Annotated in this window: 52 protein-coding genes and 1 pseudogene (2 of these 53 only partly in view); 27 read left to right on the top strand and 26 right to left on the bottom strand. The window is 68.7% G+C overall.

The window, feature by feature from the left end; all coding sequences use genetic code 11:
* Positions 1 to 201, bottom strand: partial view of a hypothetical protein gene (locus NS1_RS39895; protein ID WP_131816668.1) — the 5' portion only. Its footprint begins 117 nt before the window's first position; the window shows 201 of its 318 coding nt (coding positions 1-201); the start codon lies at positions 199 to 201; the stop codon falls past the left edge of the window.
* Positions 202 to 412: 211 nt separating this feature from the next.
* Between NS1_RS39895 and NS1_RS06650 the strand changes: the two genes are divergently transcribed.
* Positions 413 to 1,099: a GAP family protein gene (locus NS1_RS06650; RefSeq protein WP_062982611.1), complete on the top strand. Its 687-nt coding sequence runs from the start codon at positions 413 to 415 to the stop codon at positions 1,097 to 1,099.
* Between the two features lie 123 nt (positions 1,100 to 1,222).
* Entirely contained in the window at positions 1,223 to 1,942 is a 720-nt protein-coding gene (locus NS1_RS06645; RefSeq protein WP_228536832.1) for a polyprenol monophosphomannose synthase, read from the top strand.
* A 59-nt stretch (positions 1,943 to 2,001) separates the two neighbouring features.
* Here NS1_RS06645 and NS1_RS06640 read toward each other — a convergent pair whose 3' ends face one another.
* Entirely contained in the window at positions 2,002 to 2,436 is a 435-nt protein-coding gene (locus tag NS1_RS06640; RefSeq protein ID WP_056819313.1) for a DUF6069 family protein, read from the bottom strand.
* A 154-nt stretch (positions 2,437 to 2,590) separates the two neighbouring features.
* On the opposite strand from NS1_RS06640, the gene NS1_RS06635 reads away from it, so the two are divergent.
* The 3 genes from NS1_RS06635 (at position 2,591) to NS1_RS06625 (ending at position 4,972) form a co-directional block, all read left to right on the top strand.
* On the top strand, positions 2,591 to 3,139 hold the full coding sequence (locus NS1_RS06635; protein WP_063816086.1) for a hypothetical protein: 549 nt from the start codon (positions 2,591 to 2,593) through the stop codon (positions 3,137 to 3,139).
* 95 nt (positions 3,140 to 3,234) lie between these two features.
* The gene (locus NS1_RS06630; protein ID WP_062982608.1) at positions 3,235 to 3,783 is read left to right on the top strand and encodes a copper chaperone PCu(A)C; all 549 of its coding nucleotides are present in this window, start codon (positions 3,235 to 3,237) and stop codon (positions 3,781 to 3,783) included.
* The gene (locus NS1_RS06625; protein ID WP_062982606.1) at positions 3,776 to 4,972 is read left to right on the top strand and encodes a Dyp-type peroxidase; all 1,197 of its coding nucleotides are present in this window, start codon (positions 3,776 to 3,778) and stop codon (positions 4,970 to 4,972) included. The genes NS1_RS06630 and NS1_RS06625 overlap by 8 nt, the downstream gene beginning before the upstream one ends.
* A gap of 34 nt (positions 4,973 to 5,006) precedes the next feature.
* Here NS1_RS06625 and NS1_RS06620 read toward each other — a convergent pair whose 3' ends face one another.
* The gene (locus NS1_RS06620; RefSeq protein WP_062982605.1) at positions 5,007 to 6,416 is read right to left on the bottom strand and encodes an HAD-IB family hydrolase; all 1,410 of its coding nucleotides are present in this window, start codon (positions 6,414 to 6,416) and stop codon (positions 5,007 to 5,009) included.
* On the bottom strand, positions 6,416 to 8,833 hold the full coding sequence (locus NS1_RS06615) for a glycerol-3-phosphate 1-O-acyltransferase (RefSeq protein ID WP_062982604.1): 2,418 nt from the start codon (positions 8,831 to 8,833) through the stop codon (positions 6,416 to 6,418). The genes NS1_RS06620 and NS1_RS06615 overlap by 1 nt, the downstream gene beginning before the upstream one ends.
* Positions 8,834 to 9,083: 250 nt before the next feature.
* Here NS1_RS06615 and NS1_RS06610 point away from each other — a divergent pair, with 250 nt between their 5' ends.
* Positions 9,084 to 10,385: a salicylate synthase gene (locus NS1_RS06610; protein ID WP_373864329.1), complete on the top strand. Its 1,302-nt coding sequence runs from the start codon at positions 9,084 to 9,086 to the stop codon at positions 10,383 to 10,385.
* Positions 10,386 to 10,531: 146 nt separating this feature from the next.
* On the opposite strand, the gene NS1_RS06605 is transcribed toward NS1_RS06610, so the two are convergent.
* Entirely contained in the window at positions 10,532 to 12,181 is a 1,650-nt protein-coding gene (locus NS1_RS06605; RefSeq protein WP_062982602.1) for a (2,3-dihydroxybenzoyl)adenylate synthase, read from the bottom strand.
* Positions 12,182 to 12,306: 125 nt separating this feature from the next.
* Between NS1_RS06605 and NS1_RS06600 the strand changes: the two genes are divergently transcribed.
* The 4 genes from NS1_RS06600 to NS1_RS06580 all read left to right on the top strand — a co-directional run bounded on the left by NS1_RS06600 (position 12,307) and on the right by NS1_RS06580 (position 19,167).
* Positions 12,307 to 16,137: a non-ribosomal peptide synthetase gene (locus tag NS1_RS06600; RefSeq protein WP_062982600.1), complete on the top strand. Its 3,831-nt coding sequence runs from the start codon at positions 12,307 to 12,309 to the stop codon at positions 16,135 to 16,137.
* A 73-nt stretch (positions 16,138 to 16,210) separates the two neighbouring features.
* Positions 16,211 to 17,074, top strand: a complete 864-nt coding sequence (locus NS1_RS06595; RefSeq protein WP_062982598.1) for an oxidoreductase — start codon at positions 16,211 to 16,213, stop codon at positions 17,072 to 17,074.
* 81 nt (positions 17,075 to 17,155) lie between these two features.
* On the top strand, positions 17,156 to 17,626 hold the full coding sequence (locus tag NS1_RS06590; RefSeq protein WP_062982596.1) for a carboxymuconolactone decarboxylase family protein: 471 nt from the start codon (positions 17,156 to 17,158) through the stop codon (positions 17,624 to 17,626).
* Between the two features lie 452 nt (positions 17,627 to 18,078).
* Positions 18,079 to 19,167, top strand: coding sequence for a 3-deoxy-7-phosphoheptulonate synthase (locus NS1_RS06580; RefSeq protein ID WP_062982592.1), 1,089 nt, complete (start codon positions 18,079 to 18,081; stop codon positions 19,165 to 19,167).
* Between the two features lie 51 nt (positions 19,168 to 19,218).
* Here the strand turns inward: NS1_RS06580 and NS1_RS38895 are convergent, their stop codons facing one another.
* Complete coding sequence (locus NS1_RS38895; RefSeq protein WP_174562630.1) at positions 19,219 to 19,368, bottom strand: hypothetical protein; 150 nt, start codon at positions 19,366 to 19,368, stop codon at positions 19,219 to 19,221.
* 59 nt (positions 19,369 to 19,427) lie between these two features.
* On the opposite strand from NS1_RS38895, the gene hrpB reads away from it, so the two are divergent.
* Positions 19,428 to 21,917, top strand: a complete 2,490-nt coding sequence (gene hrpB, locus NS1_RS06575) for an ATP-dependent helicase HrpB (RefSeq protein ID WP_062982590.1) — start codon at positions 19,428 to 19,430, stop codon at positions 21,915 to 21,917.
* Between the two features lie 14 nt (positions 21,918 to 21,931).
* On the opposite strand, the gene NS1_RS06570 is transcribed toward hrpB, so the two are convergent.
* The gene (locus tag NS1_RS06570; RefSeq protein WP_062982588.1) at positions 21,932 to 22,543 is read right to left on the bottom strand and encodes a GNAT family N-acetyltransferase; all 612 of its coding nucleotides are present in this window, start codon (positions 22,541 to 22,543) and stop codon (positions 21,932 to 21,934) included.
* A 42-nt stretch (positions 22,544 to 22,585) separates the two neighbouring features.
* Positions 22,586 to 23,422, bottom strand: coding sequence for an SMP-30/gluconolactonase/LRE family protein (locus NS1_RS06565; RefSeq protein WP_062982586.1), 837 nt, complete (start codon positions 23,420 to 23,422; stop codon positions 22,586 to 22,588).
* Between the two features lie 114 nt (positions 23,423 to 23,536).
* Between NS1_RS06565 and sigJ the strand changes: the two genes are divergently transcribed.
* Positions 23,537 to 24,436, top strand: coding sequence for an RNA polymerase sigma factor SigJ (gene sigJ, locus NS1_RS06560; protein ID WP_062982584.1), 900 nt, complete (start codon positions 23,537 to 23,539; stop codon positions 24,434 to 24,436).
* A gap of 98 nt (positions 24,437 to 24,534) precedes the next feature.
* Here the strand turns inward: sigJ and NS1_RS06555 are convergent, their stop codons facing one another.
* Positions 24,535 to 24,747 carry a hypothetical protein gene (locus tag NS1_RS06555; RefSeq protein WP_056818652.1) on the bottom strand — a complete coding sequence of 71 codons (213 nt, stop codon included), beginning with the start codon at positions 24,745 to 24,747 and terminating at the stop codon, positions 24,535 to 24,537.
* A 173-nt stretch (positions 24,748 to 24,920) separates the two neighbouring features.
* Between NS1_RS06555 and NS1_RS06550 the strand changes: the two genes are divergently transcribed.
* The gene (locus NS1_RS06550; protein WP_062982852.1) at positions 24,921 to 26,099 is read left to right on the top strand and encodes a pyridoxal phosphate-dependent aminotransferase; all 1,179 of its coding nucleotides are present in this window, start codon (positions 24,921 to 24,923) and stop codon (positions 26,097 to 26,099) included.
* A gap of 44 nt (positions 26,100 to 26,143) precedes the next feature.
* Here NS1_RS06550 and NS1_RS06545 read toward each other — a convergent pair whose 3' ends face one another.
* Together NS1_RS06545 and NS1_RS06540 are read right to left on the bottom strand one after the other, a co-directional pair.
* Complete coding sequence (locus NS1_RS06545) at positions 26,144 to 26,842, bottom strand: trimeric intracellular cation channel family protein (protein WP_165610338.1); 699 nt, start codon at positions 26,840 to 26,842, stop codon at positions 26,144 to 26,146.
* A 79-nt stretch (positions 26,843 to 26,921) separates the two neighbouring features.
* Complete coding sequence (locus NS1_RS06540) at positions 26,922 to 27,566, bottom strand: LysE family translocator (protein WP_062982582.1); 645 nt, start codon at positions 27,564 to 27,566, stop codon at positions 26,922 to 26,924.
* Positions 27,567 to 27,849: 283 nt separating this feature from the next.
* Between NS1_RS06540 and NS1_RS06535 the strand changes: the two genes are divergently transcribed.
* The 3 genes from NS1_RS06535 to NS1_RS06525 all read left to right on the top strand — a co-directional run bounded on the left by NS1_RS06535 (position 27,850) and on the right by NS1_RS06525 (position 31,759).
* Positions 27,850 to 29,517, top strand: a complete 1,668-nt coding sequence (locus NS1_RS06535) for a DNA repair helicase XPB (RefSeq protein ID WP_062982581.1) — start codon at positions 27,850 to 27,852, stop codon at positions 29,515 to 29,517.
* Positions 29,518 to 29,616: 99 nt separating this feature from the next.
* Complete coding sequence (locus tag NS1_RS06530) at positions 29,617 to 30,282, top strand: DUF3239 domain-containing protein (RefSeq protein WP_062982580.1); 666 nt, start codon at positions 29,617 to 29,619, stop codon at positions 30,280 to 30,282.
* 85 nt (positions 30,283 to 30,367) lie between these two features.
* On the top strand, positions 30,368 to 31,759 hold the full coding sequence (locus tag NS1_RS06525) for a M1 family metallopeptidase (protein ID WP_062982848.1): 1,392 nt from the start codon (positions 30,368 to 30,370) through the stop codon (positions 31,757 to 31,759).
* Here the strand turns inward: NS1_RS06525 and NS1_RS06520 are convergent.
* Positions 31,756 to 32,598 (bottom strand): hypothetical protein, encoded by an 843-nt coding sequence (locus tag NS1_RS06520; RefSeq protein WP_062982579.1) that lies wholly within the window; start codon positions 32,596 to 32,598, stop codon positions 31,756 to 31,758. The genes NS1_RS06525 and NS1_RS06520 overlap by 4 nt on opposite strands.
* A gap of 96 nt (positions 32,599 to 32,694) precedes the next feature.
* Here NS1_RS06520 and NS1_RS06515 point away from each other — a divergent pair, with 96 nt between their 5' ends.
* Positions 32,695 to 33,210 (top strand): LppU/SCO3897 family protein, encoded by a 516-nt coding sequence (locus NS1_RS06515; RefSeq protein ID WP_157125117.1) that lies wholly within the window; start codon positions 32,695 to 32,697, stop codon positions 33,208 to 33,210.
* On the opposite strand, the gene NS1_RS06510 is transcribed toward NS1_RS06515, so the two are convergent.
* Positions 33,207 to 35,498 (bottom strand): helicase-associated domain-containing protein, encoded by a 2,292-nt coding sequence (locus tag NS1_RS06510; protein ID WP_062982577.1) that lies wholly within the window; start codon positions 35,496 to 35,498, stop codon positions 33,207 to 33,209. The genes NS1_RS06515 and NS1_RS06510 overlap by 4 nt on opposite strands.
* Positions 35,499 to 35,652: 154 nt before the next feature.
* On the opposite strand from NS1_RS06510, the gene NS1_RS06505 reads away from it, so the two are divergent.
* Positions 35,653 to 35,844, top strand: coding sequence for a hypothetical protein (locus NS1_RS06505; protein WP_062982571.1), 192 nt, complete (start codon positions 35,653 to 35,655; stop codon positions 35,842 to 35,844).
* 65 nt (positions 35,845 to 35,909) lie between these two features.
* Here NS1_RS06505 and NS1_RS06500 read toward each other — a convergent pair whose 3' ends face one another.
* Positions 35,910 to 36,518 (bottom strand): transglycosylase family protein, encoded by a 609-nt coding sequence (locus NS1_RS06500; protein WP_062982569.1) that lies wholly within the window; start codon positions 36,516 to 36,518, stop codon positions 35,910 to 35,912.
* Positions 36,519 to 36,891: 373 nt separating this feature from the next.
* Positions 36,892 to 37,128 (bottom strand): hypothetical protein, encoded by a 237-nt coding sequence (locus NS1_RS06495; protein ID WP_062982567.1) that lies wholly within the window; start codon positions 37,126 to 37,128, stop codon positions 36,892 to 36,894.
* 161 nt (positions 37,129 to 37,289) lie between these two features.
* Between NS1_RS06495 and NS1_RS06490 the strand changes: the two genes are divergently transcribed.
* On the top strand, positions 37,290 to 37,715 hold the full coding sequence (locus NS1_RS06490) for a cold-shock protein (protein WP_056818628.1): 426 nt from the start codon (positions 37,290 to 37,292) through the stop codon (positions 37,713 to 37,715).
* 56 nt (positions 37,716 to 37,771) lie between these two features.
* On the opposite strand, the gene NS1_RS06485 is transcribed toward NS1_RS06490, so the two are convergent.
* From NS1_RS06485 to NS1_RS06475, 3 genes are all read right to left on the bottom strand, one after another.
* Positions 37,772 to 38,302, bottom strand: a complete 531-nt coding sequence (locus NS1_RS06485; protein ID WP_062982566.1) for a DUF2771 domain-containing protein — start codon at positions 38,300 to 38,302, stop codon at positions 37,772 to 37,774.
* Positions 38,299 to 40,197 carry an MFS transporter gene (locus NS1_RS06480; RefSeq protein ID WP_062982565.1) on the bottom strand — a complete coding sequence of 633 codons (1,899 nt, stop codon included), beginning with the start codon at positions 40,195 to 40,197 and terminating at the stop codon, positions 38,299 to 38,301. Before NS1_RS06480 ends, NS1_RS06485 begins: the two co-directional genes overlap by 4 nt.
* Positions 40,198 to 40,289: 92 nt before the next feature.
* A complete protein-coding gene (locus NS1_RS06475; RefSeq protein WP_062982564.1) occupies positions 40,290 to 41,066 on the bottom strand; it encodes a glutaminyl-peptide cyclotransferase in 777 nt (258 codons plus the stop codon).
* 8 nt (positions 41,067 to 41,074) lie between these two features.
* Here NS1_RS06475 and NS1_RS41530 point away from each other — a divergent pair.
* Both NS1_RS41530 and NS1_RS06465 read left to right on the top strand, forming a co-directional pair.
* A pseudogene (locus NS1_RS41530) lies at positions 41,075 to 41,923 on the top strand (DUF3027 domain-containing protein); the annotation flags it as partial.
* Between the two features lie 395 nt (positions 41,924 to 42,318).
* On the top strand, positions 42,319 to 45,552 hold the full coding sequence (locus NS1_RS06465; RefSeq protein ID WP_169812755.1) for a sacsin N-terminal ATP-binding-like domain-containing protein: 3,234 nt from the start codon (positions 42,319 to 42,321) through the stop codon (positions 45,550 to 45,552).
* Between the two features lie 12 nt (positions 45,553 to 45,564).
* Here NS1_RS06465 and NS1_RS06460 read toward each other — a convergent pair whose 3' ends face one another.
* Positions 45,565 to 46,374: a TetR/AcrR family transcriptional regulator gene (locus NS1_RS06460; protein ID WP_255284452.1), complete on the bottom strand. Its 810-nt coding sequence runs from the start codon at positions 46,372 to 46,374 to the stop codon at positions 45,565 to 45,567.
* On the opposite strand from NS1_RS06460, the gene NS1_RS06455 reads away from it, so the two are divergent.
* Positions 46,310 to 48,334, top strand: a complete 2,025-nt coding sequence (locus tag NS1_RS06455) for a neutral/alkaline non-lysosomal ceramidase N-terminal domain-containing protein (protein ID WP_062982561.1) — start codon at positions 46,310 to 46,312, stop codon at positions 48,332 to 48,334. The two genes, NS1_RS06460 and NS1_RS06455, sit on opposite strands and share 65 nt — an antisense overlap.
* Here the strand turns inward: NS1_RS06455 and NS1_RS06450 are convergent.
* Positions 48,331 to 48,591 (bottom strand): DUF2530 domain-containing protein, encoded by a 261-nt coding sequence (locus NS1_RS06450; protein WP_056818618.1) that lies wholly within the window; start codon positions 48,589 to 48,591, stop codon positions 48,331 to 48,333. The genes NS1_RS06455 and NS1_RS06450 overlap by 4 nt on opposite strands.
* A 62-nt stretch (positions 48,592 to 48,653) precedes the next feature.
* Here NS1_RS06450 and NS1_RS06445 point away from each other — a divergent pair, with 62 nt between their 5' ends.
* Complete coding sequence (locus NS1_RS06445; protein ID WP_056818616.1) at positions 48,654 to 49,091, top strand: MarR family winged helix-turn-helix transcriptional regulator; 438 nt, start codon at positions 48,654 to 48,656, stop codon at positions 49,089 to 49,091.
* A gap of 9 nt (positions 49,092 to 49,100) precedes the next feature.
* Here the strand turns inward: NS1_RS06445 and NS1_RS06440 are convergent, their stop codons facing one another.
* Positions 49,101 to 49,493, bottom strand: coding sequence for a YccF domain-containing protein (locus tag NS1_RS06440; protein ID WP_062982559.1), 393 nt, complete (start codon positions 49,491 to 49,493; stop codon positions 49,101 to 49,103).
* Positions 49,494 to 49,518: 25 nt separating this feature from the next.
* Between NS1_RS06440 and NS1_RS06435 the strand changes: the two genes are divergently transcribed.
* Both NS1_RS06435 and NS1_RS06430 read left to right on the top strand, forming a co-directional pair.
* Positions 49,519 to 50,322, top strand: a complete 804-nt coding sequence (locus NS1_RS06435; protein ID WP_062982557.1) for a TrmH family RNA methyltransferase — start codon at positions 49,519 to 49,521, stop codon at positions 50,320 to 50,322.
* Positions 50,319 to 50,618: a DUF2537 domain-containing protein gene (locus tag NS1_RS06430; protein WP_062982555.1), complete on the top strand. Its 300-nt coding sequence runs from the start codon at positions 50,319 to 50,321 to the stop codon at positions 50,616 to 50,618. The genes NS1_RS06435 and NS1_RS06430 overlap by 4 nt, the downstream gene beginning before the upstream one ends.
* A gap of 3 nt (positions 50,619 to 50,621) precedes the next feature.
* Here the strand turns inward: NS1_RS06430 and NS1_RS06425 are convergent, their stop codons facing one another.
* The 3 genes from NS1_RS06425 to serC all read right to left on the bottom strand — a co-directional run bounded on the left by NS1_RS06425 (position 50,622) and on the right by serC (position 53,983).
* Positions 50,622 to 51,353, bottom strand: coding sequence for a DUF6928 family protein (locus tag NS1_RS06425; RefSeq protein ID WP_084503553.1), 732 nt, complete (start codon positions 51,351 to 51,353; stop codon positions 50,622 to 50,624).
* A 178-nt stretch (positions 51,354 to 51,531) separates the two neighbouring features.
* Entirely contained in the window at positions 51,532 to 52,548 is a 1,017-nt protein-coding gene (gene sepH / locus NS1_RS06420) for a septation protein SepH (protein WP_082843608.1), read from the bottom strand.
* Between the two features lie 313 nt (positions 52,549 to 52,861).
* A complete protein-coding gene (gene serC / locus NS1_RS06415; RefSeq protein ID WP_056818606.1) occupies positions 52,862 to 53,983 on the bottom strand; it encodes a phosphoserine transaminase in 1,122 nt (373 codons plus the stop codon).
* A 136-nt stretch (positions 53,984 to 54,119) separates the two neighbouring features.
* On the opposite strand from serC, the gene NS1_RS06410 reads away from it, so the two are divergent.
* Entirely contained in the window at positions 54,120 to 54,791 is a 672-nt protein-coding gene (locus NS1_RS06410) for a TetR/AcrR family transcriptional regulator (protein ID WP_255284444.1), read from the top strand.
* Between the two features lie 67 nt (positions 54,792 to 54,858).
* Positions 54,859 to 55,497, top strand: coding sequence for a hypothetical protein (locus tag NS1_RS06405; RefSeq protein WP_056818600.1), 639 nt, complete (start codon positions 54,859 to 54,861; stop codon positions 55,495 to 55,497).
* A 30-nt stretch (positions 55,498 to 55,527) separates the two neighbouring features.
* Here NS1_RS06405 and NS1_RS06400 read toward each other — a convergent pair whose 3' ends face one another.
* A complete protein-coding gene (locus tag NS1_RS06400; RefSeq protein ID WP_255284443.1) occupies positions 55,528 to 56,202 on the bottom strand; it encodes a polysaccharide deacetylase family protein in 675 nt (224 codons plus the stop codon).
* 342 nt (positions 56,203 to 56,544) lie between these two features.
* On the bottom strand, positions 56,545 to 57,296 hold the 3' portion of the coding sequence (locus NS1_RS06395) for a citrate synthase 2 (protein ID WP_056818598.1). Its footprint extends 373 nt past the window's final position; 752 of the gene's 1,125 nt are visible here — the last part of the coding sequence; its start codon lies off the right edge, out of view; it ends in the stop codon at positions 56,545 to 56,547.

Genomic DNA, 57,296 nt, shown 5'->3' with positions numbered 1-57,296 from the left:
GGTACTCAGCGTCGAAGCGTGTTCGCCCGCTGCCTGTGTCCAGGCGGCGGCGAATTCACGCCCGAGCACGCCGAGCCCGGACAGATCGACCCCGGCCGCGGTCGTCGTATCATCGGCCGCTGTGCCAAGAAGTTCGGAAACCCGAGCTGCCGCACGCTGATAAGCGTCGAGCGCTGACGGGTCGAAAGACATTTCTGCCACGATGTCTGCCCCTTCACGATCGCGGATCCCGGCACGGCCGGTGCTCAAAAGCGTAACCACCGAGCGCCGTTTGCGGGAGGGTCCCGTCCAGATGGACGGATCGATCTCGAGACTACGCAGGTCAAGGACTTTCACCGTGCAGCCGGTGTGGTGCTGGTGTGACTGACGGGTCGGTGATCGAACATGACCGGCGAGTAGGGTCGGCAACGACATGGATGGGTATCGACTGTTCGCCCTGTTCGGGTTCGCTCTGCTCGATGCGCTCGACGTGCTGCTGGTGGCGATCACCACGGCCGTGGTCGCCGACGCCAGGCTGACCCGGCGTTCGCCGATGACGGGGGTGCTCAGTTTCCTCGGCGGCGTCTTCGCGGTCTCGGTGGCCTTCGGCGTGTGCACCGTGCTCGGCATCGACTTCCTGGTTCGGCTGTTCGACTTCGAGCTGACCCCCGCCCTGCGCTACTGGGGTGAGTTGGTGATCGGCCTGGTGCTGATCGTGGTCGCCGCGCTTCCGGTCGACACCACCACGTCCACCGGCGGCCGCTGGATCGAGCCGGTGCGCAGATATCCGTGGCTGCTCGGGGTGATCGGGTTCACGCTGGGTCTGGCGAAGGTGCCCACCTCGGTGCCCTATCTCGCGGCCCTCGCGGTGCTGTCCGCGCAGCGCCCGCTGCCGGTGGCGTGGCCGGTGATCGTCGCGGCCTACTGCGCGGTCGCCCTGGTCCTGCCACTGGTCGTGCTGGCTCTGGCCATGCGGCGAACGCCGCGCGCACGGCGGGTCTACCGCCTGCTCGTGCGGGGCATCACCCGTTTCGGGCCGCCGGCCATCAGGGTGCTTTTCGTCGTGTTCGGCGTCGGACTGATCATCGACGCACTGGTCCACGCGGGCCGACTGTGGTGAGCGCCCGCACGGCCACTCAGGAAAGCGTCAGGACCATCGAGTACCGTCATAACGAATCGATGACATGCCCCGTGCCCGCATCCTGGGCCGCGGGGCTATCCAGGTGAGCAGGGAGGGCGACCCTTGAGGGTTACCGTTGTTGTGCCGACCTACAACGAGCGGGAAAATCTGCCGGTGGCGGTGGAGCGGCTGACGGCTCTGCCGGTGTCCGATCTGCACGTGCTGGTGGTCGACGATAATTCACCCGACGGCACGGGTGACGTCGCCGACAAACTGGCGGCCGAGCTGCCGAATGTGGTGAGCGTGCTGCATCGCACCGAGAAGGACGGCCTCGGCCGCGCCTACATCGCGGGCATCACCGCGGCGCTCGACGAGGGTGCCGATGTGGTGATCCAGATGGACGCCGATCTGTCGCATCCCGCCGAGGTGATCCCGTCGATGCTCGAGAAGCTGAGCTCCGACGATGTCGGCGTAGCGCTGGGGTCGCGCTACGTGCCGGGTGGTTCGACCGCCGCGGAGTGGAAGTGGTACCGCAAGGCCCTGTCGGCCTGGGCGAACTTCTACGTGAACCTGATTCTGCGCCTCGGCGTGAAGGACGCGACCGCCGGTTTCAAGGCCTGGAAGGCCGACACCCTGCGCGCGATCGACGTGGCTTCGATCCGCAGCAACGGCTACTCGTTCCAGGTCGAGATGAACTACCGCGCGATCAAGAAGGGCTACACGATCGCCGAGGTGCCGATCCGCTTCGAGGAGCGCACCGTCGGTGCGTCGAAGATGAGCCTGAAGGTGCAGCTCGAGTCGGCGCTCATGCCGTGGAAGCTGCTGTTCGGCCGCTCGGTCTAGAACTCGATACGCGAAAGGCCCCGCCGATGGTTTCGGCGGGGCCTTCGCTGTTGTTCGGGTCACTTCGCAGTGATGCCGCGACGCACGCCTTCCAGGGCGATCACCATGACCGGCACCAGCACCACGTGCATCACCGACAGGGCGATGGTGGAGGCGGTGTCGAAGTCGGCGGCCACGGTCAGTCCGATGGTCGCGATCGACAGCGCCGACCCGACCACGGCGGCCGTCCGCAGCACCCCGGTCCACAGGTAGGACACCAGCACGGCGACGGTCAGGCCGATCAGGACCGGTACGGCCGACATCAAGATCACCCCGCCGGGCGCGGCATCGGTGACCTTGCCGTCGGCGATCGTGGTGAACGACCCGCCCGCGGCGGCGCCGATGGCCCAGACGATCAGATTCAGCACCACGGCGACGGCAGCGGCGCCCAGCACGGCGACGGGCCGGTTCAGCGCGGGGACGGTGTAGGTGGTGGGGGCGGTGACGGTGCTCATGATGTTCTCCCTCATTCGGTGGTGAGACAAGCATTAAACCTGAACCATTGTTTATGTCAAGCCATTCGGTCGAATGGGATTGCGCCGCATCGTCGAGACCCTGGTCACAGGCCCTGAGCCCGGTACCTACGACAGAAGGTCGTAGCATGGCGGCGTGGGCTCTCCGACGGATCACACCGCGCGCTTACGCGGCGCGGCAGTGGGTTCCGCGTCCGGCGCCGTCGCGATTCTGGCGCACGGACTCGGTGGTGCTACCGCCGTTCCCGGCGGATCCGCTCTCGCGCTGTTGTTCGCCGCGTGCGCCCTGATCGGTGTCGTCGTCACCGCGCTGCCGCGAGGAAACAGCGCGATGTCGACCATGGTGGTACTGGCTGTCGGCCAGTGCGTCGGGCACACCGCGCTGTCGTTGGGACATTTCCAGCACCACACCATTTCAGGCGCGATGGTGCTCGCTCACCTGGTGGCGATCCCCGTCGGCGCCCTCGCGATCCGCGCCGCCGAGGTCGGTGTGCGCCGGGCGATCACCAGCGTGCGGCAGCTGGTCCTCGTGCTGGCCGGGGTCACGTGCCCGCCCGACCGCCCGGTCCGGCTACCCGTCGCCGACGAGCGTGCGGTGCTACGGCAGCTCCTCCTACGACCGGACATCGGGCTGCGTGGTCCGCCCTGGGCGGGCGCGACCGAATCCAACCCCGTTCCGGCTTAGGACAACGCCGACGAATTCCGCCGTCCCGGTGAATGATTCGCCGTGCGGACAGGCCGGTCCGGGGCACACCTCACCCCGATGATCGGAGTTCTCCCATGTCCGTCTTTCCGCATGTCCACCTGCGTGCCCGCCGTGTCGGCGCTACCGCCGCCTGTGCCGTTCTCGCCGTGTTCGCCACCGCCTGCTCGGATTCCGAGCCTGCCCCGCCCTCGTCCGTGGCGATGGCGGACCGGATCACCATGAGCGACCAGTGGATCAAGGCCGCCGAGTCCGGAATGTCGGCCGCCTTCGGCACCCTGCGCAATGCCGGTGATGCCCCGATGACACTGGTAGCCGCCACCAGCCCGGCCTCGGAGCGGGTCGAGATCCACGAGGTGGTGCCCGACAGCACCGGCGCGAAGACCATGCGCCCGAAAGCCGGTGGCATCACCGTCCCGGCGCACGGCGAGGTGACGTTGAAGCCGGGCGCCGAGCACCTGATGTTCATGGACCTGAAGCAGCCGCTGCGGACCGGCTCAGAAACCTCGCTCACGCTGACCTTCGCCGACGGCTCTAGCACCGTCGTCACCGCACAGGTGCGTGATTTCGCCGGCGGCAAGGAGAACTACACGCCGGGCACCGACAACCCGATGCACGGTGGCTGATTCGCGGCCCGGACTCTCGCGCCGACGGTTGCTCGGCGGGGGAGCCGCGGTGGCGGGCGCGGCTGGAATCGCCTGGGGTACGGCCGAGCTGGTGCGCCCGGAGGCCGTTCGGGACGAGGCGCTCGACATCGTCGCGTTCTACGGCGCTCATCAGGCGGGCGTGGAGACGATGCCACCCGGTCACGTGGCCTTCGCGGGCTTCGACCTGGCGCCCGGCGTCGGTCGCGAGGACGTGATCGGGCTGCTCCGTATCTGGACCGACGACGCGGCGCGCCTGACCATGGGCATGCCCGCGCTCGCCGACACCGAACCGGAGCTGGCCGCCAGACCGGCCCGTCTCACGATCACCGTCGGCTTCGGACCCGACCTGTTCACCGTCGCGGGGGTCACCGAGCGGAGACCGGAGTGGCTGCGCCAGCTCCCGTCGTTTCCCATCGACCGTCTCGACCCCGCCTACACCGGCGCCGACCTGGTCCTCCAGGTCTGCGCCGAGGAGGCGACGACGGTCGCGCACGCGGTGCGGGTGCTGTCCAAGCACGTGAAATCGCTGGTGACGGTGCGGTGGGTGCAGCGCGGATTCCGGGACGCGCCGAACGGCCAGACGATGCGCAACCTCATGGGGCAGGTCGACGGCACCGTCAACATCGCTCCGCGCACGGTCGACTTCGACCGACTGGTCTGGGACGACGGCGCGTCGACGCCGTGGCTGGCCGGCGGCACCTCCCTGGTGCTGCGCCGGATCGCCATGGACCTCGACACCTGGGACGAACTCGACGCCGACGGTCGTGAACTGACCGTCGGCCGCCGGGTCGCCAACGGTGCGCCGCTGACCGGTATCGCCGAACACGACGAGCCCGATCTCGCCGCGGTGGACCGCCACGGCATCCCGGTCATTCCGCCGTCGTCGCATGTGGCGCGGGCCAGACACACCCACGACGGTGAACGGTTCCTGCGCCGCGGGTTCAACTACGACGAGAACCCGGCGCCGGGGCAGGTGTCGAACTCGGGCCTGCTGTTCGTGGCCTATCAGCGCGATGTCGACCGTCAGTTCCTGCCGGTGCAGGCGCGGCTGGCGGAATTCGACGCGCTGAACGAATGGACCACGCCCATCGGGTCGGCCGTGTTCGTGATCCCGCCAGGTGTCCCCGGACCGGGGCACTATCTCGGGCAGCAGCTGTTCGAGAGCTGAGCCTGCGGCCGGGCGCACCTCGCGCCCGGCCGGTTCAGGCTCGTGGCCAGTCCAGCAGCGTGTTCTCGAACAGCTGCCGGACGCCTTCCACCTCGGCGTCCATGTCGGCGGGGTCCCAGCCGGAGACATCGATCGGCGCCAGCACCGCCACATCGACGATGCCGGCGCGGGCGATAGGCGAATCCCGCCAGGCGATTTCGCCCGCGTTGCGGACCACCACCGGGATCACCGGCACGCCCGCCTGGATGGCGATATGGAACGCGCCCTTCTTGAAGGGCCCGACGCCCGGAGTGAACGAGCGAGTTCCCTCGGGCGCGACGGCGATGGAGAGTCCGTCTCGCAAGGTCGAAACCACCGGGGCGAGTGATGCTTTCGCGCGCTCGGTGTCGGTTCGGTCGATGAAGGTGACGCCGACGAACCGCATCAGCGGACCGAACAGCGGATGATTGCGCAGCTCCTTCTTGCCGATGCCGGTGACCGCGCCGTCGAGGACCTTCGGGACGATGATCACGTCGAACTGGCTCTGGTGGTTGAAAAGGAATACCGCGGGGCGCGGCGCGCGGGCGTTCTCGGCTCCGACCACGCGCAGTTGGACGTCGATGGCGCGCAGGGTCGCCGTGGTGGCGTCGTGCATGAGTGCGTCGGCCATCGTCTGCCGCTTGCCGGTGTAGGACTTGCGAAGGACGCCGACCAGCGCGCCGCCGATGAGTCCAGCGAATCCGACGATGGTGCGTAGGTAGTCGAGGGGGCGCGGGGCTCGACGCAGGCGGAAGGTCAGGGTGGGCCAGCCGTTGTCAGCGGCGATCGCGGCGAGGGCCGGGTCGGGGTCGATCACGGTCGGTCGCTGGGCGAGTTCCAGCAGTGGCAGGTCGGTCACGCTGTCGGCGTAGGCGTAGCCGATCTCAAGATCCGGCGCGAATTGGGTTACTGCCGTGGACTTTCCGGTACGCCACAGCGGCGCGCCCGCCGGTCGGCCGGTCAGTACGCCGTCCTCGACGGCGAGTTCGGTGCACAGCACGTTGTCGATGCCGAGCCGCTCGGCGACGGGACGCACCTGGAATCGCGTGAGCTCGCTGACCAATATCACTGTGTGACCGGCCAATTGGTGGGCGCGCACGAGGTGCCACGCCTCGGGGAACAGCCGCCCGTAGATCTCCTTGCTGAAAGCCTTGCGGCCGAGCTGGTCCAGCTCGGTCTCCGACGCGCCCGCCCATGTCCGTTCGACGGCTTGCAGGAATCGTCCGTAGTCACCGTCGTCGCCGCCGCGCTGGATACCGCCGAGCAGGGTGGCCAGGCGATCCTCACCGCGCCGGAACACCTTGCCCGCCAGTCCACGTCGCGGCAGACCGTCGACAACGGTGCCGCCGAAATCGAACACCGCGGCGATCCGCGAACCTTGCGGACCCGAACGGATCGCGGCCACGGCGTCGGCGAGTGTGCTCATCAGTTCGTGTTCCTGTTCGACGGATCGAGCGAGGCCGCCCGCGCGATCCGGTCACCCAGATCGCGCAGCTGATCGGCGAATTCCTGGCGCTTCTCGATCAATTCGGCTTCGGCGCCCTCGGCCGCGGGTGCGATGAGGCCGTGGTTGTCGGCCAGTTTCCAGGCGCTGGTGAACAGTTCCGACGATACCGATTCCGGGCTGTGCAACCGCTGCTGCAACAGCATCTGCTTGCCCACCGCCACGCACTCGTCGATGAATTCCTTGCGATCGATCGTCGCGTCGGCGGGTCGGGCCACCAGTCGCTCGGCGACAACCAACTGTGCGTCGAAGAACGAACGCAGCACCCGATGGGCCATCACGAACCCGGATTCGGTGACAGCGCCGAGGAATTGGCGATCCAGTCGATCGTCGGGGGTGTGCTCGTCCCATTCGGGCACGATGATGCGCACCTCCTCGATGATCTGGTCGGCGAACTCCTTCCGCTCCGGGAAGAAGAATTCGAACTTGAGCAGATCGCGCAGCGCGAACGCCGCTTTCCACGCCGCCCGCAGCGGGTCGTCATCCGGCTGCTCCACCGCGGTGAGGGCGGCGAGTTCGAGGATGGCGCGGTTGACGAACCAGTGCACCGCGCTGTTGCGGTAGAACGCCGCCTCGAGGTGCGCGCCGGGTTCGATCGCGTACACCGGTTCCAGCCCGCCGCGATACACGGTGACCACGCCCGCCAGTGCGAGCTGTTCGAGCACCACCCGCAGGCCCTGTTCGTCGCGCAGCGTGGTGAGTTCGCCGCTGGGCAGTTTGCGGCCGACGATATAGCCGAGCACCGGGTCGAGCACCGTACGCACCTGGCCGAGCGTGAGCGCTCGTTCGTGCACGCCGAGCAGGGCAAGGGTGACCAGCGCGTTGACCGTGATCGGGGTGACCTCGTTGATCCCGACCGCGACGTCGAAAGCCAAGCGCTGCACCGCTTTGTGCTCGGCGTCGGCCAGCGTCTTCTCGTCGGGAACGGTGGCCGAACCGGTCTCGGTGTCGCGCAGCGGGATGGTCACCGGCCGCTGATCGAGTGGATCGCCGTGCACCCCCAGTCGCTCGCGGGCCGAAATGGCTTCGCCGAAGCGCACATACACGCGTCCGGCCGAATGCTGCTGACTGCGCACATATCTGGCCAGCCAGCCGATTCCCTCGGCCTTCTTCTTGCCGCCCGCCTGTTCGATGGCGATCGCGCCGAGCTCGTTGAGTCGCTCGTAGGTGATCGAGACCGGCACGAGCATCACATCGTCGACGCGACGTGAACGCACCGCGGCGGCAAGGTAATTGAGCAGGCCGTAGCGCGGTGGGCGCAGCTTGCCCGTCCTGGTGCGCCCGCCCTCGAAGTACCACTCCATATTGAAGCGCTTGGCCAGCAGGTAGGCGAAGTACTCCTCGACGACCGCCTTGTAGACCTCGTCGTCGCCGAAGCTGCGCCGGATGAACACCGTTCCGGTGCGCCGCGCGATCGGACCCATCGGCCAGAAGTTGAGGTTCGCGCCGCCGATCACGTGGTTGGGCGGAAAATCATTGCGCGCCAGCACATCGCCGAGCACGAACGCGTCGACATAGGAGCGGTGCGAGGGCAGGAAAACCAGCGGGTGCTTGCGGTTGAGCTTGCGCAAGGCGTCGAGGCCGCGCAGATCGGTGTCGACCTTCCATGTCGAGGCGTGCACCGGTCGCATCGCCTGGGTGAACAGGTCCGAGACCAGCCTGCTCTGCGCGGCGACCAGCTCGCGCAGCGCCTTCTCCGCGTTGCGGTACACCTGGTCGGGTTCGGAGCCGATCTCGTCGGCGATGTAGTCGAGCTTGCGCTGGAATTCCGGGGAGTCGAGGATCTCCTCGGCTACCAGCTGGGGCACCTTGTACCGATCGCCGATGACGGTGCGTTCGGCGCGTTCGAGCGCCACCACCGCGGCGCGCACCACCGCGCGCGCGAACGGATCGGCCGAGCCCGCGCGCAGCAGCGCCGCGGCCTCGGGGTTGTTGGTGCGCAGCGCGCTGAGCCGGGCGGGCGCGCCGACGAGCACGCGGTGGCGGTCCGGTTCGGTGCGCAGCAGCCTGCGCTGGACGAGCCGGTTGGGTTTGCGCGGGTTGGTGAGCATCACCAGGTCGGCGAAGGTCACCCGGCGCACACCGTCGCGTTCGGGCGGCAGCCACAGCACCCGGACCGGCACGACCAGCGGGTCGTCCTGCCTGCCGACGAGGCGTTTGGTGATGGCCTTCGCGTCGAGGTCGAGCTGGGTCACCGGGGCTGTGGAGTCGATCTCCCTGTCGAGACCACCCTGGGCTATCCAGTCGCCGATCACTTCGCGTTCGACGGCGGAGGCCGCGTCGACCAGGGCGACCACCGAGTCTGCCTGCGGGCCGCGCCGCCCACCTTTGTCGATCATTACTCCATTCAAGCCGCAGATCTGGTTCGGCGCATCGAACTTGGGCTACAGCGCGTTGCGCGGCGTGTGCGGAGCGGCCGATGTCGGGCGCGGGCTACAGTGCTGGAGGTTTGCTCGGCGTGGAGCGGCAGTGGCGAACAATACCCAGTATGGGTCTGGCTAAATGGCGAGGTAATGCTAACCTAACCAAGAAAAGTTAGGTCAGCTTTACCTTGGAGGATCGTTGTCGTCGACGGAACAGCCCGTACGGGTGGAGTATGTGACCGACCCGGCGGCAGCGATGTCACGTCTGGCCGTCTCTGATCGGTTCGGTGAGTACGTGATGTACGAGCAGCCCGATGTGTGGGTGTTCGCCGCCGATCCGCTCGGTAGCGTGGAACTCGACGCCGGTGAGCTGCGCACTACCTGGGGTGGTGAGACCACCGCTCGCGCGTGGTCCGGCAGCCCCGCCACCGCCATCGACACCGCACTGGCGACCCTGCCGATCGACGGCCGCAACGCCTATGGCTGGATCGGCTTCGAATTCTGCGCCTACTCGCTCGCGGCGACCCACCATCTCAATCCGCTGACCTCGTTGGCGCACCTGATGATTCCGCGGATCGAGGTGCGCATCGATGCCACCGGCGTGCGGATCAGCGGCGCCACCCCGAACGAGGCGTGCGATATCCACGATCTGATCTCCGGCTCGCAGGGTGTCGACCTGCCTGCCCCGACGCCGGTCGATGTGCGGGTCGACCCGACGAACTACGAGGAACGGGTCGCCACGGCGGTCGCCGAAATCCGCTCCGGCAGCTATCAGAAGGTGATTCTGTCGCGCAAGGTCGAGCTGCCGTTCGCCGTGGACGTGCCCGCGACCTATCGCCTCGGCCGGGCCAACAACACCCCCGCCCGCTCGTTCCTGCTGCGGCTGGGCGGGCTCGAAGCGGCCGGGTTCAGTCCCGAGTTGGTGGCGTCGGTCGACGACGATCGCGTCGTCACCACCGAACCGCTGGCCGGTACGCGCGCGTTCGGACTCGGTGTCGAGGCCGACGGCGCCGCCCGCGCCGAACTGCTGGCCGACCCGAAGGAGATCGTCGAGCACGCGATTTCGGTGCAGACCTCCTTTGCCGAGATCGCGGAGGTGGCCGTACCCGGCACGCCCGCGGTCTCCGATTTCATGGCGGTGCGCGAGCGCGGCAGCGTGCAGCACCTGGCATCCACCGTGCGCGGCACCCTCGCCGCCGACCGCACCGCGTGGGACGCGCTCGAGGTGCTGTTCCCGTCGGTGACCGCGTCCGGCATCCCCAAGCGGGCAGGCGTCGACTCGGTATTCCGCAACGATCACGATCCGCGCGGGCTGTATTCCGGTGCGGTGGTCTGTGTTTCGCCGACCGGCGCGCTCGAGGCGACGTTGGTGCTGCGCGCGATCTACCAGACCGGCGAAGGCGCGTGGTTGCGCGCCGGTGCGGGAATCGTGGGACAGTCGCGCCCCGAGCGCGAGTTCGAGGAGACCTGCGAAAAGCTGGGCAGCGTCGCGCCTTACGTGGTCAAGGCTATTACCGCCTCTCCGTGACTTCTGCCGGCCGTGGGGTGCGCAGGGCTTGCGCACCGGGCCGACGGTATGGGCCGTGGCCAGGGCCGGGCGTTCCCGGTGAGTTACCCATGTTCACGCGAAATCAGTTGTCCCGGAAGACGCTGTCGGCAAGAGGTTTCGGACCGTCAACCGTGCAGGGCACGCAAGGCCTTTTTGTCGATCTTGCCGACCGCGGTGATGGGCAGTGAATCCGCCTGGCGGACGAGGTCGGGGAGCTTGTAGGTGGCCAGGCCGCGTTCGGTGAGGAAGGTCTTGATCTCGCCGAGGGTGGGCAGTTCGCCGGTGACAACCAGGACGACACAGGCCTTTTCGCCGAGTGAAGCATCGGGCAGGCCGACCGCGGCGGCGTGGCGGACCGCGGGGTGGGCGAGCAGGTGCTCCTCGAGTTCATCGCAGGAGATGTTCTCGCCACCGCGGTTGATCACATCCTTGATCCGGCCGCTCACGACCAGGTGGCCGCTGGGTAGTTGCCGGACGAGATCGCCGCTGCGGTAGAAGCCGTCGGCGGTGAAGGCGCGCGAATTGTGCTCGGGCGCACGGTAATACCCGCGCAGGGTGTAGGGGCCGCGGGTGAGTAGTTCCCCTTCTTCGCCCGGGGCGACGTCGTTGCCGTCGGCGTCGACGACGCGCAGTTCGTCGGCGGGGGAGAGCGGTCGGCCCTGGGTGGTGCACACCAGTTCTTTGTCGTCGTCGAGACGGGTGTAGTTGAGCAGCCCCTCGGCCATCCCGAACACCTGCTGCAAGGTGCACTGCAACGCGGGCTCGACATCGCGGGCGTTCACCTCGGCCAGCCGCGCCCCGCCCACCTGCAACAGGCGCAGCGAACTCAGGTCGGCCTCTTCCCAATCCACTGCCGCGCTCCACAGCTGGGCCAGCGGCGGGACGACGCCGGTGACGCTCACCCCGTGCTTCTCGATCGCGGCGAAGGCGGCCTCGGGGCTCGGGTCGAGGGTGAAGGCGATGGCGCCGCCGGTCGCGACGGTGCCGAGGATGCCGGGACAGGCCAGCGGGAAGTTGTGGGCCGCGGGCAGGGTGGCGAGGTAGACGTCCTCGGGGCCGAGCTCGCAGACCCGCGCGCTGGCGGTCGCGTTGTAGACGTAGTCGTCGTGGGTGCGGGCGATCAGCTTCGGCAGGCCGGTGGTGCCGCCGGAGACCAGCATCACCGCGATATCGGACGGGTCGACCGTAGGCAGCGAATCACCTTCGCGAGCAACCGAATCGAGGTCGACGAATCCGGCAGTACTGTCGTCGGCGTCCGGCCACCCGGTTCCTGGATCACCGGCGACAAGCACGTGGCGCAGACTCGGCACCGCTTGGCGCACCGTCGCGGCCAGCTCGCGGTAGTCGAAGTCGCCGAGCTGGTCGGGGATGAGATAGGCAACTGCTTCGGACAGCGCGGCCAGGTGCTCGATCTCGACGCGGCGGTGTGCGGGCAGGGTGAGAACGGGGATGATCCCGGCGCGCAGCACACCGAACAGGGCCGTCGCGAATTCGGGAATGTTCGGCAGCTGCACGATCACGCGGTCACCGGGATTGATCCCGAGGGCGAGCAACCCGTGCGCAATCCGATCGGCGGCGGCGTCGAGTTCGGCGTAGGTCTGCGCACCGGCGTCGCTGAGCACGGCGGGCCGCTGCGGCTGGATGCGCGCGGTGTCGCGCAGGAGATCACCGAGTGTGCGCCCGGCCCAATAGCCCGCGGCCCGGTACTCCTCGGCGGCGGGTTCGGGAAATGGGACGTAGCCCTCGCGGTGGCCGGTTGTCGATGTCGACTTCACGTACTGCCTCACTCGAGTCTCGCTACACTTGCAAAGGTTAGGCAACCCTATCTCAATGGAGTAGGCTGCCGCCGGGCAGTACCGAATCCGTCCGGGACGGGCGGCGAGCAAGGAGTGATCGGCAGATGGAGAAAGCACCCGCAGGCGGCGCCGGGATCGACCGCGCCGAGATCCGCGCCGCGATCGCCCGTCACCTCGATCTCACCCCCGATGCCGTCGCCGAGGCCGACGATCTGATCCAGCTCGGCCTCGACTCCATTCGCACGATGAAGCTCGCCGGCGCCTGGCGCAAACGCGGCATCGCCGTGAACTTCGCTCTGCTGGCCGCCCACCCCACCGTCGACGCCTGGTACGCCCTCCTCAACGGCGCCGACCCCGACGACCTCGCGGCAAGCGACGGTCCGTCGATGGTGGCCGACCGAGCCGCTCCTGAACCGGGCGAGCCCGGTTCGGCCGACTCCGCCACGCCGATCGACAACCCGGCTGGATCGGGAGCATTCGACAACTTCGGTTCTGTCGCAGGCGAATCCGTGATCGTTCCCGACGACGGGACGCCTTTCGCGCTCGCGCCCATGCAGCACGCGTACTGGATCGGCCGGTCCGATGCGCAGGAGCTCGGTGGTGTGGCCGCGCACCTGTATGTCGAATTCGACGGGGCCGATGTGTATCCGGAGCGGCTCGAGCGGGCTGTCGAACAACTGCTGTCGCGCCATCCCATGCTGCGCACCCGGTTCCTGCCCGACGGCACCCAGCAGACTCTCGACCGGCCCGGCCGCGTGGTGTTCGGCGTGACCGATCTGCGCGAGGCGTCCGCCGACGAGGCCGAGCAGCGGCTCGCGGAGCTGCGCGGCGCGCGCACGCACCAGCGGATGGCGGTGGAGGACGGGCAGGTGATCGATATCGCGCTCACCCGCCTCGCCGACGGTCGCACCCGCCTGCACCTGGATGTCGACATGCTCGCCGCCGACGCGATGAGCTACCGCATCCTGATCACCGACCTCGCCCGGCTCTACCACGGCGAACCGCTGCCGCCGCAGGACTACACCTTCCGTCAGTACCTGGCCGAGCACCGGCGCGACAGCGTCGCGACCCACGCTTCGGACACTGCCGCCGCGCAGCAGCAGGACACCGCCGTCGGCCTCCCCAGCGCCCTCGCCGATGAGCGGGCCCGTGATCGTGCCTGGTGGCAGGACCGCCTGAGCGAGCTGCCGGGTGCGCCGGAACTGCCACTGGCCCAGCACATCTCGGAGCCCAACCGCACCATCCGTCTGCACCGCTGGCTCTCCCCGCAGGCCAAAGCGCAGGTCTTCGACGCGGCCCACGCCCGGGGGATCACCCCGGCGATGGCGCTGGCCTCGGTGTTCGCCGAAACCATCGGCGGCTGGTCGGCCCAGCGCCGCTTTCTGCTGAATCTGCCCCTGTTCCACCGTGAACCGGTGCACCCGCAGGTCGACGGCGTCGTCGGCGACTTCACCTCCTCGGTCCTGCTGGAAGTCGACGTCACCGAGCCGGCCACCGTCGCCGATCGTGCGCGCGCGCTCCAGCAGCGCCTCCACGAAGCGGGCGCGCACTCCGCGTACTCGGGCCTGGAAGTCCTGCGCGATCTCGGGCGTCATCGCGGCGAACCGGTGCTGGCCCCCATCGTGTACACCAGCGCCCTCAACCTCGGCGAACTCTTCCCCGACATCGTCACCGACACCTTCGGCGACCCCGTCTGGATCATCTCCCAGGGCCCGCAGGTCCTGCTCGACGCCCAGATCACCGAGGTCCGCGGGGGTCTGCTGCTGAACTGGGACATCCGCGAAACCGCCTTCCCCGCAGGCATGGTCGACGCCATGTTCGCCCGCTACATCGAAGCGATCGAACGCCTCGGCGGCCAGTCCGGCGAGCTCGACGAGGCATCGGCCGAATCCGACAGCGCGTTGCCGGTGGTGCCCGATGACGCAGCGGCAGATTCGGTCGGACGCACACGGTTCGCGGGGGGAGCGGGGTGGCAGGCCGAGGCCGGTGTGCGAATTCCGATGGAGCAGGCCGCTACTCGGGCGCGCGTGAACTCCACCGCGGGGCCGGTGAGCGGCGGGCTGCTGCACACCGGGTTCTTCGCGAACGCGGCGACGAATCCGTCGGCCCCCGCCGTGCTGTGGGAGCCGACCGGGCAGCTGACCTATGGTGAGCTGGCCGCCGACGCGCTGGCGGTGGCCGGCGCGTTGCGGGAAGCCGGTGTGACGCCCGGTGATTCGGTCGCGGTACAGCTGCCGAAGGGTCCCGACCAGATCGTCGCGGTGCTCGGTGTGCTCGCGGCGGGTGCGGTGTACGTGCCGATCGGGTTCGATCAGCCTGCCGCTCGTCGCGCCGAAATCCTCAGCACCGCAGACGCTGTCGCCGTGCTCACGGTCGGCGGTACGCAGATTCCCGACGTGCGCGCGATCGACCTCGCCGAGGCTCGCGCGCACGCGGAACCGTTTGCGCGCCCCGTCTTCGGTGATCCGGAGAACATCGCCTACGTGCTGTTCACCTCCGGCTCCACCGGCAAGCCCAAGGGCGTCGAGGTGCCGCATCGCGCCGCGATGAACACCATCGACGACCTCAACGAGCGATTCGACCTCGGCCCCGCCGACCGGGCGCTGGCCCTCTCGGCCCTCGAATTCGACCTCTCCGTCTACGACATCTTCGGCCTGCTCGCCGTCGGTGGCGCGGTGGTCACCGTCGACGACGCGCAGCGCACCGACCCTGCCGTCTGGGTCGAACTCGTTCGCCGCCAACAGATTTCGCTGCTCAACTGCGTCCCGAGCCTGCTCGACATGCTGCTCACCGCCGCGCCGGGGTCGTCGCAGCTCGCCGACCTCCGCACCGGGTCCGCTACCGCCACGCTGACCGAGCCCCTTGCCTCACTTCGCACGGTGATCCTCGGCGGCGACTGGGTTGACGTCGCCCTCCCCGCACGTCTCGCCGCGGTGGCCCCGAACAGCCGTTTCGCCGGTCTCGGCGGCGCCACCGAAACCGCGATCCACTCCACCATCTGCGAGGTCGTGGACGCCCAGGTCCCTGTCGAATGGGCTGCCGTCCCCTACGGCACCCCGTTGCGCAACGTGCAGTGCCGCGTAGTCGGCCCGGCGGGCAACGACTGCCCCGATTGGGTGAGCGGCGAACTCTGGATCGGTGGCGACGGCGTGGCCGCCGGCTACCGCAACGACCCGGAGCGCACCGCCGACCGTTTCGTCGCCCACGAGGGTCTGCGCTGGTACCGCACCGGTGACCTGGCCCGCTACCTGCCCGACGGCGGTCTGGAATTCCTCGGCCGCGCCGACCATCAGGTCAAGATCCGTGGCTACCGCGTCGAGCTCGGTGAGGTGGAGAGCGCCCTGCGCGCGGTCCCCGGTGTCCGCCACGCCGTGGCCGCGGTGGTCGGGACGGCGGCGCCGAAGCTGGTCGCCCTGGTGGTGCCGTGCCCGGGCGAAACCCTGCACGTCGAGGCGGTGCTCGCCGCGACCGCTGACCTCGTCCCGTCCTACATGGTGCCGACGCGCCTGGAACTGCTCCCCGAACTGCCCCTCACCCCGAACGCCAAGCCGGACCGCAAGGCCATCCGCGCGGTGCTCGAAAAGCACGAGGGCGCAGACGAATTCGTCGAGCCACGAACAGATCTCGAACGGGCGCTCGTCGCGGTCGTCGCGGAGGTGCTCGCCACCGAGCGCATCGGCGTCACCGACGACTTCTTCGCCCTCGGCGGCGATTCGGTGCTCGCCACCACCGCCGTGGCCCGCATCCGCGAATGGCTCGACGCTCCCGGCACCGTCGTGGCCGACCTGTTCACCGCCCGCACCATCGAGGGGCTCGCGGCGCGCATGTCGGACCAGGAAAAGGACTCCGGCGACACGGGCCGACTCGAACTGGTCGCCGCGATGTATCTCGAAGTCGCCGCGATGACCGACGAAGAGGTACTGGCCCAGTCGTGACGAGGGCAGAAGCGAACTACGCACCGGCTCTTGCCGATTCGCGCATTTCCCCTGCGTCGCTAGACTTCCGCCAGTGAGTAAGTGGACTGTCGCCGACCTGCCGGACCAAACCGGTCGCACGATCATCGTCACCGGTGCCAACAGTGGTCTCGGCGCCGCCACCGCGCGGGCGCTGGCGGCGGCGGGTGCGCGAGTGGTCCTGGCCTGTCGCGATACGGCCAAGGCCGAGCGGGTAGCCGCGGGGATGCGCGGCGAGACCGAAGTCCGTGAACTCGACCTGGCGAACCTGAATTCGGTGCGCGCCTTCACTGATTCGATCGAACGCGTCGACGTGCTGATCAACAACGCGGGTGTGATGGCGCTACCGCTGCGCCGCACCGCCGACGGCTTCGAGATGCAGTTCGGCACCAACCACCTCGGTCACTTCGCGCTCACCAACCTGCTGCTCGACCGCATCACCGATCGGGTGGTGACGGTGTCGAGCGTGGCGCACCGCATCGGCAGGATCGATATTGCCGACCCCAACTGGGAGCAGCGCCACTACGACCGCTGGCTCGCCTACGGTCAATCCAAGCTGGCCAACTTGATGTTCGCCTTCGAACTACAGCGTCGCCTGGCCGGTGAGGGCGCCGCGGTGATCTCGGTAGCCGCCCACCCCGGTTACGCCGCGACCGAACTCATGTCGCATACCGAGACCGTCCAGGACGCGGTCATGTGGCTGGGCAATCGAATGCTCGCCCAGGACGCCCACCAGGGCGCGCTGCCCACGCTGTTCGCCGCCACCGCCGAGGTGAAGGCGGGCACGTTCTACGGCCCCGACGGTTTCCTCGGCCTGCGCGGCAACCCCGCCCGTGCGGGCAGCGCGCCCACGGCGCGCAATCGCAAGGTCGCGGCCGAACTGTGGGAGCTCTCCGAGAAGCTCTGCGGCCTGATCTGATTTCGTGATAGACGTCACAAGGCGTCACACCGCGAACGGCTACCTCGTCGTCCTTGTGAACCCCACGACGAAGGAGTCATCATGGAAGCGCGCTTCAACCTCTACGGCAACGCCATCGCCGCGAGCTTCAGCAAGCGAATGATCATGGCGGGCAAGGTCATCGACGATTCGCCGCTGCCCAAGTCCACGTATGAACTGGTGAAGATCCGGGCCTCGCAGATCAACGGGTGCAGCTACTGCGTCGACATGCACACCAAGGACGCCGCCCACGCCGGTGAGACCGCGGTGCGGATCAACCTGGTCGCCGCCTGGCGAGAGGCCAATGTCTTCACCGAGCCGGAACGGGCCGCCCTCGCCCTCACCGAGGAAGCGACCCGCACCGCCGACGGCGGACATGTCAGCGACGACACCTTCGCCCAGGTTCGCAAGCACTACGACGACGACCAGATCGCCGCCCTGATCGGTGCCATCGCGATCATCAACGCCTGGAATCGTCTCAACGCCATCGCCCACACTCCCGCCGGTGACTACGTCCCCGGTCAGTGGAGCTGATCAACGGAATAGATGCCCGTGCTCGGCCGCCCACTGCGCGAAGGTGCGCGCGGGTCGGCCGAGCACCTGCTCCACCGTCGGGTCGACCGTGTACGACTCGGGACTGTGATGCGCCGCACGCCCGCGTCGACCGCCTTGCCGATCAGCTCGGCGCCGACGGCGGCGAGTCCGTTGGTCACCGTCACGTGCAGTCGATGACCTTCTCGTCGGCGCGGGCGGGTGCCGCGATGTGACGGTCCACACTCCCGGCAACCGTGACAGGCCTTTCGACGTTTTACCGGTGGTACAGTCCATCCCATGCAGCGCGCATATTTCTGGTTTAGCTATCCGGCCCTGGGTGGGCCGGTCTGCGACCCTGCGCGCTGACTTCCTCCACCTCGAGCCGGATAACGCCCGGCTCGACGGTAGCGATTTCCGTGGGTCGGCCTCTTAACGCAAAGGACCCACATCTCATGACCACCGCAGCCGATGTCGACTCGCGGCATTCTGATCTCGACGACCAGCGCACCCTCAGCGTGAGCCCGCTGCGCTCGCCCGCCGAGGTCCGCATGGTTCACCAGATCACCGATGCCCTCGCCGACACCGTACGTTCGGGCCGCAAGGCCACCGTCGACGTGCTCAACGGCGACGACGACCGCCTCATGGTGATCGTCGGCCCGTGCTCGGTGCACGACCCCGTCGCCGCGCTGGAATACGCTCGCAAGCTGGCCGAGAAGGCCGCCGAGCTCAGCGACCGGCTGCACATCGTGATGCGCGTGTACTTCGAGAAGCCGCGCACCACGCTGGGCTGGAAGGGTCTGATCAACGATCCGCACCTGGACGGCTCGTTCGACGTGAACACCGGCCTCGGCATCGGCCGCAAGGTGCTCGTCGACATCACCGCCCTCGGCCTGCCGGTCGCGTGCGAGTTCCTCGACCCCATCACCCCGCAGTACATCGCCGACCTGGTCTCCTACGGCGCGATCGGTGCCCGCACCGCCGCGAGCCAGGTGCACCGGCAGCTGTCCTCGGCGCTGTCGATGCCGGTGGGCATCAAGAACGGCACCGACGGTGACGTGCAGGTCGCGGTCGACGGTGTGCGCGCCGCCGCCGCCAGCCACGTCTTCCCCGGCACCGACCTCGACGGCCGCTCCGCGCTGATCCGCACCTCGGGCAACCCCGACTGCCACGTCATCCTGCGCGGCGGCAGCAACGGCACCAACTTCGACGCCGCCTCCTGCGCCGAGGCCAAGCTGCGGCTGGAGAAGTCGTCGCTGGCTCAGCGCCTGGTCGTCGACGCCAGCCACGGCAACAGCAACAAGGACCACAACAAGCAGGTCGACGTCGTCACCGATATCGCCGACCGGATCGCCGCGGGCGAGCAGGGCGTGGTCGGCGTGATGCTGGAGTCGTTCCTCGTCGCGGGCCGCCAGGATCTGACCCTCGGTAAGGCCGACGATCTGACCTACGGCCAGTCCATCACCGACGCGTGCATCGACTGGAACACCACCGCCACCCAGCTCGACCGGTTGGCAGACGCCGTGGCCGCGCGCCGCGGCTAGTTCTTCGATCGACAGTGCGGGCCTCGGATTCCGGGGCCCGCACTGCTGTGTCTACTGGTTCTGCACCGCGAGTCGCCCCGCGAGAGCGACGAAGGAGACGCCGAACACCCGCCGCATCCACCGGACCACCACCGGGCGCGACAGCACATAGGTGCGCATCGCGGCGGCGACGCGTCGTACCGCTTCGCACCGCGATGACATGGTCGGCCGCCGTCGGGCGGTGGAAGCGTCGGGCAGGCGGAGCGGCAGACTGGTCGGTGATGAAGCTTCCCGAACTTCCCGACCTGCCGGTGCGACCGGAGCTGGAGCGGATCACCGCGACGTTGGCTGATCGCGGGGTCGCGGTGCTGGTCGCGCCGCCGGGTACCGGTAAGACCACGTTGGTGCCGTTGGCGCTGGCGGCGGGGTCGTCGGGGCGCATCGTGGTGGCGGAGCCTCGACGGTTGGCGGCGCGGGCGGCGGCTGCGCGGATGGCGGCGTTGTTGGGGGAGCGGGTGGGGGAGACCGTGGGGTACGCGGTGCGAGGGGATCGGAAGGTGGGGGCGCGCACGCGGGTCGAGGTGGTGACCTCGGGGTTGCTGGTGCGGCGGTTGCAGCAGGATCCCGAGTTGGGCGGGGTGGGGACGGTGGTGCTCGACGAGTGTCACGAGCGGCATCTGGACGCGGATCTGTTGCTGGCGCTGTTGCTCGACGCGCGGTCGGGATTGCGGCCGGATCTGCGGGTACTCGCCACATCGGCGACCGTCGCGGCTGATCGGCTCGCGGTCCTGCTCGGCGGGGACGAGGAGCCCGCGCCGGTGGTCGAGGTTCGTGGGCGCGCGTATCCCGTGGAGATCGGGTACGTGCCGTCGCTGCCGCGTGAGCGGATCGAGGGGCAGGTGGCGCGGGCGACGCGTGGCGCGCTGGCCGGAACAGACGGTGACATCCTGGTTTTCCTGCCCGGCGTCGGCGAGATCAACCGGACGGCGGGATTGTTGCGTGACCTCGACGGGGTCGATGTGGTCCCACTGCACGGCAGGCTCGCCGGCGCTGCCCAAGACCTCGCGCTGCGGCCGGGATCGCGGCGGCGCGTCGTCTTGTCCACCGCGGTAGCCGAATCCAGCCTCACCGTCCCTGGCGTGCGCGCGGTCGTCGACTCCGGCCTGTCCCGCGTCTCCCGTGTCGATCACCGCCGTGGCCTGTCCGGCCTCGCGACAGTGCGTGTTTCGGCCGCGGTCGCCGAACAGCGCGCGGGCCGCGCGGGCCGAGAAGCCCCCGGCCACGCCTGGCGCTGCTGGCCCGAATACGAGCACCAAACCCTGCCCGCCTATCCCGAACCCGAGATCCGCACCGCCGAACTCACCCGGCTCGCACTGGAATTGGCCTGCTGGGGCACACCCGACGGCACCGGCCTCGCCTGGTGGGACGCCCCGCCGGAAGGCGGCCTCGCCGCGGCCCGAACCGTCCTGCACGCACTCGGCGCACTCGATCATTCCGACCACATCACCGCCCGCGGCAAGGCCATGGCTGCCCTCGGCCTGCACCCGCGCCTCGCCCGCGCTCTCCTCGACGGCACCGGCCGAGTCGGCGCGAAGGCCGCCGCCGAAATGGTGGTCCTGATGGACGACGACTCGCTCGCCAACACCGTCGACGCCACGGCAGCCCTGCGCACCCTGCGCACCGAACGCCCACCCCGTTGGTCCCGCGAAGTCCAACGCCTGACGCGACTCGTCACGACCACATCGAGCGATCGTGTCGGCGAGGTCGGGAACGAGAGTGGTGGATCGGGAACAGATGTCGCGGCCCTGTTGATCGCGTTGGCGCAGCCGGAGCGGTTGGCTCGTCGGCGGTCGAGTGGGTCGTCGACCTATCTCATGGCGGGCGGCACCGCCGTGACACTGCCGCCGGGTTCCGGTCTGGCGGCGGCGGAATGGCTCGCGGTGGCCATCGCCGATCGTGATCCGGGACGGGCCGAGGGGCGAATCCGCCTGGCGGCCATCGCCGATGAAGACCTCGCTCGGGAGGCGGCACCGGGGTTGGTGGTCGTGGCCGATGAGGTGCGATGGGACGGCGGGGATGTGGTGGCTCGCCGGGCGGAGCGGTTGGGCGCGATTCTTTTGTCGGAGAAGGTGATACGCCAGCCGGATCGGCATTTGGTGGAACAGGCTGTGCGGCAAGGACTTCAGTCGGAAGGTCTCGGTCTGCTGCGGTGGAGCGATGACGCCCGTGGTCTGCGGCAACGGCTGGACTTCCTGCACCGGACCCTCGGCGCACCATGGCCCGCTGTCGACGACGACACGCTCCTCGCCGACCTCGACACCTGGCTCGGCCCCGAACTGTCCACTGCCCGACGCCGTTCCGACCTCGCCCGCATCGACGCGGGCACCGCGCTTCGTCGTCTGCTCCCGTGGCCCACCGCCGCCCGCCTCGACGAGCTGGCCCCCGAACGCCTGGAAGTCCCCTCCGGCAGCCGAGTCCGCCTCGACTACTCCACCGACCAGCCCGTTCTCGCGGTCAAAGTCCAGGAGATCTTCGGCTGGACCGACCCGCCCACCCTCGCCGACGGCCGCGCCCCCATCCTGCTGCACCTGCTCTCGCCGGCCCAGCGCCCCGTCGCCGTCACCGCGGACCTACCCTCCTTCTGGAAGAACGGCTGGCCCCAGGTCCGCGCCGACCTGCGCGGGCGCTACCCCAAGCACGCCTGGCCCGAAGACCCCACCACCGTCGTCGCCCACCGAGGCACCGCTCGCCGAGCCACCCGCCCGAACTGACTCCGATCGTCAGGTCAGTGGCGTGGCTCGGGCGGCGAGGAGGGTATCGGTGGTGACGGCGCCGAAGCCGGCCACCCGTCTACCGGCTCGGCCGGGTCGGTGGGGAGTCGGGCCGCGAGCCACTCGTCGACCCGGGCGCCGCGCTGCACCCCGCCCGAGCGGGCCAGTCCTTCGTAGTGGAAGCCGTTGCGTCTGACGACGGCGGCCGAAGGAATATTGCCGACTATCGCGCGCCAGGTGATCCGGTCCAGCGCGAGACCGTCGGGGGCGAAACCGAAATCGCACACCAGGGTGATGGTGCGTGACATCAGGCCGCGCCCGCGGTGGTCCGGGGTGAGCCAGAAGCCGATCTCGCAGGTGCCCGGCCCGCGCGTGTGCAGGCCGACCATCCCCTCGACCTGCCCGTCCTCGGCGGTCCGGATCGCCCAGACCGGCGCATTGCCCGCCCAGCCGGGAGCGACGACGCGGTCGAGGAACTCCTCGGTATCGCCGCGCTGATACGGCACGGGAACAGTGGTCCAGCGCTGCACGTCGGGGTCCTGACAGCACTCCACGATGCGGTCGATATCGGCCCCGGTCGGACGGGTGAGCCAGACGGTGCCGTCGGTGAGCGTGTGCTCGTACATCCGGCCATCTTGACAGTCGGCGCCGAAATTCTCGCCGGATTTTCAGGGCCTGCCCGCGCCCGGCGCGGGCGCGGGAAAGGCGACGACCTGTCCCGTCGGTCCGGTCGCCTCGGCGTCGCCCCAGCTCTGTCCGACGACGTACAACCGCGGATCCGCGCCTCGGCTGAGCGTGCACGAGAACGCCCCACGGTCGAGTCGGACCTGCGCCGACACCTCGCCGCCTTCCCCGACTCGGACACAATGCTGATTGCCCACGTCCGCGTACCAGATCTGACCGTCGGCATCGAGGCAGATGCCGTCGGGGTGATCGCCCGGGGTCGCCGCCCACACGCGCCGATTGCTCAGCCCACCGTCGGCCGCGATGTCGTAGGCGGTGAGCTGCTCGGCATAGGACTCGGCCACGATCAGCGTCGAACCGTCGGGGGTGATCGCCATGCCGTTCGGAAACGCGAGTCCGTCGGCGACCTGGCGCACCGCACCGGCGGGCGTGACGCACGCGATGAAGCCGGGCACGAACTCCCCGCCGGGGAAATCGAAGCCGATGCTGTTGACATAGGCATTGCCGCGCTCGTCGATGACGATGTCGTTCCACGGCTTGTCCGACATGGGCGAGAGGTCGGCGTAGGCCACGAGCGACCCGTCGGGGTCGCGCCGAAGCAGCCGCCGGGCGGCGGAGTCGACGATCACCAAGCGTCCATCGGGGAGAAAATCGATGCACATCGGAAACGACGGAACCTGGACGACGACCTCTGGGCGGTGATCGTTGTCGAGGACGATCACCTGGTTCGCGCCCCAGTCCGAGAACCACAGTCGCCCGTCGTGCCAGCGCGGTGACTCGCCGAACACGATTCCCTCCAGCACGATCTCAGGTGTACTCATCAGCTCGTCCTCCGTAGTCGGCAGTAGTAGTACAGACGAGATGAAGTGTGCGGAATCACCGGTGTCCGACCCATGAGGCCGGGCGCGGTGGGGTACTCCGTAGGATCTTCCTCGATGGTTTCCCCGTTTCTCGCAGACCTGTTCGAATCGCATCGAACGCACTTGCTTTCGGTCGCCTACCGGCTCACCGGAAGCGTCGGCGACGCCGAGGACGCGGTCCAGGAGAGCTGGCTACGCATGGCCGGGGTGCACCAGTCCGAGATCGACGACCTGCGCGCCTGGCTCACGACGGTGGTCAGCCGAATCTGCCTCGACCACTTGCGAAGTGCCGCGGTCCGACGCGAAACCTATGTGGGGCAATGGCTTCCGGAGCCGATCGTGTCGGCGGCGATGTCGTCACGCACCCCGGATCCCCTGGATGTCGTGGTCCGCGATCAGGACAGCCGGATGGCGGCGATGGTGGTGCTCGACGCGTTGACGCCGCAGCAGCGGGTCGCGTTGGTGCTGCACGAGGGACTCGGCGTGCCGTCCGACGAGATCGCCGAGATCCTCGGCGTCTCCGCCGATGCCGCGAGGCAGTTGGCGGTGCGTGCGCGTCGCGCGGTGGCGAGGGCGCCGGAACCGGTCACCGACGAGGTGCACGATCAGGCGGTGCAACGGTTTCTGGCCGCGCTGGCCACCGGCGATGTCGCCGCGGTCGCCGCCACGCTGCACCCGGACACGACCTTCACGGCCGATGCAGGCGGCTCCACCGAGACGGCACTGAATATCGTTGCCGGACAGGACAAGGTCGCCCGGCTGGCGCTCGGCCTGTGGCGCAAACACCAGGAAGAATCCGGCCTGGACATGGCCATGGCCGCGGTGAACGGGCAATCGGGCCTGGTATTCACCGACCCGAACTCACCGTTCGGGCGCCCGGTGCGGGTGCTCGCGTTCTCGGTGCGAGATGAAAAGATTTGGGCGACTTACGATTTCGCCAACGTGGTGAAACTATCCGGCGCCCGTCCCCGCTGACCCCGCAGCACCGCAAAAGGTTTGCGGGGGTCAGCGGTTCGCTTCACAGCGCCGGGCTGATCTGCACAGCGACACGGACTACGTCGCATCGCTGAGGGCTAGGGGTAGGTGGAGCCCCAATTGTGATCGCCGGTAGACGATCCGAGGTTGAAGTCCCCGGTCGAGGAGCCCATGTTGTTGTCCGGCGTCGCCGAACCCGTGAACCAGTCGACGATCGGACTGGCGACGTGGTCGTGGATGAATCGCAGGGCCGAACCGGCTACCTCCGACGCAGCCGGTTGCAGGATGAAGTCGAGCAGAGGTGAGGCCATGTGAGCCCCTTTCGATATACCACCACGCAGTGGTGTGTGAGGTAGAACACGGCGAGGCTAGCTGAGGTTGGGGAAACGCACAATAGCGCAGGTCAACACAGGAAAACGTTTGTGAAACATGCGTGTTCGCTATCGTTCGGCAACGTGGTGGAATAGTGGGATACGCTGCGAAGATGCCGCCTGTGCCGCCCACCGTCGCCCGCCTGCGCCCCTTCGGATCGACCATCTTCGCCGAGATGACCGAGCTGGCCGTCCGTCACGACGCGGTGAATCTGGGCCAAGGCTTTCCCGATACCGACGGGCCGGTGGGCATGCTCGACGTCGCGCGCGCGGCCATCGCCGACGGACTCAATCAGTACCCGCCCGGCCGCGGAATGCCGGTGCTGCGCCAGGCGATCGCCGACGACCGAGCCCGCCGCTACGGCACCGCCTACGACCCGGCCACCGAAATCCTGGTGACCGTCGGCGCGACCGAGGCGATCAGTGCCGCCGTACTCGGTCTGGTGGAGCCCGGCCATGAGGTGGTGCTGATCGAGCCGTACTACGACTCCTACGCCGCCGCGATCGCCCTCGCCGGTGCGCGGCGACGGACGGCTCGGCTGGTGCCCGACGGCGACCGATTCGTGCTCGACCTGGAGAGTCTGCGGGCCGCGCTCACACCGAAAACCCGCATGCTGGTGGTCAATTCGCCGCACAACCCCACCGGTGCGGTGCTCGACCGAGCCGACCTCACCGCGATCGCCGAACTCGCTGTCGAACACGATCTGCTGGTGCTGACCGACGAGGTGTACGAGCATCTCGTCTACGACGGCGCCGAGCACATCAGCATCTCCACGCTGCCCGGGATGCGCGAGCGGACCATCGTGGTGTCCAGCGCGGCGAAGACTTTCAATGTCACCGGGTGGAAGATCGGTTGGGCGTGCGCGCCCGCACCACTGCTCGACGGTGTACTCGCGGCCAAGCAGTTCCTCACCTTCGTCGGCGGTGGGCCGTTCCAGCCTGCCGTCGCGCACGCGATCAACGAGGAATCGGACTGGGTACTCGCCCAGCGTGACGGGCTGGGCGACAAGCGAACGCGGCTGTCGGAGGCGTTGCGCGACACCGGTTTCACGGTCTCGGCCAGCGACGGCGGCTACTTCGTCTGCGCCGATATCCGGCCGCTCGGCGCCGAGGACGGACTGGCGTTCTGCCGTGAACTCCCGGCGCGACTCGGCGTCGCCGCCGTGCCGGTCAGCGTCTTCGCCGACCACCCCGCGGACTGGAAACACCTGGTGCGCTTCACTTTCAGCAAACGCGACGAGACGATCGACGAAGGAATCCGCCGACTCCGAACCGGCACCACAGTGCACTGACCCGAGCCGGATGCCCCTGGTCCGGTGAAACTGGACGACCAGAGTCAGTCACGCGCGTGGCGGGCCAGCGGCGCATGCCACTGATAGTGCCGAGCCAGCAGCCGAAACCCCACCGCCCCCGCGGCGGCGAGTAGTCCCGTCCACGCTTGGTACAGGTCGAACGACAGCAGCGCGGCGGTAGCGGCAGCCCCGAACAGGGCTGGGATCGCGTAGAGGTCCTGGTCCGGGCGTAGGACGGTGGGCACCTCGCCACTGAGCACATCGCGAATCACCCCGCCGCCGATGGCGGTCGTCATCCCGAGGAGGGCGGCGGTGGGTGCTCCGAGTCCCGCCGAGTCGGCGATCACGGTCCCGGTGACGCAGAACAGCCCGAGCCCGATCGCGTCGGCGATTTCGAGCGGCCCCTTGGTGAGACGGCGCGACGGCGCGATGAAGTACAGGACCAGCGCGGTCAGTATCGACGCGGACAGATAGGTGAGGTCGGTGAACGCGGCCGGCGGAGTTCGCCCGATCAGCAGGTCGCGCACGATGCCGCCGCCGAGCGCGGTCGCGCACGCCATCACCACCATCCCGAACAGATCGAGCCGCTTGCGCACCGCGACCAGTGCTCCCGACGCGGCGAAGGAGATGACTCCCATCATCTCGCCGCCCCGATGCACCGCGTTCACCGCCGAATCCAGCTCGCTGACCGAAGGCCCGGCCAACGCCGCCACCAGCACACCCACGCTCACCACGCACTCCATTCGCCTCGCTGCTCCGAAGCAGCGTGACACGCAGGAGCGCGGCGCCGGCGACCGGTCCCCGGCGGCGGAGACATGGATCTCAGGCGGGGGTGGGGCGGGCCTTGTCGGTGGCGAGGAGGACGGCGATGGCGCCGAGGGCGGTGCCCATGAGGTAGCGCTGGGTGCGCAGCCACAGCGGGCGCGCGGCGAGGAAGGTGGCCAGGCCCGCGGCGCCGAGGACGATCATGGCGTTCACCGTGAGGGCCACCGTGATCTGGATCGCTCCCAGCGACAGGCTCTGCAGCCAGAGGGCGCCGCGAGCGGGGTCGACGAACTGGGGGATCAACGCCATGTACATGATCGCGATCTTCGGGTTGAGCAGGTTGGTGGCCAATCCCATCGTGAACAGTCGCCGCGCGGGGTCGTGCGGCAGGTCGGCGGGCGCGAACACCGAGACCCCGCCCGGCCGGATCGCCTGCCAGGCCAGCCACAGCAGGTAGGCCGCCCCCGCCAGCTTCACCGCCAAGTACAACCCGGGAACAACCGCGAACACCGCCGTGATCCCCGCCGCGGCCGCCATCAGATAGACCCCGAACCCCGCCGCGACCCCCAGCAGCGAGATCATCCCCGCTCGACGCCCCTGCGCGACGGTGCGCGAGACCAGATACATCATGTTCGGTCCCGGCGTCAGCACCATGCTGAGCGCCGCCGCCGCAACCCCGAGAACTGCCGTTGTCTGAAGCATGCACTGAGTTTGCGCCGGTCAGCGAGGCTTTGTCGCGGTCCAGTCGGCACCTGCTGGACCCCGGCCGACCCTCGCTTGCCGCACCACTGAAGAGTTGCTCCGGATACTCTCCGCCCAGGTCATGTCGGTAACGGTCCGTACAATTGATAAAGCTGCCCCACCGGACACCTCCGGATCGGGGCAGCCAGCAAGTTCCCGCCCACAGGCGAAGTCTTACGCGCCGTTCGGGTGACAAGGCCCCGAACGACGCGGCTCCGGCCGCCCATGAACACAGGAGCAACGTGTGACCGACGGTCCGCTGATCGTGCAAAGCGACAAGACCCTGCTGCTCGAAGTCGACCACGAGCTGGCAGGCAACGCTCGGCAGGCCATTGCCCCGTTCGCGGAGCTGGAGCGCGCGCCCGAGCATGTGCACACCTATCGGATCACGCCGCTGGCGCTCTGGAATGCCCGCGCGGCCGGCCACGATGCCGAGCAGGTGGTGGACGCGCTGGTGAACTTCTCGCGGTACGCCGTGCCGCAGCCGCTGCTCGTCGACATCGTCGACACGATGGGCCGCTACGGCCGATTGCAGCTGGTCAAGCATCCAGCGCACGGCCTGTGCCTGATCAGCCTGGATCGCGCGGTGCTCGCGGAAGTGCTGCGGCACAAGAAGATCGCACCGATGCTGGGTGCTCGCGTCGATGAAGACACCGTGATCGTGCACCCGTCCGAGCGCGGTCACATCAAGCAGATGCTGTTGAAGATCGGCTGGCCCGCGGAGGACCTGGCCGGTTATGTCGACGGCGAGGCGCACGACATCGGCCTCGATTACACCGAGGGCAAGTGGCACCTGCGCGACTACCAGGAGATGGCCGCCGACTCCTTCTGGGCGGGCGGTTCCGGTGTGGTCGTGCTGCCGTGTGGCGCGGGCAAGACGATGGTCGGCGCGGCCGCGATGGCCAAGGCGAAGGCCACCACCCTGATCCTGGTCACCAATACCGTGGCAGGCAGGCAGTGGCGGCGCGAACTGCTGGCGCGCACCACGCTCACCGAGGAGGAGATCGGCGAATACTCCGGCGAGCGCAAGGAGATCCGCCCGGTCACCATCGCCACCTACCAGGTCATCACGCGTAAATCGAAGGGTGAGTACAAGCACCTCGAGCTGTTCGACAGCCGCGACTGGGGCCTGGTGATCTACGACGAGGTGCACCTGCTGCCCGCGCCGGTCTTCCGGATGACCGCCGACCTCCAGTCGCGCCGCCGTCTCGGTCTCACCGCCACCCTGGTGCGTGAGGACGGCCGCGAGGGCGACGTGTTCTCGCTGATCGGCCCGAAGCGCTACGACGCCCCGTGGAAGGACATCGAGGCGCAGGGCTGGATCGCACCGGCCGACTGTGTCGAGGTGCGGGTGACGCTCACCGACGCGGAGCGGATGGCCTACGCCGTCGCCGAGCCGGAGGAGCGCTACAAGCTGTGCTCCACCGCGCGCACCAAGATCCCGGTGGTCGAGTCCATCCTCGCCCGCCACAAGGGCGCGCCGACCCTGGTGATCGGCGCCTACCTGGATCAGCTCGACGAGCTCGGTGTCGACCTGAACGCTCCGGTTATCACCGGCGCGACCAAGAACCGGGAACGTGAGGCGCTGTTCGACGCCTTCCGCTCCGGCGAGGTCCCGGTGCTGGTGGTGAGCAAGGTCGCCAACTTCTCCATCGACCTCCCGGAAGCGTCTGTGGCGGTGCAGGTTTCGGGTACCTTCGGCTCCCGTCAGGAAGAGGCACAGCGCCTCGGTCGACTGCTGCGGCCGAAACAGGATGGGGGGCAGGCCCATTTCTATTCGGTGGTCGCGCGCGACACGCTCGACGCCGAATACGCCGCGCATAGGCAGCGCTTCCTCGCCGAGCAGGGCTACGCCTACCGCATCGTCGATGCCGACGACCTGCTCGGTCCGCCCATCGGCGACGGCGTGTAGCACTGTTCGCCAGGTCAAAGGGGGGTAGCGTGCGATGTGCGAACCCCTCGGCAGATAAGTGGAGGCAATTCCTCCGCAACTTGTGCTAGGAAGGAAGGCGTGCGCCGCTTCGAATTCGTGGTCGACCGTGAACACGCTCATGCGGTCAATGAGACGTTCACCGGGTTGCGCAGGTTGCGCCTGGTAGCACTGCTGGTCGCCGGTCTCGCCGTGGCGGCCACGGCGGCGCTGGTGTGGAGCGGGCAGGCGTGGGGTTTTCTGCTCGCGGTGGTGTGCGTGCTCGTCGCGGCCATCGCGCTGTGGGTGGCATTGTGGACGCCGCACCGTTCCAGCATCGAAAAGCTCTACCACGACGGCGTTCTCGTACCCGCCGTCGTCAGCGATGCCGAGCCGGGCGGCATCGTGTTGCTCGCCCTGGTCGATATCGCCGAACCCGCCGCCTCGGAGCGCAGTTGGGCGCTGATCACCCGCAAGGTGCGCGCGCTGCCCGGTCACACACCGCAGCGGGGTGAGCGAGTGCCCGCCGTCGCGGTGCGCACCGATCGCGCCCCTCGCCAGGTCGGCGAACGGTGGCAGCTGGTCACGGCGATGCCGATCGCCTGGGGCACGCGGGACGACGCGGTGATCGAGCGGGCCTGCGACGCCATCAACGAGGTCGAATGGCGGCTGCTCACGCAGAACCTGGTGCTGGCCTCACGGGTGAAGCGCACGGCGACCAAACGCCTGCTGCTCGACCCGCAGCAACTGCCCACCGACCTGGGCTAGGCGTACCGCGGCCCATCAGGGCCAGCGCGCGCCTGCGACGATGGTCGGGTCCGTGCGATCCGCCTCGGCGAAAGGTGTCTTCGGCATGCGTTGGTCGGCCGGGTTGTGCGTGGTGTTCGCGCTGGTGGCGCTGGGAATTCCGCCGGTAGCGGCGGATTCGGCGTTGATCGGGGCGCCCGGGCTGGGTGATCCCTACTATCCGCTCGACGGGAACGGCGGCTACGACGTCACCCACTACGACGTGTCGATCGACTACGAACCCGGTGATCACCACCTGCGCGGCACGGCCCGCATCGAGGCTCGCGCGACCCAACCCCTGGCCCAGTTCAACCTCGACTACAGCGGGCCCGAGGTGCTGATGGTGACGGTCAACGGTCAGCCCGCGGGGTTCGCCCACGACGGCGAGCACGAACTGGTGGTCACGCCCCTGCTGCCCCTGCCACCCGGACTTCCGATGCGGATCATCGTCGACTACGCGGGCGCTGCCGCCGATACCGAGGGCGAAGGCTGGACCTACGCACCCAGCGGCGGCGCCTTCGCCGCCGGCGAGCCGCACAGCGCGAGCACCTGGTACCCGCTCAACGACACCCCGGTGGACAAGGCGACGTTCACCCTGCACGCCACGGTGCCCGCCGAGTGGGAGGTCATGTCGACCGGTGATCGCACCGAGCATGTGGTGCGAAACGGCCGACTGGTCACCACGTGGGAGACGCGACAGCCCACGATCGGCTACCTGACCACGGTCGCGGTGGACCATTTCACCTTCCTCGAGCAGCGGCGGGCGAACGGGACCACGGTGCTCAGCGCGTTCGCGCCGGAATCGGAGGGCAATCGCGAGGAGGAACAGCGGCTGCCCGAGATCCTCGACTTCCTCGAAAATCTCTATGGTCCTTACCCGTTCGACGTGGCCGGTGGGATCTATGTGGACACGGAGCTGCCGTTCTCGTTGGAGACCCAGACCCGGCCCACCTACGCGCCGTGGACCGACCTGAACACGGTGGTGCACGAGCTGGCTCACCAATGGTGGGGCGACACGATGTCGGTGCGGCAGTGGTCCGACATCTGCCTCAACGAATGCTTCGCCAGCTATACCGCCGACTATCTGTGGCCGGAGCGAGTCGACCACGCCGATGTCGACACCGAGTACCGCGAGACGATCGCGAAATACCTCGATGAGCCCAAGTTCTGGAAGATCGCGTTGGCCGCTCCCGGTGTCGGCGACGAGTTCACCTCCGTCTACTACCGGGGCCCGCTGTTCCTGCACGCGCTGCGCAAATTGATCGGTGAGGACGTGTTCTTCACGGCGATCAGGGATTTCGTGAACGCGCACCGCGACGGCCACGCTTCGATGCCGGAGTTCCGGGAGTTCTTGCAGAGCCGGACCTCGATGCCGCTGGGCGAGTTCCTGGCCGAATGGCTCGATGGGACGAGGCCGCCGCGTGACGCCTTCCTCTATCCGGGCACCCTGGGCCCCTAGTCCTCGCTCAGTCGCGCGCGGGCTCGCTCGACCCAGCGCTGCATCCGGTCGAATTGACTACGCGCGGCGGTGAATTCACCACGCGCTCGATGTTCGGCGGTGTGGGCGAAATGGCGTTGCTGTTCGGCGTGTTCGAGCTCGTCGCGGAGGTCGGCGATGCGGGTCTCGATCTCGTCGAGGTCGGACTTCGCCTGTGCGGCAGCGGCTTCGGCCTCATCTCGATCGACGCGGGCTGCCGCCAAGCCGGATTCGGCGTCGTCGAGTTCCTGTTGGGCCTCGGCTCGCCGATCGGCGTCGGTGTTCTTCGGGATGGGTTTGCTCGCGCGCTTGGGCGTGGCCTTTCCGCCGGTGATCGCGACCAGACCAGCCGGGCCGAAACCGTCGTAGGTGACGGTGGTCGGCAGCACACCGGCACGAACCAGGTCGGCGACATCGGAGTCGGCCAGCGCCGCGGTGAGGGTCTGGCCGACCTCGCGCAGCACCTGTTCGCTCGCCGGACGGTCGTGTTCGGCGGCCAGCTCGGCGGCGCGCTTGGTCATCGCGTTCACGACCTGTTGACGCTGGGCGCCGAGGGCGCGCAGCTTGTCGCCGGAGAGTTGCCGTTGGGCCGACCGGAGGGCATCGCCGAGATCGAGGAGGGTGGCGATCTCCCGCGGTGCGTGGTGGGCCAGCAGGTTGACCGTCCAGGCGGCGACCGTGGGTTTGCGCAGGGCGGTGATGGCCTCGGCCAGGTCGCGGTCGCCGTCGGCGCGGGCCTGGGCGGCGCGCGCGGCGCGGGTCGACACGAAGTCGCCGGGGTCGAGGGTGTACAGCTCGCCTGCGACGTCGTCGAGGGTCATCTTGTGATGGTAGACAGCTTGCTCGACGGGGGAGCGCGGGCTCGGGGCACTTGGGTATCGTCACCGACGTTGTGTTCACCCTGAACCGTTCGGTGAGTGAGGTTTTCAGTGATTTTCCCGGAGAAGCGGCTGTTGGCGCGGATCGTGCTCGGCCCGGTGGCCGCGATGGCCCTGGTCGGTGCCGTGGTTTCGTGCTCGTCCGATGACTCGTCGTCGGCCGGTGCTGTCGCGGTGGGGTCGTGCGTGGAGGTCAGTGACAACGCCGCCGACGCGATGAAAGCGACGGTGGGCGACTGCTCGTCGGCGAAATCCGGCTACCGGATCGCGAAGGTCGGCACGGCGGACTGCGCGGCCGACAACGCCGCCTTCAACGGCACGGTCGGGGACGCGAAGAACACCCTGTGCCTTGCGCCCAACTTCGCCGAGGGCAGCTGCTACGCGGATGCGGGCAAGCGGCCGGCGAAGTCTGTCGCCTGTACCGCGCCCGAGGCCACGTTCAAGGTGGTCAAGCGGATCGACGGGCAGACCGATGAACTGCTGTGCGGGGTGGACGCCACGCAGTTCCGGACGGTGCCCGATCCGAAGACGACCTTCTGCATGGCCAAGCCCTAATCGAGCAGGGCCACCGACGCGATTCGGTGGAGGGTGAAGTGGCGGGTGGCCCCGCTGACCGGGTCCACCGCGTCCAGCTGGCCGTTGCCGACGCGCAGCGGCTCGACCACTCGCTGGGTTGCTACGCCCTGGGCGTCCACATAACCGATGTTCACCGGGCGGCCCACCCTCGCTGCCAGTTGGAGCAGGGCCAGGGTGGCCGCGGTGCCGGTGCGGCTGCCGTCGGTGCGGACCGAGCGGCCGGTGCGGGCACCGGCCGCTCGTTCGCCCGCGCGGAGTTCGGTGACCAGTTGGGAGAGTTGGTCCTCGTTCGGCGGGGTCGGGCGGTACGGCCTGCGGGCCAGGGGGCGGACCGAAATCCGCGCGCCTCGGGGGCGCAGGTCGACGATGGTGCCGCCGGAATCCTCGCCCGCGGGAGCGAAGCCCGCTTTGCGGAGTTGGTCGAGCATTTCGCTCAGCGGGGCCAGGGCTATCGCCACGGTGGGGGCGATCGCGCGTAGCACCAGGGTGTCGGCTACCGGGGCGGCGAGGACCTGGGCCAGCAGTGCGGGGTCGTCGCTGCGGAGGAAGGACTGGGCCATGCCGACCCGAAGTTGCCCGTGGCGGCGGGCCACATCGTCGATGAGGTAGGTCAGCGACTGCGGCACGGGGGTGCGGGAGTGGGTGGCGAACAGGGCGTGGAGTTCGGCGGCGGTGAGACCGGCGTCGAGGGCGCGCCGGACCGTGGCGTCGCTGACTCGGTACACCGTCGCGGCGCCCGCCGATTCGACGTTTGCCACCAGGGCGATCTTGCCGCGGAGTTCCGGGACCAGGGGGCCGGGCGCGATCACGGTCAGGTCGGCCTGGACCAGGACGTGGTCGACCGGTTTCGGCAGCGCCGCGGCCATCTCCGATTCGGCGTCGGCGACGGAACCGTGCAGCAGGGCCCTGGCGGCGGAGTCGAGAGCGCCGCGTCCCAACAGGCCGACGACCGCCGCTTCGGCGAGCGTCGCGGTGACGGCTTCGAGGCGGAAATGTCTGCGGCGGCGTGGCATCCGCCAGGCCAGCAGCTTGCCGATGTCGGCGGGCGTCACGGCGGTGCCAGTCGGGTACTCGGCGAGCAGGCCGAGGATCGCCGCGCGGTCACGCACCGCATGGGGGACGCGCAGCTCCGCCGACAGGGCCGCGAGCGGCTTGTCGGCGGCGTCGCGCAGGCCGATCATCCACGGCATCCGATCCAGTTCCAGCCACGCTTGCGCCAGCGTCACCCAGCGGGTCGAGGGCGGGGCGTCGAGCCAGGCATCCGCGGCGGGTGTCGGCGCCCAGAAGTCGTCGGTGGAGTCGAGGTCGGGCGTCGGCTCCGGCAGGCCCTTTTCGACGAGTTTCGCCGCGGCCAGCAATTCGAGCAGCAGGCCGGTGCGTTGTTCGTCGATGCCGGTCTGTTTAGCCAGTCTGCGCAATTCGCGCACGCCGAGTCCGCCTGCGCGCAGCGATGGGGCGGGCAGGTTGCCGAGAGCGTCGATCAGGTCGCCTGCGTCGCGCAGCAGTTCGCCGACCTCGCCCGCGCCCACGGCATTCACCTCGGTGGCGGCGTTCTTGACGAGTGCGGGTTTGGGCGGGGCGAGCGCGTGCGGGTCGGTGACGGGCTCGCCGCGCAGGATCTGGCCGACGGTGACGGGCAACTCCACGGTCTCGTCGTCGATCCAGTGCAGCAGCCGCGCGGCGAGCAGACGCGGCACCGGACGATCGGGGTCGGTGCCCGGTGCGGCATCCCTGGTGCGACCGCGCGGGCCGGTGGTCGCGAGTTTGTCCAGCAGCGCGCGTTCGGGCGGGCTCGCCGTGGCCAGCGCGGCGGTGACCTCGGGCTCGGTGAGGGCGTCGGGAAGCGCTGTCGTCGCGCCGAGCGGCCAGGGGAGGGCTTCGGCGGCGCTGGGTGTGAGGTCTAGGTCGTCGCCGACCTGCCAGACGAGTGCGCGGTCGAACAGCCGGGTCAGCGCGGCGGTGAGCGCGGTCTTGGTGACGCGACCCTCGAGCTGCGCGTGCAGGGTGGTGCGAGTGAGCGGGGTGAGTTCGGCGCCGATGGTGCGGGCGTCCTCATTGGCCGTGAGCGCCTCGATGATCGCGAACTCGAGGGTGTCGAGGTCGTCGGCGGCCCGCAGCACCGACGCGCGCTGCTGGGCGCGCACCGCGAGCACCGACATCGACGCGGGCAGCGGCACCGCCAGGTCGGGCCGCAACTGCAGCAATTTCACCAGCTGGGCATCGGTGCGCGCACCGAGCCAATCGGCGAGAGAGTCTGTCGCGATCACCGATCGAGCCTACAGTTCTCGGCCGCCTCGATCTGGACTGAGCGAAGGGTGCGACGAAGGAGTGCCCGGAGGGAGGGAAGATCGAGGCCTCCAGGCCGAGAACTGCGGCGCCAGCCGCTGATGGGCACTGTGTCGGGTATGCCAGAATGAGCCGGTGGTGAACAAATCGAAGAAACCCTACGTCGACAACGGCTGGCCCGAGGTGGCCGACGGCGAGCACGCCGTGACCGAACTGTCGTCGACCCGTGCCGGTAATCTCTCGCCTTTCGGTGAGGACACCGAGTTTCCCGTCCCGGCCGCATCGCTGCCGTACGTGCACCCCCAGACCACCATCAACCGGGTGTAATTCGGACGAGAAAGACAAGAGCCCGCATCCTCGAGGATGCGGGCTCTTGTTATGTGTGCGGGCGATCAGGAGGGCAGCAGACCCTTGTTCGCCTGGAAGAAGTCGATCACGGCCGGGTCCAGCGGAGCACCCTTGGCGGAGTTGACGAAGTCGAGAGCCTGCTGCGGCACGGCGATGCCCTGCTGCTGCACGACGGTGAGTGCGCGATCTACGGCCGAGAACACTTCCTGGCTTGGATCCTGGACCTGCGGCACGTTGACCTGCGGTGCCCAGCTCGGCGCCGAGGGAGCGACACGTTCGGACGGTCCGCTGCTCAGACCCAGCTGCGAGGAGCAGGAGGGCCAAGCGCCCCAACCCTGGGAAGCGAGAACCTTTTCGGCGACCACGATCTGCTGTTCGCGGGTGGCCTGGTTGGCGGAGGCGGCGTACTCGCTACCACCGTGCGCGGTCCAGGTGGAGGGCGAGAACTGCAGCCCACCCTGGAAACCGTTGCCGGTGTTGATACCCCAGTTGCCGCCGGCTTCACACTGTGCGAGGCGATCCCAGTCGGAGTCAGGGGCCGCGCTGGCGTTTCCGGCGAGGGCTGCGGCTGCGGTGCCGAAGATCGCGCCGGTGACGGCGACCTTGGCAGCAGTGCGCCCGGTGGAAGTCGGCTTGCGGTGGCGTCCACTCATATCGGGTTTCTTCCTCTCGTTCGCACCTGCATGTGGCCCGGACTGAGAGGTCTCCCGGTCCGCCCTCATCCCTTGTTTCCAATCGGGGTCCGGTACCCGCGGGGTGAGGTTCGATGCGGCGGGCCGGTGGTTCCGGGGGTTACCCCGGCTGAGAGAAACGGTACGACGGTCAGCGGCGAATGTCACTATTTGGTAACCGGCGGGTCCCGGTGGGTCTCGGGGTCGTCTCAGGGTGATCCCTGATGCGTCCGCGCAGGTAGTCGCGGTGGCGAATGTGCGCTACGGCTGTGCGCTCAGTTCGTAACCGGACCGTTATGTGACGAAGATCACATGTTTGGCTGGAAGGTATCCGGAGGGGTACCCGGTTGACGCATCAACGTGCGCGTCGGCCCGACCACAGCGCGAATATCAGCGCGAGCAGGAAGCCGACCGGCGCGAGCATCGCCAGGCCGTACAGCCACAGACCCGGATCGCTGTCGGACACGATCGGCGTCACGAAGATCCCGATCACCGCCAGGATTCCGATGCCGAACAGGGCGAGAGCCACGTGCAGTAGGCGATCGCCGGAGCGTCGAGGACCGGGCGTGGCCGGATCTGGTGAGTTCGTCACCGGTGAACCGTAAAACTGATGTGCTCGCGTTATAGCCACCGGGGTAGACTCGCACCACATCGCGTCCCGCCTTGTTGGGGGGCGCGTTCTTTTCGCGACAAGCAAAATGTGTAACCCGGGCCACAAGGGTTCGGGTGCCGAATGATGAACGGGTGAGCGCAGTGCCGACCGGCCGGGTGAAGTGGTACGACGTCGAGAAGGGCTTCGGCTTCCTGTCTCAAGACGAGGGCGAGGACGTCTACGTGCGCTCGTCCGCACTGCCCGAGGGCGTCGAGGGACTCAAGCCCGGACAGCGTGTCGAATTCGGCATGGCCGCCGGTCGCCGTGGGCCGCAGGCGCTCAGCGTGACGGTGCTGGAGGCGCCGCCGACCGTCGCGCGCGACCGTGACCGTGGGCAGATGCCCGCGCGCAAGGACGCCGGGCCGCGCAAGTCGCCCGACGAGCTGCACGGCCTGGTCGAGGACATGATCACGCTGCTCGAGAGCACCGTGCAGCCGGACCTGCGGCGGGGCAAGTACCCGGATCGCAAGATGTCGCAGCGGATTTCCGAGGTCGTGCGAGCCGTGGCTCGCGAACTCGACCACTGAGTCTCGACGAGACCGGCCCCGAACGCATGCGTTCGGGGCCGGTCTCGTTTTCTGGGTCAGGGCTCGCGCGGCTCCGGTTCGGGAGTGACGATCGACCAGGCGGCGTGGGGGACATAGGTTTCCCGGCCGGTGGCGATATCGCGGGCCAGGATCGGCAGCTGTACTTCGATGCCGCTCAGGCGCAGACCCGGTTCCGGATTCGACTCGATGGTCAATGCCCTGGCGCGGTCGGGGTAATCGGCGAAACTGAGCACCCGGTCCAGCTGTTCGCCGCTGGGGCGCTGATAGATCAGCTGGATGAGCCACGGCGATTGGGAGATCGCGTCGGGCAGCGAGAGCTGCACGGGTTCACCGGCGGGGACGACGAGCGGCGCGGTTTCGCCGTAGCGACAGTCCTCCATCCTGACCGTGCAGTACATGAACGGGTCGACGGTGATGGTCGTGCCATGCGCGTACGCGGTGAGCTTCGGATTGTGCGCGGGCGCCTTCGACACAGCGAAGGCCACCAGCCCCGCGGTCACCGCGACGACGGCGAACAGTCCGGCCGCGACCAGCGCGACGATCGTTCGAGCGTTGAGCTTGCTCACCAGGTGGGGTCTCCTGTCCCTCTCGGATGGGTGTTGGGCACTTCCTGCTCGACATGCTGGGGGCGATTGCCGCCCAGACCCGGCAGCAGCGAGTGCCCGGTATAGCTGACGAACGTCTGCAGCAGACCGGCCAGCAGGATCACGCTGATCAACGCGAAACCCTTCCAGTACTCGATCGGCATCAACACACCGGCCGCCCCGCCGACGACCCAGCTCAGTTGCAGCACGGTCTCCGAGCGGCCGAAGCCGGACGCGATCGACTCCGGTGGGAGGTCGTCCTGGATGGCGGCATCGAGGGATACCTTCGCGAGCGCGCTGGCCGCCGAGGCCACCAGCGCGGCCACGGCGGCGCCGAACAGGTTTCCGGTGAACGCGGCGAACAGCGCCACCACCGCGCACGCGCCGGTGCAGCCGAGTACCACCGGCGACGGTCTGCCCAGTTGCAGTCGGGCGCCGGTCGCATTGCCGCTGAAGTTGCCGATGCCCGCCGCCGCGCCGACCAGGCCGAGCATCGCCGCCTGTTCGGTGGGGCTGCCGCCGGAACCCTTGGCCACGAAGGCGATGTAGAAGGTGAGGAACCCGGTGAGCACCCGAATCGAACTGTTGCCCCACAGGCCGGTGACCACGGCTCGGCCCAGCGGCTGACGGCGTTTCCGCGCGGGCACCGGGGAATCCTGGCCGCGTTCGATGACCTCGGTGTTGGCATCGGGGCCGTGATAGGTCAGCGTCGCGGGGACCTCGCCCTCGGTCACCTCGACCCAGCTCGGAATGCGCAGACTGAGATACGCGCCAGCGATGGCGATGCCGGTGGCGAAGATCAACGCACCGGTGGAACCCGCGATCAGGGCGGCGAGCGCGGCCAGCGCACCCGCGCCGATGGTGCCGCCGACCAGGCCGAAGACGGTGAGCCGGGAATTGGTGCGGACCAGGTCGATATCCGGTGGCAGCACGCGCGGAGTCACCGCGCTCTTGAGGACCGCGAAGGATTTCGAGCCGACCATCATGCACAGGGCGAGGGGATACAGGCCCCAGGTGTCGATGTTGAAGATCAACAGCAGCGCGAAACCCGCGCGCAGGCCGAAGGTCGTCGCCAGCGCCAGCCTGCGACCGCGTTGCAGGCGGTCGAGCAGCGGACCGATCAGGGGCGCGATCAGCGCGAACGGGGCGATGGTGATCAGCAGGTACAGGGCCACCTTGGTTTTGGATTCGGCGGTGGCGCTGGCGAAGAACAGGGTGTTGGCCAGGGCAACGGCGATCGCGGCATCGAGCGCGAAGTTCGCCATGGTGGCGTAGGTGAGCGCGGTCAGGCCGGACTGATCGGCTCCGTCGGCCTTGGCGGCGCGCTGGAAGGTGGCGATGCCGCGTTCGGTGAGTTCACGGCTGCGCATGGCGGCTACTCGGGTGACGGTGAGTTTGCGCGGGACGCGCTGGTTGACCGGGTCGTCGACGCCTTCGTCGCGGGGGGAAGGGCGGGTGCCATCCGGGCCGGTGCCCTCGTGATCCGGGATCGACCGTGGCTGCTCGTCACGAGCCGGGTCGGCGTGCCATCGCTCGTCGCGTGGTGCGGCCGGTCGGCCCCGCTCGTCGGCGGGCGGACTCGGATGCTCGCTGCGCGGTGGAACCGGTCGGCTCTTCGGATACTCCGTCGGTGCGCGCGCGGCTTTTCCCGCTGTCGGCACAGGGGTGGTCGGGGCGGCCGGGTCGACGGGGCGGTTGCGGCGGAACAGGCTCTTCGACCGGACCGTCGGCGGCTCGGCGGGCAGCGGCCGTTCGGGCCGGGGGAAGACCTTGCGCGGTGCGCGCGGCGGGTACTGCCCGTAGCCGGGGTGCGGGTCGGCGGCAGTACCGTCCCGGCGACCACGGTCGGGACCGGATGGATCGCGGGGCGTAGTCACAAGTCCAATTCTGTCGCACTCGGGCTGTGCGTGTTCACTCGCGCCGCGGCAATGTCGGCCACATCGTCCTGATTCACCCTGTGGGGGTACCCCTATTTCTCGACGAAACGTACTTCGAACATGCGCGGCCAGTATTTTCCGGTCAGCAGGAAACGATCGGTGCCGGGTAGGTGAGCGATGCCGTTGAGCACATCGGTGCCCGCTCGTTCAGTGGGTGTGAGCAGCCCGGCCGCCTCGATGACGGCGAGAATCCGGCCGGTCTCGGGATCGATGTGCAGTATTTCGTCCGTCGGGTAGTTGTTCGCGTAGACCGTGCCGTCGTCGGCGCAGTCCAACTCGTTCGGCTTCGGATCGCGATAGCCGGACAGGGTCACCGAACCGGTCTGCGCGAAGGTCACCGGGTCGCGGAAGGTGAGCGTGCCGGTGCCGTCGCTCATCACCAACCGGTGTGGTTGCGCGCACAGACCCCAGCCCTCGCCCGCGTAGGCGGCGCGACCGGTTTCGGCGAGGGTCACCGGGTCGCGGGCGATGGCGAAGCCGTCCTGCCACGTCAACTGCCAGACGATCGCGCCCGCCCGGGTCATGCCCTCGCCGAACACCCGGCCGGGCAGGTCGACGCGGGCTGTTTCGGCGCCCGTGCGCTGGTCGGTGGCTCGCGCGGTCGACACGCCCCACATGCCGGTGCTCTCGTAGCGGATGCCGTCGACCACTTCCAGGCCCTGGGTGAAGGCCTGTGGATCGTGCGGTGACGAGCCGATCACCTCGACGCGCAACCGCGCCGGACCCGGCTCCTCGGGTCCGCCACAAGCCCCCGCGGCGAGCACACTGACCAGCACTGCGACGGCCAACGAACTGCGATTGCACTTCATACGGCAAAATGTATGCCGTGAGCGCAGTATCTGTTTCGGAGTCCGGCGTGCGTCCCGTTCTGGCCGACGCGGCCGAGGTCGCACGTCGTGCGCTCGTCGCGTTGGAACCCGACGGGGTAGGAGTCCATCTGGGGGTGAGCGCCGAGGACGACACCGCGGCCACCCACCGGTTCGAGGCGACCCTGCCCGGCTACCGCGGCTGGCAGTGGGCCGTCGTGGTCGCCGCGCCCCCGGGTGCCGACCACGCGACGGTGAGTGAGTCGGCGTTGTTGCCTGCCCTCGATGCCCTGATCGCCCCCGATTTCATCCCGTGGGACCAGCGTGTGCGTCCCGGCGACCTAGGCCCCGGCGACCTGCTCGCCACGCCCGCCGACGACCCCCGCCTCGTCCCCGGCTACGTGGCCACCGGCGATCCGGTGATCGACGAGGTGGCCCGCGAGGTCGGCCTCGGCCGCGTGCAGGTTCTCAGCGTCGAAGGTCGCGCCGATGCCGCCGAGCGGTGGTTCACCGAGTTCGGCCCCGATACCGAGATGGCCAAGGCCGCCCCGGCGCCCTGCGGCATGTGCGGTTTCTACCTGCCGCTGGCCGGCGCCCTGCGCGAGTCCTTCGGCGTCTGCGGCAATGCGATGGGCGCCGACGGCCACGTCGTCCACATCGCCTACGGCTGTGGCGCCCACTCCGACGTGGTCGCCCCCAGCGGCAACGGATCGCCGCTGTACGAGGCGTTCGACGACCACGCGGTGGACTTCGTCGACATCGTCCGCCCGGCTGTCGAGAAGGCGATCGACGAGGCCGAGTCCCAGGTGGCCGCCGAAGACCCGGCAACGACCGTCGACGATGCCGCGCCCGAGACCGCCGACGCCGCAACAGCGGTTGTGGAGGTTGTCGCCGAGACGACCGCCGACCCGGCGATCGAGGTTGTGGAGGTTGTCGCCGAGACGACCGCCGACCCCGCGATCGAGGTTGTGGAGATCGCGGCTGAAACGATGACCGACCCGGCGACCCCGGTCTCCGCGACCGAGCCGAGTCCTGACTCGTTGACCGCGGTCGGCGAGGCAGCGGCCGCGCAGGCGGGCGATCAGCAGGAAACCGCCGAGGCCGCGGCAGTGGCCGCGGTGGACGCCGAGCGTTCGGCACTCGCCGAGGGTGCGCTGCCGGAGTCGGCCGACGAGGTCATCACGGCCGAGACCGCACCGGTCACCGAGGCCGCGGAGTCCGCTGACGCCAGTGAGCACGGATCGTCGGTGTCGAGCTGAACGGAGCGGGGGACCCGTTCGGTACTGCGCAGCTGCGGGCCGGAGTACTCGCGGCGTGGCGGGATTCGCCGACGCGGTTGCGGGAGGACAGTGCCAGTGAGGCGGATCTGGTGGCCGCGGGCTACCGGGATCGGTTGCTCACCGAACTCGCGCAGAACGCGGCCGACGCCGCGGCGAAGGCCGGAGTCGCGGGCGCGCTGACCGTGCGGGTGCTCGACGGCCGTTTGCACGTCGCGAATACCGGCGCGCCGTTGAGCGTTTCCGGTGTGCACGCGTTGACGGCACTGCGTGCCTCCGGCAAGGCCGACACCACCCAGGTGGGCCGCTTCGGCGTCGGCTTCACCGCCGTGCGGTCCGTCGGCGACGAGATCGAGATCCGCTCGACGACCGGATCCCTCCGCTTCTCCCGCGTGGCGACACTGAACGCCTTGCACGACACCGGCATCGGCATCCCCGATGACCTGGCCGCCATCGCGCCCCCGGTCCTCCGGCTCGCCTGGCCGGTACCGACCACCCCACTCGCGGGCACCGACACCGAGATCGTCGTCCACCTCCGCGACGACATCGACGCCACCGCCCTCCTCGACGCCATGCGAGCCGAGGCCCCCGACCTCCTCCTGGAACTGCCCGCCCTACAGCGCATCCGAATCGAATCCGACGAATTCACCAGCGCGATCGAGATTCTCGCTACCAACCAACCCGCTGGTGCCATTCGCTCCGACGCCGCGCTGTCGAGCGTCACCGCCACCACCGTCGCATCGGCTGGCACCACTGACGCTTCAGCCGGCACCACCGCCGGTCTGACCGGCACCGACGCCGCTACGGTCGGCACAGCCGCTGCCACGGTCGACGCCGCTGTCGTGGCTAACGAGACCGGCACCCTCTCCCAGCTGACGATCACCCTCCCGTCCGGCACACGCCGAAACTGGTGGCAGTACCGCACTCCCAGGGCCCGCTGGCTACTCCCACTGCGCGAGGGCCGCCCCGTCGCGACCGCCCCGGACGTCCTGCGCGCCCCCACCCGCTCCGACGAGGAACTCTCCCTCCCCGCGATCTTGGTCGCCGACATCCCCATGCAACCCGATCGCCGCCGCCTCCTCCCCGGCGCCCGCCTCACCGAATTGGCAACGGGCTACGCGGAGTTCGCTCGCGCTCTCCCGCCACGGGACCGTCTCGTCCTGGTCCCCACCCCCGGCTTCGCCCGCAGCGAAGCCGACGCCCTCCTTCGCGAAGCGCTGATCACCGAGCTTCGCACCAACCCCTGGCTCCCTGTCTGTGCCGCCCGCACCGCCGAACCGGTGGACTCGTGGGACCCGATGGAGCCCGCACCGGACCTTGCCGAACCCGGCGGCACAACGGGCGAATCGGCAGCGCCCGGCGGCATCTCCGCCTCCGTCGGTCCCGCTGAATCCACGCCGGTCGGCAAGGCTGTCCCAGACCTCATGGATCTGTTCGCGGCTGACGAGGCCGACGGCTCTCACCCCACGACGACGTTCGGACCGGACGAATCCGCACCGTACAGCGACCCTTTCGCGTCGGCGGAATCGTCCGCATACGAACCGACCGCAGCGGACTCGCCGTGTAGCACGCCCACACGGGCGAGCGTATTCCCCGATCTCACAACGGAATTGGCCGCGATCCTGGCCGAGATCACCGGTCCGCTGGTGATTCCGGAGCTGTCCGGCCGCGCCGGTCAGGACAAGCTGGCGGTCCTCGACGTCCATCGGCTCGGGCCTGCCGCGCTGGCCGAGCTGTCGAGCGGGTTGCACCGTGAACCACGATGGTGGCGGCGGTTTTACGCGACCCTCGAACCGTTCGTTGTCGATACCAGGACCGCCGAGGAATTCGGCGCGCTGGCCGTGCCGCTGACCGACGGACGGTTGGTCACCGGCCCGCGGACCGTGGTGCTCGATGATCAGCTCACGGTGGCCGTGCCGGTGCACTGGGCTCGCCTGGTCCACCCGGACGCCACGCACCCGCTCCTCGGTCGCCTGGGTGCCCGCAGCGCGAGTTCGGACGACCTGCTCACCGATCCCGCTCTGCACGACCTGCTCGAGCACGATCCGGCCGACCCGGACACGGTCGCCGCGGTACTCCAGCTGGCGCCCTACGCCTCTGCCGGCTCGCTGCCCGACTGGCTCGGCCTACTCGAATTGCCCGACGACACAGGCGAACTGAGCCCCGCCGACGAGCTGCTGCTCCCCGGGGCGCCGCTGGCCGAGGTCCTGGCGTCCGATGCCCCCTTCGGCACCGTCGCCGACACCGTCGTCGCCGAGTACGGCGAGCAAGCGTTGCGCGCGATCGGTGTCGGCTGGGGCTTCGCGGTACTCACCGATCCAGAGCCGATCGGCCCCGACCACGACCTCGACGACGAACAGTCCTGGTGGAACAGCCTTTCCGAAGACCCCCGCGAGCTCACCGCGGTACGCGACCTCGACCTGGTCGACGAAGACCGCTGGCCACAAGCCCTGCGCCACTTGCTGTCCGAGCCACGCACCCGCGCGCTGCTCGCCGATCGCGACGGCTACACCACCTGGTGGCTGCACCGCCACGCCCACATCGACGGCATCCCGCTCGGCCGACTCCACCACCCCGACGACAACGAATTCGCCGGGCTCCTACCGGTGTTCGCGGCAATCGGCATCGACGGCACCGACCTCGACGCGCTGCGCCCCGCGCTCGTCCGCCCCGACGTCATGTCCGCCGAGCTGGCCGAGGAACTGCTCGACGCGCTGGCCGATCCGTCGAAATCGCCTGCCCCCGAGGTGATCGCCCGCACCAATGCCCGCCTTGCCGCGGCGGTCGCGGCCGGCGTCCTCGATCCGCGCGAACTCGATCTCCCCGAGCAGATCCGCGCCCTGTCCGGCGACGTCGTCGACGCGAGCACCGCCATGGTTCTCGACCAGCCCTGCTTCGGCTTGGTCGTCCCGCCGCAACGCCTCGTCGTCGGAGACACGGCACACGCCGAGGCGCTGGCCACCTTGCTCGATCTCCCGCTGGTCTCGGAGGAGATCAGCGCCGAGGTGCTCGGGACCGGCCGCCGGAGCACCTGGGCCGCAGAACCTTTGGGCGTAGTGCTGCGCCAGCTGTGGTCCCCGCGCGACAGCACCGGCGAGCTGGTCCTGCACGAGACTCTCGAAGTGCATCTGCGGGGCGCGCTCTCGGGCACCGTCCGCGTCCCGTGGTGGTGCGAAGGCGATGTCGTCCACGTGCAGGTGCCGCGCGGGTAGATCCGCGTCGAGCTATGCCGCGTGGGCGGTGATCATCTCGGCGAGCAGATCGAGCTGAGTCTGCACGGATTCGCTGTCGTCATCGACCAGCCACCGCAGCACGATCCCGTCGATCACATTGAGCATGAATCGGCTCAGCGTCGGCACCGGTGTGTTCCATCGCGTTTCGGTCGCCTCGCTGCATTGGTTGATCACATCGGCGATGGTGCTGTCGTTGAACCCGTACTGCTCGCGGGCGATCGCCAGCTTGGCCGGGGTCGACTCACCCTCGCGCAGTGCGTAGGTGGTGGTCTCGTAGGTCAGCAACTGTCGTTCGGGAGTGGCTTCGATGTTGCGCCACATCAGTTCCAAACCGCGGCGCACCAATTTCTGAAGTGCTTCTTTTCCTGTTCCGGCGTCTTCCCATACCGATTCATCGGCATCGACGGAATCGCGCAATTCCATTGAGAGCGCTTTGACCAGCTCGGTCATCAGCGCGTCCTTGTTTTCGAAACAGTAATGCACCACACCTAGCGAGACACCGGCCGCTTGGGCGACATCGCGCGTGGTCACGCCCGCCACGCCCTTTTTCTCGGCGAGACCGATCGCTGCCTCGATCAGGTGGGCTCGTCGTTCTTCGACGCTCAATCGGGAGGACACTGTGCGAGTTAAGCGCCCACGCCACGAACAGTCAATTCGCCGGTCCGCCAGAAAATCCTGGACATTTGACCAGTTGATGTGGTTGTCTCCGAAATGGAAGTTACGAAGGAGTCGCCCGATGTCCCTGTCCCGCCGCACGATGCTTGCCGCCTCGGCACTGAGTGCCAGCGCCCTGCCCGTCATCTCCACCATGGGAATGCCGGTCGCACATGCGAATCCGGAGGGATTCGAATTCGGGCTCGGTATCGCCGACCTCACGGGCCCGGCCGCGGAATGCGGCATGATGGGCTACTCGCAGTTCGAACAGGCCACAGCGGGAATTCATCTGCGCCCGCGCGCTCGCGCGTTCGTGATCGGGGCGCGCGGAAATCGGATCGCACTCGTCGCGGTGGAGAACGGTGCGTTGTTCGGCTCGGTCCACGGCGCGGTGCTGCTGGCGCTCGCCCGCCGTTTCGGCGATCGATATTCCGAACGAAATGTCGTCCTCACCTCCACACACACCCACGCCAGTTGCGGTGGTTCCGCACACGACTACGCCTACACGCTGGCGACGATGGGATTCCAGCAGCAGGTCTTCGACGCCGAGGTCGACGGGATCGTGGAGGCGATCGTCGCGGCCGACGCGGATGTCGCGCCGGGTTCCATCACCCTCGGCCGCGCGCAATTGCACGATGCCAGCGTGAACCGCTCGCGTGTGGCCTTCGACCGCAATCCGGCCGCCGATCGCGCGGTCTTCCCCGACGCGATCGACCCGGCGGTGACCACGTTGGAGTTCGCCAGGAAAGGCCGTCAGGTCGGTGCGCTCACCTGGTTCGCCACCCACAACACCTCGATGACCAACGCGAACCGCCTGATCAGCTCCGACAACAAGGGCTACGCCAGCTACGCCGCCGAACACCTCGAACACGGCGTCCGCTACCTCGACGGCGCCGACTTCATCGCCGCCTTCGCGCAGACCAATGCCGGTGACATGTCGCCCAATCTCGGCCTCACGCCCGGCAACGGACCGACCACCGACGAGTTCGCCAACACCAGGATCCTCGGCGAACGCCAGCACCACGCGGCGAAACAGGCCGCGGCGCAGGGCACCGCGCAGCGGGCCGAGGTGGCCTCGATGCTCTGCTACATCGACCTCGCCGCGCTCACGATCGACGGCCGCTTCACCCCCGACGGCGCCCCGCGACGCACCGCCCCGGCCGCGGCGGGCGTCTCGCTGGCGGCGGGCAGTGTCGAGGACGGCCCCGGCCTGCCCGGCGGCCCGATTCCCGAAGGCGTGCGCAACCCGATGGTCGACTTCCTGGGCGGCATCGACCATCCGCACCCCGCCTGGCTCGCCGACGCCCAGGCCCCCAAAGCGATCTTCGCCCCACTCGGGTTGATGCCGCCGGTGCCGTGGGTGCCCAATGTGGTGCCGATCCAGCTGGTTCGCATCGGCGACCTGTATCTGGCCGCGGCCGGCGGGGAATTCACGATCGTCGCGGGGCTGCGCGTGCGCCGCGCGGTGGCGGCGGTGCTCGGCGTCGAGCTGGAGCAGGTGCTGCTACAGGGCTATTCGAACAGCTACCACGAATACGTCACCACGCCGGAGGAGTACGACGCGCAACAGTACGAGGGCGCCTCGACGCTGTTCGGCCGCTACACACTGTGCGGGTATGTGCAGGAATTCACGAGACTGGCAGAGGCGTTCGCGGCGGGGCAGACCGTCGGTCGCGGCCCTGCGCCGCGCGATGTCTCCGCGCTGCAGCCGAACTTCGCCGCCGTGCCGGGCCCCGACGCGACCCCGCCGGGTCGTGGGTTCGGCGATGTCCTGGTCCAGCCCGCGTCCTGTCGACGGGGCGAACAGGCGGTGGTCGAATTCGTCTCGGCCCACCCGAAGCACAATCCGCGTCGGGGCGACACCTTCCTGCACGTGCAGCGACAGACCCCGGCGGGTTGGGCGCGGGTAGCCAACGAGGGCGAGTGGGACGTCCGTTTCCACTGGCGCAAAGAGGGCGCCGCGGTCTCGATCGCCCGCTTCACCTGGGATATCCCGGCGACGGCCGAACCGGGCACACACCGATTCGTGCACTACGCCGACGTATTGGGCGCAGACGGCACGCTCCGTCCCCTCACCGGGACCAGTGACGAATTCGAGGTGGCCTAGTCGGTGTCGAGTCCCACCTGGGCGCCCTTGTCGCCACGTCGCGCGGAACGCCGCTGCGCGAGGAAGATCGACGACCCAAGCACGCCCACCACGAGCCCCATCAGGCACACCGGGAGGGCATCGGCCCAGCTCTCGTTCATCCACACGACCACGGTCGCGATGGCCCACAGGGCGAAGCCACCCAGCACTACGGGGCGCGGGTCGACCAGGATTCGGGGCAGTTGAGGTATCTCGGGACTGACAGGTCCGGCATCCATACCCAAACAGTAGCGGTGTGAAACCCGTCAGCCCAGCCGGATTTACCGTAGAGTTCTGCACTGTGACAACGCCATCGGACGTCCGCTCCCTGGCCGGTGACCTTTCGCTGGCTGTCGTGCGGCTCACGAGACACCTGCGCGGACGCCGTTCCGACGCGCAGATCTCGCTTACTCAGCTGTCGGCTCTGGCGACGCTGGCTCGTGATGGCGCGATGACGCCCGGCGCGCTGGCAGGTAAGGAACGCGTGCAACCACCGTCGATGACCCGCGTCATCGCCTCGCTCACCGACCTCGACCTGGTCCAACGCCGCCCGCACCCGACCGACGGCAGGCAGATCATCGTCTCGCTCTCGCCCGCAGGCCGCGCGCTGATCGCCGACGAGACCAATGCCCGCGAGGTATGGATGACCGGTCAGCTCGCCGGACTGCGCCCCGAGCAGATCGCGGTGCTCGGGGAAGCCGTCGGCATCATGAACCAGATCGTCGCCGAATCGGAGTGATCGGCTCGCCTAACGCACCGCGTCGGCCGACACCACGTCATGGCCGAGCGGGAACAACGACAGTGGCACCAGCTTGAGATTCGCCCAGGCGAACGGCAGCCCGATGATCGTCACCGCCAGCGCGATGCTGGTGAACACATGGCCCAACGCCAGCCACCAGCCCGCGAAGACGAACCAGATCACATTGCCGATCAGCGAGCCCGCACCCGCGCTCGGTTTGTCGACCACCGTGCGTCCGAACGGCCACAGCACGTACCCGGCCAGGCGCAGCGAGGCTATCCCGAACGGGATGGTGATGATCAGGATGAAACAGATCAGTGCCGCGAGCAGGTACCCCAGCGCCATCCAGAATCCGCACAGCACCACCCAGAGCACGTTCAAGATCAACTGGACAATCTTCATGCTTCCAGCATGCCAGGATTAGCCGGTGGCCGAAGTGATCGATATCGACGACCCCACCGACCCGCGCGTCGACGACTTCCGTGACCTGTCCAATGCCGACCGCAGGCCGGACCTGCCGGGCCGCAAGGGCCTGGTCATCGCCGAGGGCGTCGTGGTCGTCCAGCGGATGCTCGACTCGCGGTTCACGCCTAACGCGCTGCTCGGGGTCGGGAAGCGCTTCGAGACCCTCGCCGATGATCTCGCCGATCGTGATCTGCCGTACTACCGCGCGAGTGCGGAGGTGATGGCCGAGGTGGTCGGCTTTCATCTCAATCGCGGCGTGCTCGCCGTCGCGCCGCGTCCAGCGGACTTGACGGTCGACGAGGTGCTCGACGGCGCGCGCACGGTGGCGGTGCTGGAAGGCGTCAACGATCACGAGAACCTGGGTTCGATGTTCCGCAACGCCGCGGGCCTCGGCGCGGATGCGGTGCTGTTCGGCGACCGGTGCGCCGACCCGCTCTATCGGCGGGCGGTCCGGGTATCGATGGGGCATGTGCTCCGGGTGCCGTTCGCGCAATTGCCGCAGTGGCCCGAAGGTCTCGACCTCGTGCGGAACAAGGGATTCCAGATCATCGCATTGACGCCGAATCCCGAAGCGGTCAATCTGGCGACGGCGATGACGGGGGAGCGGGTGGCGCTGCTGCTCGGCGCCGAAGGCCCCGGCTTGACCGAAGAGGCCATGCGCGCCACCGATATCCGTGCGCGGATCCCGATGTCACCCGGCACCGATTCGCTCAATGTCGCGACCGCGGCGGCGATGGCGTTCTACGAACGAGTGCGCAGGTCATGAGCCAGGAATGCGACGGCCCCTATCGGGCCCAAGCGGATTCGGTGCCGTGGGTGGCGGGCGGCACCGTTGTCGTGCTGGTCGCGTTGCTCGGCGGGGTCGCGGTGTACGCCTTCGGCTGTGCGCTCGCCGCGGTCAATCCGCTGCTGGCGATCGGGGTGAACGTGGTAGCGGCGGGTGGGGTGGCGCCGACGGCGTGGCGATGGCGGTTCACGCCGGTGGTGCGGTGGGTGCTGGCCGGTGCGGCGGCGGCGGTGGTGCTCGGCTGGATCGCCGCGACCGTCTATGTGATCAGCTGAGGGTCACACCACCCGATCGGCGCCGTGCAGCCACCCGAAGAATCCGCGCTTACGCCGCGTCGCCGCACCGGGGCGACCCATCGGCACGTGCTTTTGTTCGGGCGCCTGGCCTTTCGGATAGAGCGTGAAACCGCAGACCGCCAGGTCGACGGGGGCGGGCTGCCCGGGAGCGGCCGGGGCCAGGTAGCGGAAACCGAGCCATTCGTCATTGGCGGCGTCGGCGAAATCGGGTGGATCGAACGGCAGCGATTGCGGTTCGGGATGGTCCTCGCCCCGCCACGGCACCGGATGCTCACCCGCCCAGAACGTCCGCTCCCACACCATCGGGAGCCCCTCGTTCTCGAGAATGTCCACCCGGGTGGAACTGAACGACCGCCGGAATTCGCCGCGCTCCCAATGCGCGAACGCGCCCCAGTGCAGTTTCGCGTCGTAGGACACGAGATAGGTGTGCTCGGAAGCGAGCGGTCGCACCAGCAGTTCGGGCAGTTTCGTCGGCCGAACCAGCGCGGCCTCGGCCGTGCACACCACGGTCAGTCCAGGATAGCACCCGATGTAGACCTCGTCCCGATCCGGTGCGGCGCACCCGGCCAGCGTCCCGACCATGTGCGGCCGAACGTCGTGGTCGGCGTACAGCTGCCCGGCCAACGCCGCCGCCGCGACAGGATCCGCCTCGACCTGACTTTTCAGGACGGCAACAGGATCAGTGGTATCGACGTACCAGAGCGTAGAAGCCACTGTTCCGCCTCCTTGTCCGCCACCTTGTCCGCCACTCCGCGTATTCAAGCCAGATCTAGGTGGGTAGCACGACGGCGTCTGCGGCTGACGGAGGTGTGTGTGTTACCTCAGCTCGTACCCGGTGAGTTACCCATGTGCTGACGAGATCTCGGGGTATTGACGAGATCTCGGAGTTCGGTTAGTTCCCGGAGCTGCGGACGCCCAGCAGGACGTCCTCCCACGACGGCATGGGCGCCTTACCGCGCTTGGTGCGTGCGGGCTTGGGTGCGGGCTTCTCGACCGCGGGCTCCTCAGCGGGCTTCTCCTGTTGCGCCGCAGGCTGACTCGGCGCGGCGGGCACGGCAGGAATCGGGGCAGCGGGCTTCGGAGCGGCAGCGGGAATCGGCGCCGTGGGGATGGGTGCGGCCGGAATCGCCGCCGTCCCACCGCCTGCCGCGACCTGACGCTGCTCGTAGTACTCGTCCACGTTCGGCGCGGGCCGACTCTGCGGCCGGGCCGCCGGTGCGGCGATCTGCTCGCGCGGACGCGGCTCCACCGAGGTCGGCGGCTCCGGCACCGGCGAGGCGGCCGGAACCGGCGTGGGCAGGATCGTCGCCAGCCCACGCAGCGCGCGGCCGAAGTCGGGATCGATCAGATCGTTGGCCGGGTCGTCGAGCGGGGACACCGAGCCGCCGTGCGCGTCGGGCTGGTAGCGCCAGTGCGCGGCGATCTCGGAGTGACCGTGGCGCCACTGCAATTGGGCGACCCAGAAACCCTTTTCGTCTTTCCAGGCATCCCACTCGGCCTGTTCGATGGTGTGGCCGCGCTCGGTGAAGGCCGCGGTGACGATCTCGTGCAGCGTTTCCACCGAGGGGCCGTCGGGGCGCACCGGGTGCGCCTTCTGCGCCAATTCGGCTGCGCGCGCACGCTCGAGCAAGACGGGGTAGGCGAATCGTTCGACTTTGGATTCCGGCATGCCGGACTCTGCCGTGACCTGCTCGACGGACGCTCCAGCGCGAATACGGGCCTGGATATCGCGAGGACGCATAGTCGCCTCCGTTTCGATCTCGATCTGGCCGAATCGTGCGAGGTCGCCGCGCGCCGCCGCGCGGAGCTTGTCGTCGGCGGGCAACCGGAACTTGGTACCGGACTCGGTGTCGCTGCACACGATGTGCGTGGAGTCGGGCGTCACCCCGATCACTCGAAGTTCACGCACCGTTACCTCCCTATCGCGTCGGCTACGACACCGCCCACTTTCCTAGACAGTAGTGCACATTACTTGGCCGTGGCAGCAGACACGCACGACTTAAATCGCGCGCCAAGGCTGCCCAGGGGGCTAATCTGAGCGGCTCACCCAACGAATTCGGCTTGTGTACAGGGGTTTTGGTGATAGATCAACATCAAATCTCGGTACCGAGATCTGTCGAAACTCGGCGAATATTGCGAATGTGTGCAGTCATGACAAAGAAGGCCGGTGTGCCGCGAACCGAAAAAAGTCCGCCGCACACCGGCCCGATGTCGGTCTTATCTCAGAGCTGACCGACGACCCAGTCGATCGAACGGGTCAGCTGCGAAACATCTTCCGGGTCGATAGCCGGGAACATGCCCACACGCAGCTGGTTACGGCCCAGCTTGCGGTAGGGCTCGGTGTCGACGATGCCGTTGGCGCGCAGGATCTTGGCGACCTGGGCCGCGTCGACGGCGTCGTCGAAGTCGATGGTGCCCACGACCTGCGAGCGGTGCGCCGGGTTCGACACGTACGGGGTCGCGAACGAGCTCGACTCGGCCCACGAGTACAGACGCGAGGACGAATCCAGGGTGCGCTTCACGGTCCAGTCGAGGCCGCCGTTGGCGTTCATCCACTCGATCTGATCGGCGAACAGCAGCAGGGTGGCCAGCGCCGGGGTGTTGTAGGTCTGGTCCTTGGAGGAGTTGTCGACCGCGATCGGCAGTGACAGGAACTCCGGGGTCCAGCGACCCGATTCCTTGATCTCGGCGACGCGGGCCAGCGCGGCCGGGCTCATGATCGCGATCCACAGGCCACCGTCGGCGGCGAAGCACTTCTGCGGGGCGAAGTAGTACACGTCGGAGTCGGCGATGTTCACCGGCAGACCGCCCGCGCCGGAGGTGGCGTCGATGGCGATCAGGGCGTTCTCCGAGCCGACCGGACGCGACACCGGGATGGACACACCGGTGGAGGTCTCGTTGTGGGCCCAGCCGATGAGGTCGACCGAGGGGTCCGACACGGGCTCGGGCGCGCTGCCCGGCTCGGCCTTGACGACGATCGGATCACCGATGAAGGGGTTGCCCTTGGCGACCGAGGCGAACTTCGAGGAGAACTCGCCGTTGGTCAGGTGCAGCGAACGCTCGCGGATCAAACCGAAGGCGGCGGCATCCCAGAACGCGGTGGTGCCACCGTTGCCCAGCACGACCTCGTAGCCGTCGGGCAGGGAGAACAGCTCACGCAGGCCGTTGCGAACGCGGGCGACCACGTCCTTGACCGGCTTCTGGCGATGCGAGGTGCCGAAGACCGAGGCGCCGACAGTCACCAGGGACTGCAGCTGCTCCGGGCGGACCTTGGAGGGGCCGCAGCCGAACCGTCCGTCGGCGGGCTTGAGGTCAGCGGGAATTGTCGGGAACGCACTGGTCATGGGGGCGAGTTTAGTGGTCCGCCGAAGCTCGTACGCGCACGGGGGCGGGTCGGGAAGAGGCTGTGAGGCGGCCCACTCGCGTTCGTCACGGTTGTCTAGTTTGGAACGTTGTTCCAGGAGTGTCAAGATGATGTGTATGGCGACACGTCCCCCACGGACCACCCGGCGCACCGACGCGCTGTCGAAGCAGCGGATCGTGGACGCCGCGATCGAGATCCTCGACGCCGACGGCGAACGCGCGCTCACGTTCCGCGCCCTGGCTTCGCGTCTGGAGACCGGCAGCGGCGCGATCTACTGGCATGTCGAGAACAAGGGCGATCTGCTCGCCGCCGCGTCCGACGACGTCATCGCCCGTGTGCTAGCGAGCTCGGACGACAGCGCGGAGCCCTTCGCCGCGATCCGTGCCGTCGCGCTCGGGATGTTCGACGCGATCGACGCCCATCCGTGGGTGGGCGCCCAGCTCGTCCGGGTGCCGTGGCAGCTGGCGATGCTGCGGATCTACGAGCGCGTCGGCGCGCAGTTGCGGATACTCGGCGTCCCCGAACGGTCGATGTTCTATGCCGCGTCCGCGCTGGTGAACTACATCCTCGGCGTCGCCGGGCAGAACGCGGCGAACGCTCGACTCGATGTGCCGGAGGGAGACCGCTCGGCCTTCCTCGCGGCCGTGGCCGCCCGCTGGACACAACACGATCCGGCGGAATTCCCGTTCGCCCATCAGATCGCCGAGCAGCTGCGCGAGCACGACGACCGCGAACAATTCCTCGCCGGAATCGATTTCATCCTCGCCGGGATCGCCGCCCTCGGCTGACCACGCGGATGCGGTGAGTGCGGGGAATTCGCTCTTGCGCGAAGGGCGTTCGCATTACTCTGCTGCCATGAGCCTCGTTGTGGCCGACTCGGGTCGGACCCTGCTCGACCGGTGTGCCTGGGCGTTCGGGAGGCGGCCGGGGTTGCTGTCGGAGAGCGGCAGGCGGGAACTGCTGATCAGGGGGCTGCCCGCGATGGCGAGTGTGCTGTCGGTGCGGACTCGGCGTGGCGAGGGCGGGTACCGGTTCAGCGTGCGGGTTTCGGTGCCGGGGGAGTTGGCCTACGACGCGCGGGTTCGGCAACGGGTGCGTAGCCAGGATCTCGAGTGGATGCAGACCGGCGACGTGGTCGGCTGTCGAGTAGACCCCGGGGACCGGGAGCGAGTGGTGCTGTTCGTGCCCGAGGTGCCGGAATCGGGGCGTAAGGCGGCGGCCAAGATCTTGGCGAATGGGCGGCGGGCCGAGGCGACGGTGCTCGCGGTGGCGCCGATCGCGGCCGATTACACGGGGCGCGACGATCCGGTGCTCCGGCTCGATCTGGAGATGCGGGCCTGGGACGAGCCGTTGCCGTGGCGGGTGCGGTTGATTCAGCCGGTGCCGCTGTCGGCGGTCGGGCAGATCGAACTCGGGACCCGGTTGGCGGCCGCGTTCTTCACCGTCGATCGGGGAGCTTCGGTCGCGCTCGACTTCGAGGCGCTGACTCGCTAGCGCCGCACCAGGAGGAGTCGTGCCGACTCGTCAGAGGTGGACGAAGGTGAAGCCCGCGGCCCGCAGGGCCGGGAGTGCGGCGGCCATGCCCGCGGCGGTGCCCGAGCGCGGGCGGTGCATGTGGGCCAGGGCGATACCACCGGGAGCGGCCGCGCTCATGGCGCGCTTGACCTGCGCTGATGAGGCCGTCGCGCCGAAGTCGACATTCACGGTGAAACCCAGTGGGGTCTCACCCAATTCGTGGACGATCGCGACCGCCACTTCGTCGTAGTGGGCCGTGCCCGCGCGGAAGAAGCGGGGCGCGCGGCCGGTGAGTTCGGTGAGTCGTTGATGGTTGTCCCACACCTCGTACGCGGCCTCCTCGGCCGAACCCGTGCCCGCGATCTTGTAGGCCGAGTGCCCCGAAACCGACAGGGGTTTGTGGGCGGCACCATGATTGGCCAGCTCGAACAGTGGATTCGCGGCGAGCCGCTGCACCCGGCCCGGATCGGCATCGACCCAGCGTTTGTTGAGAAACAGGGTGGCAGGCACCTGCTCGGCGATCAGCAGGTCGATCAGTGCCTGGTCGATATCGCTGTTGCCCGGGCCGCCGCACGCGTCGAGAGTGAGCGCGAACTGTTTGCCGCCCGCGGGGAAGCTGCTGGTGATGCCGGGCAGGTCGACGCCCCACTGATGCGGGATCGTGCCTGCGTGTCGGGCTGCCACCTGGGCAGGGAAAAGGGGTGGCACAGCCTGGGGAGTGGCGATCGGGTGTGCGCTCGCCGGTGGAACGGTGCGGCTCGTCATCTCAGAAGCAACCGAATCACCTTGTGCGACAGCGCATCCCGTAGCGAAACCGGCGGTCAGAGCGGCGCAGGCGCCGAACAGTCGGCGCCGCGACAAACCGTTGCTGACCACAATCCACCCCTCACGAACATGTTCGCTGGGATGTTATCGCCGATCCGGCTCCTGCGCGCGTCGGACGCATACGCGCAGATCAATCATTAGAGATGACAAGTAGCTGAGAGTGAACCGAGCGTCGATGATCCGGCGCCCGGTTCAGCCGACTCAGTGCTGCGAGATTGTGGACCAGCCCGGAACTTCGTTCGGGGTGCGCGGGCCGGGCCCGGTGTAGATCGCGGCGGGGCGGACGAGCTTGCCCAGCTGCTTCTGCTCGAGGATGTGCGCGCACCAGCCCGCGGTCCGGCCACAGGTGAACATCGCGGGCATCATGTGCGCCGGGACCTCGGCGAAGTCGAGGATGACCGCGGCCCAGAATTCGACGTTGGTCTCGATGGCGCGATCCGGGCGACGCTCGCGCAGCTCGGCCAGGGCGGCCTGCTCCAGCGCGGCGGCCACCTCGAAGCGCGGGGCGTCGAGGCGCTGGGCGGTGGCGCGGAGCACGCGGGCGCGCGGGTCTTCGGCGCGGTACACGCGGTGGCCGAAGCCCATCAGCTTCTCTTTGCGGTCGAGGATGCCCTTGACCAGCGCACGCGCGTCACCCGACTTCTCGACGGCCTCGATCATCGGCAGCACGCGAGCCGGGGCGCCGCCGTGCAGCGGGCCGGACATCGCGCCGATCGCGCCGGACAGCGACGCCGCCACGTCGGCGCCGGTGGAGGCGATCACGCGGGCGGTGAAGGTGGAGGCGTTCATGCCGTGCTCGGCCGCCGACACCCAGTAGGCGTCGATCGCCTCGGTGTGGCGTGGGTCCGGGTCACCCTTCCAGCGGGTCATGAACCGCTGGGTGACGGTGTCGCACTCGTCGATCTTGCGCTGCGGAACGGCGGGCTGATAGATGCCGCGGGCGGACTGCGCCA

This window comes from Nocardia salmonicida NBRC 13393 (assembly GCF_001613085.1).
GTDB lineage: Bacteria > Actinomycetota > Actinomycetes > Mycobacteriales > Mycobacteriaceae > Nocardia > Nocardia salmonicida.
The sequence above is the reverse complement of the archived record's forward strand: the minus strand, read 5'-3'. Positions and strand labels throughout refer to the sequence as shown.

Bases quoted from the DNA above. Each gene is read 5' to 3' on its own strand.
- NS1_RS06500 (WP_062982569.1), bottom strand. From the start codon at position 36,518: ATGAGTGGACGCCACCGCAAGCCGACTTCCACCGGGCGCACTGCTGCC.
- NS1_RS06600 (WP_062982600.1), top strand. From the start codon at position 12,307: ATGGAGAAAGCACCCGCAGGCGGCGCCGGGATCGACCGCGCCGAGATC.
- NS1_RS06460 (WP_255284452.1), bottom strand. From the start codon at position 46,374: ATGACGGGCAGGGCGCTGGCACTCAGTGCCGAGGCGGCAAGCATCGTG.
- NS1_RS06540 (WP_062982582.1), bottom strand. From the start codon at position 27,566: ATGCTTCAGACAACGGCAGTTCTCGGGGTTGCGGCGGCGGCGCTCAGC.
- NS1_RS06545 (WP_165610338.1), bottom strand. From the start codon at position 26,842: ATGGAGTGCGTGGTGAGCGTGGGTGTGCTGGTGGCGGCGTTGGCCGGG.
- NS1_RS06615 (WP_062982604.1), bottom strand. From the start codon at position 8,833: ATGATCGACAAAGGTGGGCGGCGCGGCCCGCAGGCAGACTCGGTGGTC.
- NS1_RS06565 (WP_062982586.1), bottom strand. From the start codon at position 23,422: ATGAGTACACCTGAGATCGTGCTGGAGGGAATCGTGTTCGGCGAGTCA.
- NS1_RS06410 (WP_255284444.1), top strand. From the start codon at position 54,120: ATGGCGACACGTCCCCCACGGACCACCCGGCGCACCGACGCGCTGTCG.
- NS1_RS06520 (WP_062982579.1), bottom strand. From the start codon at position 32,598: ATGACCCTCGACGACGTCGCAGGCGAGCTGTACACCCTCGACCCCGGC.
- NS1_RS06580 (WP_062982592.1), top strand. From the start codon at position 18,079: ATGACCACCGCAGCCGATGTCGACTCGCGGCATTCTGATCTCGACGAC.
- NS1_RS06550 (WP_062982852.1), top strand. From the start codon at position 24,921: ATGCCGCCTGTGCCGCCCACCGTCGCCCGCCTGCGCCCCTTCGGATCG.
- NS1_RS06405 (WP_056818600.1), top strand. From the start codon at position 54,859: ATGAGCCTCGTTGTGGCCGACTCGGGTCGGACCCTGCTCGACCGGTGT.
- serC (WP_056818606.1), bottom strand. From the start codon at position 53,983: ATGACCAGTGCGTTCCCGACAATTCCCGCTGACCTCAAGCCCGCCGAC.
- NS1_RS06590 (WP_062982596.1), top strand. From the start codon at position 17,156: ATGGAAGCGCGCTTCAACCTCTACGGCAACGCCATCGCCGCGAGCTTC.
- NS1_RS06525 (WP_062982848.1), top strand. From the start codon at position 30,368: ATGCGTTGGTCGGCCGGGTTGTGCGTGGTGTTCGCGCTGGTGGCGCTG.
- NS1_RS06650 (WP_062982611.1), top strand. From the start codon at position 413: ATGGATGGGTATCGACTGTTCGCCCTGTTCGGGTTCGCTCTGCTCGAT.
- NS1_RS06640 (WP_056819313.1), bottom strand. From the start codon at position 2,436: ATGAGCACCGTCACCGCCCCCACCACCTACACCGTCCCCGCGCTGAAC.
- NS1_RS06570 (WP_062982588.1), bottom strand. From the start codon at position 22,543: ATGTACGAGCACACGCTCACCGACGGCACCGTCTGGCTCACCCGTCCG.
- sigJ (WP_062982584.1), top strand. From the start codon at position 23,537: ATGGTTTCCCCGTTTCTCGCAGACCTGTTCGAATCGCATCGAACGCAC.
- hrpB (WP_062982590.1), top strand. From the start codon at position 19,428: ATGAAGCTTCCCGAACTTCCCGACCTGCCGGTGCGACCGGAGCTGGAG.
- NS1_RS06440 (WP_062982559.1), bottom strand. From the start codon at position 49,493: ATGAAGATTGTCCAGTTGATCTTGAACGTGCTCTGGGTGGTGCTGTGC.
- NS1_RS06455 (WP_062982561.1), top strand. From the start codon at position 46,310: ATGTCCCTGTCCCGCCGCACGATGCTTGCCGCCTCGGCACTGAGTGCC.
- NS1_RS38895 (WP_174562630.1), bottom strand. From the start codon at position 19,368: ATGTCATCGCGGTGCGAAGCGGTACGACGCGTCGCCGCCGCGATGCGC.
- NS1_RS06630 (WP_062982608.1), top strand. From the start codon at position 3,235: ATGTCCGTCTTTCCGCATGTCCACCTGCGTGCCCGCCGTGTCGGCGCT.
- NS1_RS06475 (WP_062982564.1), bottom strand. From the start codon at position 41,066: ATGAAGTGCAATCGCAGTTCGTTGGCCGTCGCAGTGCTGGTCAGTGTG.
- NS1_RS06430 (WP_062982555.1), top strand. From the start codon at position 50,319: ATGAGCCAGGAATGCGACGGCCCCTATCGGGCCCAAGCGGATTCGGTG.
- NS1_RS06555 (WP_056818652.1), bottom strand. From the start codon at position 24,747: ATGGCCTCACCTCTGCTCGACTTCATCCTGCAACCGGCTGCGTCGGAG.
- NS1_RS06620 (WP_062982605.1), bottom strand. From the start codon at position 6,416: ATGAGCACACTCGCCGACGCCGTGGCCGCGATCCGTTCGGGTCCGCAA.
- NS1_RS06450 (WP_056818618.1), bottom strand. From the start codon at position 48,591: ATGGATGCCGGACCTGTCAGTCCCGAGATACCTCAACTGCCCCGAATC.